A 57,505-nucleotide genomic window follows, 5' to 3' on the forward strand; every position below is an offset into this window, starting at 1 on the left:
GCTGAGCAGCAGCTCAGCGGCCCGAACTCGGGTTGAACTAGTCGAGGTAGTCGCGGAGGACCTGGGAGCGGCTCGGGTGGCGGAGCTTGCTCATGGTCTTGGACTCGATCTGGCGGATGCGTTCGCGGGTGACGCCGTAGACCTGGCCGATTTCGTCCAGGGTGCGGGGCTGGCCGTCGGTGAGGCCGAAGCGCAACCGGACTACGCCGGCTTCGCGCTCCGAAAGCGTTTCCAGGACCGACTGGAGCTGGTCCTGCAAAAGCGTGAAGCTGACCGCGTCGACGGCGACCACTGCTTCGGAGTCCTCGATGAAATCGCCGAGCTGCGAATCACCTTCGTCACCGATGGTCTGGTCGAGGGAGATGGGCTCACGGGCGTACTGCTGGATTTCCAGCACCTTCTCCGGCGTGATGTCCATTTCCTTGGCGAGCTCTTCGGGAGTGGGCTCGCGGCCCAGATCCTGCAGGAGCTCACGCTGGATGCGGCCGAGCTTGTTGATGACCTCGACCATATGCACCGGGATGCGGATGGTGCGGGCCTGATCGGCCATGGCGCGGGTGATGGCCTGACGAATCCACCAGGTGGCGTACGTGGAGAACTTGTAGCCCTTGGTGTAGTCGAACTTCTCGACCGCGCGGATCAGACCCAGATTGCCTTCCTGGATCAGATCCAGGAACGCCATACCGCGGCCGGTGTAGCGCTTGGCGAGCGAAACCACCAGGCGCAGGTTGGCTTCGAGCAGATGGTTCTTGGCACGGTTGCCGTCGCGCATGATCCACTGCAGATCGCGGCGCAGCTGCACGGGCAGCTTCTCACCCTTCTCGGCGAGTTCGCGCAGGCGCTCGGTGGCGTAGAGACCGGCCTCGATTCGCTTGGCGAGCTCGACCTCCTCCTCCGCGTTGAGCAGCGCGACCTTGCCGATCTGCTTGAGGTAGGCGCGGACCGAGTCGGCCGAAGCGGTGAGCTCGGCGTCCTTACGGGCCTGCCGCAGGGCCTCGGATTCCTCCTCGTCCCAGACGAAATCGCCGGAAGCCTTGTCCTTCTCGGTGGGCTCCTCGGCCTCTTCGGCCTCCTCGCCCGCCGGGGCGGCCTCGGCCTCTTCCTCTTCGGCCTCGTCGTCGGCGAGATCGACTTCGACCAGATCGGTCTCATCGACCTCGAGGTCACCGAGGTCGTCGAGCTCGACCTCGTCCTCGCCGATCACATCGGCTTCGCCCTCGGCGCCCTCGGCCTTGGCCCCGGCTTTCTTGGCAACGGCCTTTTTGGCGGGCGCCTTCTTGGCAGCGACCTTCTTGGCGGCGGCCTTTTTGGCTACCGCCTTCTTGGCCGGTGCTTTCTTGGCGGCAGCCTTCTTGACCGGCCGTGCTGCGGTGGTGTCTGCGGAGTCGGCCTCATCGGCCGATTCGGCGGTCTCTCGGGTATTCGTGGCTACCACGTACGCCCTTTCGTGACGGTCTCGTGCGGCGTCACGCCAGAGTGGTGATCCGGCGGAGCGGTCTGTCGGGGGATAACCGGCGCGCATGCCGGGTTGGTTTCACCGGCGCACCGCCGGATGTTGTTCCATTGTAACGATCGAACCAGGCTGCTTACGGTGCGATACCGGCAGACACGGCCATTGCCGCTCCGACAATGCCCGCGGTGTTCTTCAAATCGGCCGCGACAACCGGTGTTCTGTTGGTCAGCAAGGGAATCCATTCAGCGTAGTCGCGACTGATGCCGCCACCCGCCACGAACACGGTCGGCCAGAACAGATTTTCGAGCGTGACCAGCACCTTACTCACCTCGGCGGCCCATTCCGCGTAGCTCAGGCCCTCGCGATCCTTGATGGACGCCGCCGCCAGATGCTCCGCCTCGCGACCCCCCACCTCGAGATGGCCGAGTTCGCTGTTCGGCATCAGCACGCCGTTGTACATCACGGCCGATCCGATACCGGTGCCGAAGGTGAGCAGCATTACCAAGCCGGTCAGATCCTTTGCCGCGCCGTAGCGGTCCTCGGCGAGTCCGGCGGCGTCGGCATCGTTGAGCACCGTCACCTCGCGGCCGCCCAGCGCCAGCGAGAACAGCGACCGCGCGTCCGTGCCGATCCAGGACTTGTCGATATTGGCGGCCGTGCGCACCACGCCGCCGATGATCACGCTCGGCATGGTGATGCCGACCGGACCGTCCCAGCCCGACTGCGCCACCACCTTCGCCACCGCCTCGGCCACCGCGTTCGGCGTGGACGGTTGCGGTGTCGGCACCTTGATGCGTTCCCGGACCAGTTCACCGGTGGCCAGATCGACCTCGGCGCCCTTGACACCGCTACCCCCGATGTCGATCCCGAACGCGTGCCCCCGAGCGGACATGACGACTCCTCGTTCTCCCAAGTGATGCCGGTGAACCCCGGCGCGCGGCACGATACCGGCTCCGGCGGTGATCAATTCACAGTTGCGGGATACACCCGCCACGCGGCCGGAACCGGCCGATGCGCTGTGTCGTGCGCGACAAGCCTAATGCGAGGTGTGCCGGATCTGTGCTGCGATGGACTTCGTGCCGGAATCCGATTTCACCTCCACCGCATCGAACACCACCGCGACCACCGACGGGACCGACATCGCCGAACTCCGGCGCATCGCGATCCATTTGGCCGAAACCGCCGCCGCGCATGTGCGCGCCCGCCGACCTCAGGTCTTCGGACCGGGCGCGGTCGAAGGCGAAGCCGTGCAATCCAAGAGCACCCCGACCGATCCGGTCACCATCGTCGATACCGAAACCGAGGCCCTGGTCCGCCGCCTGGTGGACGAATTGCGCCCGGGTGACCGAGTAGTCGGGGAGGAGGACGGTGGGACGCTGGCGGACGATCCAGCGGCCGTGCAGTGGGTCGTGGATCCGATCGACGGGACGGTGAACTTCGTCTACGGGATTCCCGCGTACTCGGTCTCGGTGGCCGCGGTCCGGGACGGGCGATCCGTGGCCGGAGCCGTCGCGGACGTCGTGCACGAGGTCACCTACAGCGCCGGCCTCGGCCAGGGCGCGCATCGCTCGGTCTCCGGCACCTGGGGGAGCGCCGGCGCCACGCCGATTCCCTTGCGCTGCAATGCCGTCGACTCGGTGTCGATGGCCTTGATCGCCACCGGATTCGCCTACGCGCCCAAGCGCCGCGCCCGGCAGGGCGAACTGATCGCCGAACTGTTGCCGGAAATTCGCGATATCCGCCGTCTCGGCTCGGCGGCCCTGGATCTGTGCATGGTCGCCGAGGGCCGGGTGGACGCGCATTACGAGCACGGCCTGAACCTGTGGGACTGGGCCGCGGGCGCGCTCATCGCCGCCGAGGCGGGTGCGGTGCTGATCCTGCCCGCGCCCACATCGATGGGCACGGCCGGTGAGTTGGTGGTCGCCGCCGCCCCCGGTATAGCGACCGAACTGTCCGATCTTCTGGACCGGATCGGTGTCACCACCCCTATCCCGGTTTAGTTTCAGCCCGCTAGACACGCCCGAGTACCGAAAAAACGAATCGCCGCACCCGGTCGGGTGCGGCGATTCTCGGATTGGTCACGGCCGGAAGGGTTTTCGGCCGAGCATGCCCGAAACTGTCAGTGCCTCAGCACTTCGAGTGCCGGGCGGCGTCGAGCAGCTTCGGGTCGATGGCGGGCGTGGTGCCCGGCGTCGGATTCTTGAGGGAGCGAAGCACTTCCTCGGCATCGGTGCTGGGCCGGATATCGCGGAACAGCGAGCCCAGCACCATATCCACGGTGTCATCGGCGCGCTGATCCTCGATGAGCTCTGCGCACGGCGCGACCAATTGCACGGCCGCCGCGGCGGGCCGTCCACTCACGCCGAAACGAATCTGCCCGGTGCACTCCAGATCACCGTTCACGTAGACCGGATCATTGCCGACCTGCACGTCCGGTGCGCTGGCGAAGCCGAGATCGCCCAGTTCGGAGGCCACGTGCGCGGCCTGACCACGCTGGCCGTTGGCATTGAACACGCGTACTTTGGCCTGGGCGAGGGCCACCGGTTCCACATCACGTAGCCGGGATTGCCCCACCCGCTGCCCCAACGGGGCGGCCGCGGGTGCGGCGGTACTGGACGCGGGACTCGGCGAATTGCACGCCATCGCGCCGGGGTCGGACTCGGTCGTCGTCAGTGCCTTGATCCACACACCGGCGCAGATCACGACTATGACGCCAACCATGGCCGCCCACGGCTCCCAGCGTCGCCGAATGAAGGGCCGCCCCGCGGGGTCGGTCGAGTTGCCTTGGGTGATCAGTGAAACCACAGGGCACACTCTACGAAAAGCTTGCCGACGTTGCGTGCAAGGTCTCGGTAAGTCCTCGAAAGGTCGCGGGAAGCCGCGCGAAGGTCTCGGTCGGTTCCCCGGCCGGTGACGATTGACCCTCAGTTTCGACTCGCGTGTGTTTTGATTGCGACTTTTGTCCCGGGGTCCGCTATTGTCTGGCGGCCCAGATCGTATCGCCCGGGTTGAATCGGGGGTTCGATTTCGGGAACAACAAGGGCATGTCCTGCGTTGACCGAGCGCGATCAGGTGCGGACCAGGAGCATCCGGCCGGATCGGTGACAGGTGTACGTGTGGCGTACACCACGGGCGGGGCGGCAAACCCCGGTTCGATTCCGGCAGGAATCGGGTCCGGATCGAGCCGGTCCGGGATATACGGAGTAAGGACGAGGGGAAGACGACATGGCAACCGACTATGACGCACCGAGGCGTAGCGAAACCGACGAAGTGTCGGAGGACTCGCTCGAGGAGCTGAAGGCTCGTCGCAACGAGGCCGCGTCCGCCGTCGTGGATATCGACGAATCCGATACCGCGGAGTCGTTCGAGCTTCCCGGCGCGGATCTTTCGGAGGAGGTGCTCTCGGTTCGGGTCATCCCGAAGCAGGCCGATGAGTTCACCTGTTCCAGCTGCTTCCTGGTGCACCACCGCAGCCGGCTGGCCAATGAGGCCGGCGGGCAGCTGATTTGCATGGACTGCGCGGCCTGATACCAGGTCACACAGCCCTGAGCAGGAAATATCCGTCAGCCCGCGCTCGGTTCGCCGAGCGCGGCAAGGGATCTCTGGGGTTCCAGGCAGTTACTGAGTAGCCGCGTTCTGCACGCCCAGGGCTTCCATGATTCGTTCGGGCCGGCGCGTACTGACCAACCAGTACGGTGTCGGGTCGTCCGGGTCATCGAGCACGAGTAGCAGCATCGGGCCGATCCAGGCGCGGTGCTGGACATAGGCGGCCGGGTCGAGTTGTCGACCCAGGGCCGCGCTCTTCGCACTGGTCGGCACACCCGCCGCCCGTTTCACGAAAGTGGCCGGGAGATGGGCGGTGTCGATCCGCAATTCGGGGGTTCCATCACCGTCGCGGGCCACTTCGACCCGGTGCCGCGACATCCACAGCAGTACCCATACGGGGATGGGGAAGAGCAGCACATACGGCAGCCACGCCCGGATTCCCGGTGCGCCCATGTGGATTTCGGCTGCCAGCAGGCCGGTGACGGCCAAGCCGACGGGCCACCACCACAGCGGCACCCAGAGGCGCTCGGAGTAGAGGGGCGTGGTCTGCTGCTGAGGTTCCATGGTCACCTGAGGGGGCTGGTCGGACACGACATCAGACTAGGTCAATGGCAGCGGGGGTGAACGCGTAGGCTCGGCGCACGTGACCGGAATTCCTCCTATCTCCCTGCTGCGGCTCGATGCCGGCATGCCCGTACCCACGCGCGCTCACGAGGGCGACGCCGGGGTGGACCTGTGCACCACCGAGGACGTCATCATCGAACCGGGGGAACGCGTGCTGGTCGGTACCGGCATCGCGATCGCGCTTCCGATCGGCACGGTCGGTTTGATCCATCCGCGATCGGGACTCGCGGCCAAGCACGGCCTGTCGGTCGTCAACACCCCCGGCACGGTCGACGCGGGGTACCGCGGTGAGATCAAGGTCTGCCTGATCAATCATGATTTACGTACTCCCATCGAGCTCCGGCGCGGTGACCGGATCGCCCAGCTGCTGGTGCAGCGGGTCGAACTGGTCGACTTCGCCGAGGTCGACACGCTCGACGAAACCGAGCGGGGCGCAGGAGGATACGGATCGAGCGGTGGGCATGCCAGCCTGACCGCGCAGTCCGGCGGGGCGGGTAGAACAGCCGGCAAGGAGGCATAACGATGTTCGGACGCAAGAAGCGCAAGGGTGACGCGGACGACGCGGGCCGGTACGAGGGCGAATACACCGAGTACGACGACTACGACGATGACGTGGAGTACGAGGCCGAGGGCCACGACGAACCCGAGTACGCCGCACCGGCTTCGGAGTTCTCCTCGGAATTCGACACCGATTCGTTCCGGGTGCCCGAGCGCGGCTCCAAGGTCGGCCCGTACAACTACGAGGACGTGGTCGATCAGCTCGAGGATGTCGCCGAGCAGCGCCTGGACCTGGGGTCGGTCATCGTGCCGGTGCCCCCGGGCGGGCAGTTGCAGGTCGAGATGACCCCGGACGGCACGCCGCAGGCGGTGCACCTGGCCACCGAGCACGGCCGCATCACCGTCGCCGCGTACGCCGCGCCCAAATCGGCGGGCCAATGGCGTTCGGTCGCAGCCGATCTCGCCGAGACGCTGCGCAAGGACGGCGCGCAGGTATCGGTGCAGAACGGGCCCTGGGGTCGCGAACTGCACGCCGTCACCGACGGTGCGGACCTGCGCTTCATCGGCGTCGACGGACATCGCTGGATGGTGCGCCTGGTCGCGGCCGGTCCCTCCGGTGCGGCCTCGGAGAGCCAGCCCCTGGTCGCCGCCGCCCGCGCGATCATGAGCGAGACCATTGTGCGCCGCGGCGATGAGCCGCTGCCGGTGCGCGAACCGCTGCCGGTGGTCCTACCCCAGGAGCTGGCGGATCAGCTCGCCGCCGCGCACCAGCAGCAGCTGGCCGCGCAGCAGCAGGCCGTTGCCGCGCAGCTCGCCGCGCTCCAGGGTGGCCCGCAGCCCGGCGTCCCGGCGGCCGATACCGAACCGCGTCGCGGCGCGGAAGGATCGGCCATGCAGCAGCTCGGCCTCCAGTAACCCGAAACACCAAGAACGACAACGGCCTTCGCGCTCACCTCGACAGAGGAGAGCACGAAGGCCGTTCGTGTATGGAATTCCCGGGTGGTCAGCGCGTTGTGATGCGGCGTTGGATCAGGGTGCTGAATCCGCGCACGCCGAGCACGGCCGGATCCGCGCCCAGCTCGTCGAGGGTGATGTGGTGCAAATCGCTGCCCGGGATGAGATCGGCCCAGCGTTCGGCGACCGCGATCGGATGCACCGGGTCGTCGATCGCGCCGACCAGTGAGACCGGGACTGTGATGCTGCTCAACAACTCCGGTTCCGGCCAGTGGTATCCGGCGGCTTCGTCGAGCGCCGAGGGCAGGTCCGGCCATTGCGAGCGCCAGGACCGGGTGAGCGCTTCGGCGAGCCAGGCGGGGCTGGACGCCTGCATGATGTCGATGACGGCGTCGATGCCGTCCGCGCGCAGCGCCGAGGCGGTGGCCGCCGCGCTCAGCGCCGCCGGGCAGCCGGTGGTATCCGCCCCGGTCCAGGCCGGGAGTGCCGCGACCACGCCGTAGACCGATTCCGGATGCCGTGCGGCCCAATTCACAGCAACCGCCGCGCCGAGGGAGATGCCCGCGATCAGGATCGGTCCCGAGCGCGCCGCGGCGTCCAGGGCGGCGTGATAGCTGTCGATGACGCGCCGGGGGTCCGGATCGACCGGATGGAACGGGATATCCAGTGCGGCGCAGGCGGATCCGAAGGCCCGGCGGGCGAAATGGGCGTCGGAGCCGGTTCCGGGCAGGGCGACGGCGACCGCCGGATGGGGGAGATCTGGCACCCGGCGAGCGTACTGGGACGGGCGCGCGTGGCGGGTGCGGGCCGTGACCTCTACAGTGGCGGTGTACATCCGCAGCCAGGGGGTAACCCCCCGGTTAAGTGGAAAGAATCGAACGACGTGCGACCCACGCCGTGAGGGTCTATCAGGAGAGCGTGCGAGATGCCATCCTCGGGTGGAAAGGACTTCCCGTCAGGGTATTTCCGGCGTTTGAGCCGGCGCCTGACGGAGGACCTGGATCGTTTGGATGCCGAGGAACTCGCCGAGACGTCGGAAGCGTCGGGCGCGTGCCGGGCATCGGAGTGTCGCCGCGGTGAGGAAGTCACCATGCTGGGCCGCCTCCGCAGTGTCGAGGCCTGTCCGAAGTCGGGCGGGGCCGAGGTGGAGGCCGAGTTCTTCGACGGCACCGACAGTGTGAACCTGGTGTTCATCGGCAGGCGTCGCATCCCGGGTATCGAACCGGGGCGTCGTATCCTGGTCCGCGGCCGGGTCGGCGAGCGTGACGGCGGCAAGGTCATTTTCAACCCCTACTACGAACTTCGCGGGAACTCCTGACACCTATGCCGATACCTGCCAGCAGCAATGACGAGGGCCGTGCGCCCACCGGTGCCCCTCGCGAGCTGGAGGACGGCTTCGCTGCCGAGTTCGCCGCGCGTGAGGCCGAACTCACCGAGGCCGTGACCGAGCAGTACGCGGTGCAGCAGCCGCACGGTGTCCGCGAGGAATTGGAAGAGCTGCAGGAGGAAGAGGTCGAGCAGACCCTGCTCGAACAGCTCGGCGGTTTCAGCGGGCTGATCTACTCCTCCTTGCCGGTGCTGGTTTTCGTACCGGTGAATTCGCTGCGCGGGCTCACCACGGCCATTTGGGCCGCACTCGGTGTGGCCACCGCGATTCTGATCTGGCGTCTGGTGCGGCGCGGTCCGATCCAGCCCGCTATCTCCGGGTTCCTCGGTGTCGGCGTATGCGCGTTCATCGCCTACCGGATGGGTGAGGCCAAGGGCTTCTTCCTGTTCGGTATCTACGCGAGCCTGGTGTACGCGGGCGCGTTCCTGGTGTCGCTGGTGGTGCGCTGGCCTTTGGCGGGTGTCATCTGGGGTGTGCTGAACGGGCACGGCACCGATTGGCGTTCGGATCGCCGGGCCATGCGGCTCTACGATCTGGCGACGGTGGTGTGGGCAGTCGTGTTCGGCGCTCGCTACCTCGTGCAGAACCACCTGTACGCGGCCAACAGCACCGGTTTGCTGGCGGTGGCGCGCCTGGCCATGGGCTGGCCGTTGACCGCTGTCGCGCTGGTGGTGACGGTGTGGGCGGTTCGCAAGGCCGGGCATCTGCCCGCGAATCGTGCGAAGACGGTCGAATCGGCGGAATCGTCCGAGACCGCCGGGTCTGCCGGGAACTGACCCTCTACCAGCGACTTATCGCGCTGAACGCCCACCGCGCAACACCTTCGGGGGAATCGGTGTTGTCAAGGGGGTGACCAACCCACCCCTGGGGTGCCTATTTCCGAAGCCTCGATCATCGCAGGATCGTTATGAACGATACGGCGAAAGGATCGCGGAGTTGATTACCGACGGCAAGGCAGTGGCAGCGCAGGACCGTGTTGAGGGGCTCGGGACCGCGGTGCAGACAACGGCCGCCGCGCGCAGGCATTCGGCGGGGCGGGGAACCAAGAACGGCACCACGGCGGCGACGACGGAATCCCGGCGTGCCGCAGCGGAATTGGAGAAGCTGATCGGCCCCGCCGCCGCGGGTGACCGGGCGGCGGTCTCGGAGATTCTCAAGATCGTCTACCCCCTGGTGCGGCGCTACTGCGCGGCGCGCATGGGCGGTGCGGGACACCTGCACGTGACGGCCGACGATGTGGCACAGGAGATTTGCCTGGCGACCGTGCAGGCCATCCCGCGCTACCGGGATCAGGGCAAGTCGTTCCTGGCGTTCGTCTACGGCATCTCGGCCAATAAGGTCGCCGACGCGTTCCGGCGGGCGCAGCTGCACCCGGCGTACCCGGTGGCGGAGTTCCCGGATGAGCCGAACACCGAGGCCGGACCGGAGGAGCGGGCGTTGCAGTCCGAAACCCGGGCCGCCACAAGGGAACTCATGAAGGTGCTGGCTCCCACCCATCGCGAGGTGCTGGTCATGCGCATCGTGCTGGGGTGGACCGCGGCGCAGACCGCGGAGGCCATCGGCACCAGTCCCGGCGTGGTGCGAGTGATGCAGCATCGCGCGCTCAACAAGCTGCGCGCCGAACTCCGGGCGGCGTCGTAATCCGTGACGGCCGCCCGGGAAGGCAGGTATCAGGCGGTTGCGCCGACCGGGCTGCCGAAACCGTTGACGCCGAGGGCTTTCCGAAGATCGTCCTCGGCCTCCACGGAGGTGACGAACAGCAATTCGTCCGACCCTTCCAGCGGATCATCGGCCTGCGGCACGATGACCCGGCCGCCGCGCAGAATGGTGACCAGCGCGGCATCGCGCGGCAGCTTCAACGTGCGAACGGCCTTGCCCGCCAACGGCGTATCGCTGGGCAGCGTGATCTCGACCAGATTGGCCTGACCCTGGCGCAGGGTCATCAGCCGCACCAGATCACCCACCGAGACGGCCTCCTCGACCAGTGAGGCCAGCAGTCGCGGCGTGGAGACGGCGACGTCCACACCCCACGATGAATCGAACAGCCATTCATTGCGTGGATCGTTCACCCGCGCGACCACCCGGCCGACTCCGAATTCGGTCTTGGCGAGCAGGGCGAACACCAGATTGACTTTGTCATCGCCGGTGGCGGCGATGACCACGTCGTACGATTCCAGCCCGGCCTCTTCGAGCGTGGCCAGTTCGCAGGCATCGGCGTGCGTCCAGACCGCGGTGGGCGCGGCGGTGGGATCGATGTGATCGAGGCGGCGCTCGAGCAGCATCACCTGATGCCCGCCGCGCAATAGCTCCTGGGCGATGGATCGGCCGACAGCGCCGGCGCCCGCAATGGCTACCTTCATGAGTCAGTCCTCGCTAGCGGGGGCGTTACCGGCCAGCGCGACGGCTTCACCGACGGTGCCGGAGGTGGCGGCGATGTAGACGGTGTCATCGGCCTGCAGCAGCGTTTTGGAGTTCGGCAGCACGCCCTGGCCGAAGCGGATCAGGAAGGCCACGCGCGCGCCGATGGTGCTCTCCAGCGAGGTGACCGTGCGGCCGTACCACTCCTCGTGCAGCGGGATCTCGGTCACCGCGACGGTGCCGGTGGGATCGCGCCAGGTGGTGGTGGATTGATCGGCCACCAGCGTGCGCAGGAAGCGATCGGTGGTCCAGGGCACGGTGGCGATGGTCGGAATGCCCAGGCGCTCGTATACGGCGGCGCGTTTGGCGTCGTAGATGCGCGCGACCACGCGCTCGATGCCGAAGGTCTCGCGGGCCACGCGTGCGGAGATGATGTTCGAGTTGTCGCCGGAGGACACGGCCGCGAACGCGCCCGCGCGTTCGATGCCCGCGCGGGTCAGGACATCCCGGTCGAATCCGACTCCGGTGATGCACAATCCGGGGAAATCACGGCCCAGTCGCAGGAAGGCGCTCGAATTCTGATCGATCACCGCGACCTCGTGGCCGATGCGGACCAGGGCCCGGGCGAGTGAGGACCCCACTCGTCCACACCCCATGATCACTACGTACACCGTGCGAACCCCATTCCCGAAAACCGTGGTGTGCGGTCTGGTTACCGTACCGCTCGAGTTTTTCCCGAGGCATTTTCCCCCTCCGGCCGGTATCCAAACCGGAACGTGAGCTTTCACGCGCCACACTACGGTCCGTCACCCCAACGTGCCGCGCCGTGGACGCGACGGGTCGCGCACTCCCTTATGCTCACCAAAGTGTCGAAGTTGACGACGGCCGCCAAGCGCATGCTGGTTGGCCGCCCATTCCGTAGTGATTCCCTGGGGCACACCCTGCTGCCCAAGCGAATCGCGCTCCCGGTCTTCGCCTCCGATGCTTTGTCATCGGTGGCATACGCGCCCGAGGAAATCTTCCTGGTGCTGTCGGTGGCCGGGCTTTCCGCCTACACCTACGCGCCCTGGGTGGGTTTGGCGGTCGCGCTGGTGATGGCGGTCGTGGTGGCCAGTTATCGGCAGAATGTGCACGCCTATCCATCGGGCGGCGGTGATTACGAGGTCGCCACCAAGAACATCGGGCCGACGGCCGGTCTCACCGTCGGCAGCGCGCTGCTGGTGGATTATGTGCTGACGGTGGCGGTGTCGATTTCCTCGGCGGCGTCGAATATCGGTTCCGCGGTGCCATTCGTCTCCACGCACAAGGTGTTGTTCGCGGTCGCGGCGATTGTGATTCTGACCGCTATCAATCTGCGCGGTGTCCGGGAATCGGGCACCGCGTTCGCGATTCCGACCTATGCGTTCATGATCGGCATGTTCCTCATGCTCATCTGGGGCTTCTTCCGGATCGAGGTGCTCGGCGATCAGGTGCACGCGGAGTCCTACGGATTCGAGTTGAAGGCCGAGGACGAGCATTTGATGGGGCTGGCGTTCGTGTTCCTCATCGCCCGCGCGTTCTCCTCCGGCTGTGCCGCGCTGACCGGTGTGGAGGCCATCAGCAACGGTGTGCCCGCGTTCCGGAAACCGAAGTCGCGCAATGCCGCGACCACGCTGCTGCTGCTCGGTGTCATCGCGGTGTCGCTGTTCATCTCGATGATCGTGCTGGCCCAGAAGGTCGGGATCGTCTACGCGCACAACACCGCGGATCTGATCGGCGCGCCCGCGGGTTACGAGCAGAAGACCCTCGTCGCGCAGTTGGCGGGCGCGGTGTTCCACGGCTTCCCGGCCGGGTTCTACTTCATCACCATCGTCACGGCGCTGATCCTGGTGCTGGCGGCCAATACCGCCTTCAACGGTTTCCCGGTGCTGGGATCGATCCTGGCGCAGGATCGATTCCTGCCGCGCCAGCTGCACACCCGTGGCGATCGGCTGGCGTTCAGTAACGGCATCATCTTCCTGGCGGGCGCCGCCATCGCGTTCGTGGTGCTCTTCGGGGCCGAGGTGACCAAGCTCATTCAGCTGTACATCGTGGGCGTGTTCGTCTCGTTCGTGCTGAGCCAGACCGGCATGCTGCGGCATTGGACGCGCCTGCTGCGCACCGAGACCGATCCGGCGCAGCGGATGCGCATGAAGCGCTCGCGGGTGATCAACGCGGTCGGCCTCACCATGACCGCCACCGTGCTGGTGATCGTGCTGATCACCAAGTTCCTGGCGGGCGCGTGGATCGCGATCGTCACCATGGCGGCCATCTTCGGCATCATGAAACTCATTCGGCGGCACTACGACACGGTGTCGCGCGAACTGGACGAGACCGAATGGGACGGCGTGCTGCCCAGCCGCACGCATTCCATCGTGCTGGTGTCCAAACTGCATCTGCCCACCAAGCGGGCCATCGCCTACGCGCGCGCCACCCGGCCGGACACCATCGAGGCCATCACCGTCAATGTCGATGAGCCCGATACCCGCGCGCTGGTGCGGGAGTGGGAGCGCAGCGATATCTCGGTGCCGCTCAAGGTGATCGAATCGCCGTATCGTGAGATCACCAAGCCGGTGGTGGATTACGTGAAGCGGGTGCGCAAGGATTCCCCGCGCGATGTGGTGACCGTGTTCATCCCCGAATACGTGGTCGGCCACTGGTGGGAACAGTTGCTGCACAACCAGAGTGCGCTGCGGCTCAAGGGCCGCCTGCTGTTCGAGCCCGGCGTCATGGTGACCTCGGTGCCGTGGCAGCTCAGTTCATCGGTCAAGGCCCGTGCGGGTCGTGAAGTCAATGCGCCCGGTTCGGTCCGGCGCGGATTCGGAGACGAGTAGTGAGCCGAGAGGACTGGCGCGGTTCGATTCTGGAGGTTCGGCTCGGCCCGCCCGGCCACGGCGGCTTCTGCGTGGCCCGCCATGAGGGCCGAGTTCTCTTCGTCCGCCACGGTCTGCCCGGCGAACTGGTGCGCGCACAGGTCACCGAGGATCGCGGCGGTTCCTTCTGCCGCGCCGACGCCGTCGAGATCCTGGAGCCCTCGGCCGACCGCATCGACCCCACCTGCCCGGTCTCCGGTCCGGGTGGCGCGGGCTGCTGCGATTTCGCACACGCCAGCCCGGAGGGGCAGCGCGCTCTCAAGGCCACGGTCGTTTCCGAGCAGCTGCGCCGACTCGCCGACTGGGAGCCGGACTTCGAGGTCGAGGTGATCCCGGCACCGGCGTACGGCGCGGCGGCCCCGCTGCTCCCGGCGACCGGCTCCGCTGGTGCCAGACCCGGTGCCGTAGGGGGAGTGCGGGGCAGCGCCGCGATCAGGGTTCGAGGAGCCGTGGCGGCCTATGGCGAGGACGTCGAAGCGGGTCGCGCGGGTGCCACCGCGCCCGGCCGTGGAAGCGGCCTTGCCGCAGGCCGTGTGAAGGGCATCGCGGCGGGACGGGTACGCGACTTCATCTCCGGTCCAGGTGATGATGCCGGGATCGGAAGGGGCGCTCCTATTCTCGGAGGCCCGGAGTTCGGTTCTCCGGACCGGTCATCGGGTGTGATTGCGCCGCAGTCCTATACGGCCGGTTGGCGGTCTCGGGTGCGGTTGGTGGTGGATGCGAACGGTCGCGCCGGGGTGCATCGTTATCGCAGCACGGATGTGATCGCGGACCTGCGGTGTCCGCAGCCGATGGCGGGGGCGATGGAGGGTATCGCCGATCGCAAGTGGACGCCGGGCGCGGATCTTGTTGTGGCCGTTGACGGTGACGGGATGCGGCATCTGATCGAGTTGGCTCCGGTGGAGTCCGAGCGCGGCGGTCGGCAGGATCGCGGGCGCGCGGGTCGTGGCGGGGATCGGCGTGGTGGCCGCCAGGGCGGTGGGCACGGTGGTGATCGCAGTAGTACTGCTGCCCGTCGTGCGGCTGCGAGTGGGCCGCGCGCCGAACGCGTTATCGACGGCAGCGGCCGGACCGTGCAGTATGTGTCCGGTCGCCGGTTCGAGCTGTCCGCCACCGGGTTCTGGCAGCCGCATTACGGTGCCGCACAACGGTATTCGGATGTGGTGGCCGAGTGGTCCGATGCCGCGTCCGATGCGCTGGCGTGGGATCTGTACAGCGGTGTCGGTGTGTTCGCGGCGCGGCTGGCCGAGCAGGTCGGGCCGGGCGGCGCGGTGCACGGCGTGGAGTTCGCGCGCACCGCCGTCACCGAAGGTAAAGCGGCGCTGCGGGATCTGCCGTGGGTGGAGTTGCGGGCCGAGCGGGTGGAGCGCTGGATCGTCGAACAGCCCGCTACCGCACCGGATGTGGTGGTCCTGGATCCGCCGCGCGCGGGTGCGGGCAAGGAGGTCGTCGCGGCACTGGCCGAACGCGGACCGCGCCGAATTGTCCATATCGGTTGTGATCCAGCGGCTTTCGCCCGTGACCTCGGGCTCTATCGCAGCGCCGGCTACAACCCCGCTGGCCTGCGCGTCTTCGACGCTTTCCCGGGTACCCACCATGTGGAGTGCATCGCGGTGCTGGAGCGCTGACCCGGATCGTATTGCGGCAGAGTCCGTCTCCGGTTGCCCGCCGGAAGCGGGCCGTGCTGCACCCACTATCGGGCATCCGCCAAGATAGCGGTCATGACTACGCTGTCCGACCCGACGCTCGCGTCGGTGGTGGAACTGATCTACGGGGATCAGGCCAAGTTCTACTCCCTCGAGGGCCTGCTCTTGAGCGTCGACCTCAAGCGCCCCGAGTACACCGTGGAGATGTGGGTCAACAGCGATAGTTATTGGGGCCGTTTGGTCACCCCCGTCTACGGCGCGCGCATGGCGGCGCTGGCCGGTAACGCCGACGCCGATCAGGCACTGCTGAATCTGGTCGAGGTGACCGCGCAGAAGTTCCTGCGCGGGGAATCCCTGGAGCGCAAACAACTTCCGCCGTGGCTGAGCACCCTGCGCGCCGCGCTGCTGGTCGACGGCTATCAGCTGCGCATCGAAACCGTCGGCGGCACCGCCCCGGACGCCACCCTGCGCTGTCGCCTCAGACCCACGCACCGGCTCCCGGTCGCCCTGGCCGAGGAACTGGCCCTGATCGAGACCGAACTCGAATTACGCAGTCAGCAAACACCTTTGGAACAGCTACAGCAGGCAAGCAAGGCGTACGCCCGCCGCGACTACACCGCCTGCGAGGAACACCTGAGATCCGCGCTGGACCACCTCACCGCCTACGCCGCGGGCACCCAGGACCTGGACAGCACCAAGAACGTCCGCCACCTCATCGACACCGCCCGCCTCTCGGTCCGCGAAGGCACCCGCCTACTCCGCGACCTCCGCCTGCTCACCTCGGTCAACCCGTACCCCCACCGAACCAGAGCCGACGCCACCCGCTTCCGCATCCAACTCACCGCGACCCGCGCGGCGACGCTTCTGTCGCAGATAGATTTCTGATAGCCAGATCCATATGACGGCAATGGTTCCGAACAGTGCCGCTACGGCGAATGTCACCAGCATGATCGGCTCGAGGATCGCTTCGATGATCGCCCGGGTGAGGAATACCACGCAGACGGCGATCACACAGCCGAGCAGTACGACCAGGGGCCACGCGTGCGCGTCCCATGCCTCGTCCGCCCCCGCGTAGGCGAGCACCGTCAGGATCAGCAACCCTATGTTCCCGAGGTGGGTCCACCATTCCCGCTGTGCATCGCTCACCCGGTGAGTTTATGCCCGGAAACGAATGTTCTTCGGGTACAGCACAATCCGGCTTCGGCTAGTGGACAGGGATGTGGTTCAGCTCAATTGCCAGGTGACCTTGATTGTGGCGTTGAGTTCGCTCTCGCCGAACTCGACGGGAATCGGTGGGGCTCCGCCCATATCGCTCTTGGCGGCGGCGAAAGCTATGCGGGGCATGGGGATCGACGGCCCGGAGGTGTCCTCGGTGATTTCCAGTACCGGTCCGAGGCTGCGGCCCGCCCGGCGCGCGTACTGTTGTGCCTTGTCCAGGGCGTGATCCCAGGCGGCATCGCGGGCGAGGGTGAGCAGTGCTTCGGGATCGCTCACCGTCAGCGAGAGTCCGCCCAGTCGTACGTCATTGCCGCCCGCCTCGACCGCGTGCGCGATGATCGCCGCCGGGCCACTGTTCGCATCGGCTTTCTCCGCCGCGGCGATATCGCGCAGTGTGACCGTGAGTGAGGTGCTGGCGACGTATCCGACGACCTGCTCTCGATTGGCCTCGGTCCACACCGTATCGGTGCGTACCGACAGGCCGCTGGTCGAGATGTCCCGCCCCGGCACCCCATCCCCGCGCAGCGATTCGATGAGCGCGTTGGTGCGCTCCCCGGCAGCCGCGTAGGCCAGCGCGACCGTATCGGCCTTGGTCTCGATCGACATGGTCACGCGCATGAGATCCGGTATGTCGGTGGCGCTTCCGGAGCCGTAGATCGTAATGCTGCCGGTGTCGATTCCGGTGCTGGGCACGGCGGTCCTCCTCGATAGCTGCCAGGGCAAGTCGATGCTACCGAGGGCTATGGTTCCGCCTGGTCCGCCGCGCCCGGCGGCGGGGTCAGACGCCGCCGTGGGCCGCGAGCGCGCGGACGGCGGCATCGGCCTGGGCATAGGCGGCCGTCGCGAGGCGTTCCAGCAGCGCGAGTTTCACTTCCGGTGCCTGGCGGGTCAGTTCATCGAATTTGTCCGGTGGCAGCACCGCGAGCCGAACCGTGTTCTCGGCATAGATGTCATTGCTGAATCGCACACCGGTGAGGAGGGATATCTCACCGAATGACATTCCGGGGGAGAGGGATATGAGCCGGTGCCGACGGCCGTCGCGATCTTCGAAACTCACCCGTACCCGTCCATCGAGAATCAGGAACAGTCCGGCGCGCGGACTGTCCCGGGCGATGATGCGTTCCCCGCGCGCGATAGTCCGGATTTCGAATTCCTTGGCCAGCCGCTGTCTTTCCTCATCGGGCAGATCGGCCAGCGCCGGATGCTGTTCTATCCGCAATGCCGCCGACGGCGTGCAATCCTCCGGCCGGTATTTGTCGATGATCAGTTGTTCACACCATTCGGTGGCGCTGTCGCGGTCGGCGAATACCCGCCCGCGCGGATCGGCCGGATCCAGGCTCGATTCCATATGCCCGAGTTTGGCTTCCGGATCGACCAGCGCCACCCGGCATCCCGCAGCGGCGAGTTCGGCCTGCAGATCGTCGAGCATGCGCACCGCGATCTCCGCCACATCGGCGACCTCGCGCAGATCGAGCACCAGCGCTTCCAGGTTCCCCGACAGTGAGGCCGCCTCCACCGCGCGCACCGTGGATTCCGCGCCCGCGAACAGCAGATCGCCGTGCAGTTCGAATATCTGTGCGCGCTCACCCCATTGGCGCAGTACGTCCAATTCGTCGGCGTCGCGGCGCAATCGCGAGGGCGCTTCGGCGACGGTGTACGCGGTGCGGATCGCGGTGTGCGCGGCCCGGGTCACATGCAGGAAGTGCAGTCCGAGTCGATGCGAGAGCTCCCGGCACGCCTTGACGCCGCGCACGCTGCTGCCGTGCGCGTCCAATCGCGGTGAGTACACGGCGATCCCGATCTGCCCGGGCAGCACCGCCAGAATCCCGCCGCCCACACCACTTTTGGCGGGTAGCCCGACGGTGGTCACCCAGTCGCCCGCCGCGTCGTACATCCCGCAGGTGGTCATGACGCTGAGTACTTGCTCGACCAGCGGCCGGGACAGCGCGCGTTCGTGCGTTAAGGGATTCACACCGTTATTGGCCAGCGTCGCGGCCATGATGGCGAGGTCGCGGCAGGTGACGTCGATGGAGCACTGCCGGAAGTAGCGGTCCACCACCTCGTCCGGATCGCCGTCGATGATTCCGGCTCCGCGCAGCAGATAGCCGATGGCGCGATTGCGGTAGCCGGTGCGCGCCTCGGAGGCGTAGACGGCCTCGTTGAGCCGAAGCTCGCGGCCGGCGAATCGGCTGTAGCTGCGTTGTATCCGAGCGAACCGGTCGGCCGCGTCACGACCGTCGACGAGCCCGGCGGACGCGATCGCGCCCGCGTTGATCATCGGATTGCGCGGCCGCTGTGTCTTGGGGTCCAGACTGATTTCATTGAACGGTTCACCGGTGGGTTCCACGTCGATGCGCTCGGCCACGGCGGCGATGCCGCGATCGGCCAATGCCAGTGCGTAGGTGAAGGGTTTGGAGATCGACTGAATCGTGAAGCCGGTGTCCAGGTCTCCGCTGCCGTACACCTGGCCGTCGGCCGTAGCCAGGCAGATGCCGAATGAATCCGGTTGTACCGCCGCGAGTTCCGGGATGTAGTCGGCCAGCTCACCGGACATATCGGATCGGCACAATTCGTACACTTCGTCGATGATGCGCGCGACCACGCCGTGCGACACGCGAGCTGGGCCGATAGTGGCCGGAATTGGGGGGACCACTGGGCCACTGTATCCGGGTAATGTGTGTGGAGCCTCACATCTATTGCGGATGTCGCAGGTGGAGTTCAGTTCCTGGCGTTGGGGGCCGGTCGGGTCTCCGTAGACTGTTGCAATCACAGGAGACATCCGGAGGGAGCAATAGCCGTGGGAGTGCTTTCCCGGGTCGACATGCCCGAGGACCTGCGTCGGCTTTCGATACCGGAGCTGCGCGAGTTGGCCGAGGAGATTCGCGAGTTCCTGGTGCGGAAGGTCGCCGTCACCGGCGGGCACCTGGGTCCGAACCTCGGCGTCGTGGAGCTGACCATCGCGCTGCACCGGATCTTCGATTCGCCGGCCGATCCGATCATCTTCGATACCGGGCATCAGGCCTACGTGCACAAGATCCTCACCGGTCGTAAGGACGGGTTCGACACGCTGCGCAAGGAAGGTGGCCTGTCCGGCTACCCGTGCCGCGCCGAGAGCCCGCACGACTGGGTCGAGTCCTCGCACGCGTCGGCCTCACTGTCCTATGCGGACGGTCTGGCCAAGGCGTTCGGGCTCACCAGGCAGAAGCGCAGTGTGGTCGCGGTCGTCGGCGACGGCGCGCTGACCGGCGGTATGTGCTGGGAGGCGTTGAACAATATCGCCGCCGGGCAGGACCGTTCGGTTGTCGTGGTGGTCAATGACAATGGGCGCTCCTACGCGCCGACCATCGGCGGTCTGGCCGAGCGGCTGGCCGGGTTGCGCATGCAGCCCGCGTACGAGCAGGCCCTGGACGCCACCAAGCGCATCGTGCAGTCCATTCCGCGCGTGGGGGATTCGGCCTATTCGATGCTGCACGCGTTGAAGACGGGCATAAAGGATGCCGTCGCACCGCAGGAGCTGTTCGGTGATCTGGGGCTGAAGTATGTCGGCCCGGTCGACGGGCACGACACCGTCGCCCTGGAGGCCGCGCTGCGGCGCGCCAAGGATTTCGGCGGTCCGGTGGTGGTGCACGTGGTCACGCAGAAGGGTCGCGGTTACAAGCCCGCCGAAGACCATGTGGCCGATCAGATGCACGCCATCAACCGCATCGACCCGGAGACCGGTGAGCCGGTCGGCGGGTCCCCGGGCACCAGCTGGACCTCGGTGTTCTCCAAGGAGCTCATCGAACAGGCCGAGCAGCGGGACGATATTGTCGCCATTACCGCCGCCATGCCCGGTCCGACCGGTCTGTCCGCGTTCGGAAAACGCTTCCCGGAGCGCATGTTCGACGTCGGCATCGCCGAACAGCACGCCATGACCTCCGCGGCCGGTATGGCGCTGGGCGGGCTGCATCCGGTGGTGGCCATCTACTCCACATTCCTGAACCGCGCCTTCGATCAGCTGCTGATGGATGTGGCACTGCTGAAACTTCCCGTGACCTTGGTGCTGGACCGCGCCGGTATCACCGGTGACGACGGTGCCTCGCACAACGGCATGTGGGATTTCTCGGTGCTCGGCATCGTGCCCGGTATTCGCGTGGCAGCCCCGCGCGATGCGGCCACACTGCGTGAGGAATTGGGCGAGGCCGTGCACATCAGCGACGGCCCCACCGCCATCCGCTTCCCGAAGGGCACTGTGTCGGAGGATATTTCCGCCGTCGAGCGCTTCGAGGGCGTGGATGTGCTGCGCCTGCCGCAGGGTGAGGACTCCGGTGCGCAGTCCGCGCGCGGCGATGTGCTGCTGGTCGCGGTCGGCGCGTTCGCCGAATTGGCCTTGAAGGTCGCGGATCTGCTGTCGGCCGAAGGGGTTTCGGTCACGGTCGTCGATCCGCGCTGGGTGCTGCCGGTATCGGACACCGTGGTGAAGCTGGCCGAGAACTACCGGCTGGTGGTCACTTTGGAGGACAGCGGCCTGCACGGCGGTATCGGCAGTACCGTGTCGGCGCGGTTGCGCTCGGCCGGAGTCGATGTCGCCACCCGCGATCTCGGTGTGCCGCAGCAGTTCCTGGATCACGCCAAGCGCGCGCAGATCCATCACGATCTGGGGCTGACGCCGGGCGATATCGCGCAGCGCGTGCACGGCTGGCTGGGTGACAGCGCCGAGGCGGATATCGCGATGTCCGAAGCCGAGGGCGGTAAGGCGGTCCGCGCCACCGCGCGGGCGGTCGCGGAATAGCGGGTTGTTCTCGAGCTGAACTGTTCGAGCTGGGCGGGCGATATCTCCGGATATCGTCCGCTCTCGTCTCCGCGGCTTTTCATATACGCCGCAGCGCATCTCGCGTAGATTCTAGAACCGGTTACAGTTTTCGGTCAGGAGTCTTGCATGTCCGTAGATGGCCCAGCGTCGAGCGATCCCGCCTTCGTACTGGTCGAGAAGCCGCGCCCGGGGATCGCCCTGGTGACGCTCAACCGCCCGGACCGGATGAATGCCATGGCCTTCGATGTCATGATCCCGCTCCGCGAAACCCTGGAGGCGGTCGCCGCCGACAATGATGTCCGCGTGGTCGTGCTCACCGGCGCGGGCCACGGCTTCTGCTCCGGCGCGGATCTGCAACACGCGGGCCGCGTCCCCGGTGTCGAGGGCTTGACCAAAACCACGGTCGCCCGCCGCTCGATGGAACTGCTCAATAACGTGATGCTGACCATCCGCCGCATGCATCAGCCGGTGATCAGCGCCATCAACGGCGCGGCCATCGGCGGCGGCTTCTGCCTCGCGGTCGGCACGGATATCCGAATCGCCTCGGAGGACGCCTACTTCCGCGCCGCGGGCATCAATAACGGCCTCACCTCGGCCGAACTCGGCATCAGCTATCTGCTGCCCCGCGTGGTGGGTACCACTCGGGCCTTCGAAATCATGCTCACCGGCCGTGACGTGGATGCCGCCGAAGCCGAACGCATCGGCATAGTCTCGCGCGTGGTCCCCGCCGACAAACTCCTGGAAGCGGCCTACGACACCGCGGATCAAATCATCCGCTGGAGCCGAGTCGGCACCGAACTCACCAAACGCATGCTGTGGAGCGGCCTGGAAGCGAGCAGCTTCGAATCCCATATGCAGCACGAGGGCACCGCCCAACTGTACGTCCGCCTCACCACCGAAAACTTCGACGAGGCCATCCGAGCCCGCCGCGACCGCAGACCACCTGTTTTCGAGGACTGACGGGCAGCTAGTCCTTCTCTTCGGCCGGGTAGAGCGCTTCGGTGAGGCGGGGGACCGCGAGTTCCCGCTGCCAGGGGCGAGCGCCGCCGGCCGAGAGGAAGTCGTCGATCAGGGCCGGGGCTTCGCCATTGGTGGCGGTGCGGGGGAGTCCGTCCCAGCACATGCGGCGCAGCAGATCGGGGGTGAGCAGGTTCTCGATGGGGACCGAGACCTCGGTGGAGAGGGCGCTCATCGCCGAGCGGGCGCGTTGCAAGCGGGCCGCGGCGGCCGGATCGCGGCGCTCCCAGCGGTTGACCGGGGGCGGGCCGTCGAAGGGCTGCGTGAGCGGGGGAAGTTCGGATTCCGGAAGCGCCCGGGCGCGTTCGATCGCGCCGAGCCATTCCCGGGAGTAGCGGCGCTGCCGGGGTCCGCCGAACACGGGCAGGGCACGCAGCTGTGCGATGGATTTGGGTTCGCCATTGGCGGCCGCCACGATCGCGGAGTCCGGCAGGATGCGGGCCGGGGCCACATCGCGCAGCCGGGCCAGGCGGTCGCGGGTGGTCCAGAGTTCGCGGACGATACCGAGCTGCCGGGTGCGGCGCAGCGTGTGAATTCCGGAGGTGCGCCGCCATCTATCCGATTTGGGAGCGGACGGTTCGGCATTGCGGACGTGCTCGAATTCCTGTGCCGCCCAATCGGTCTTGCCCTGCTCATCGAGCTCGAGCGCGACCGCGTCCCGGAGTTCGAGCAGCAGTTCCACATCGAGCGCGGCGTAGTTCAACCAGTCATCGGGCAATGGCCGGGTCGACCAGTCGGCGGCCCCGTGCCCTTTGCGCAGTTCGCGCCCGAGCAGGTTTTCCACCATGGCCGCGAGCCCGACACGTTCATATCCGGCGAGCCGTCCACCGAGTTCGGTATCGAAGAGCTTGGCCGGATAGAGCCCGAGTTCGGCGAGTCCGGGCAGATCCTGATCGGCCGAATGCAGCACCCATTCCAGGCCGTTGATGGCGTCCGCGAGCGGTTCCAGATCTCCGTCGAGCGGAATCGGATCGATGAGGAAGGAGCCCGAGCCCGCGCGCCGCAACTGAATCAGATAGGCGCGATTGGAGTAACGGAATCCGGAGGCGCGTTCGGCGTCGACCGCGAGCGGCCCGGTACCGGCGGCCAAGCGGCGCGCGGCGTCCGTGATTTCGGCAGCACTGTCCAATACCGGCGGCACACCCTCCACTGGCGCGAGCAACGGTACCGCGGCAGTGGCTTCGGGCTCTTCTGGTACGGACATGGTCTTGAACTCTACGGGTAGGACAGGGGCGATCCGCGTCACGTCGGCGAAACGGTGGACCTCGACTCGGGGCCGGGCTGTTGGGAATCGTAATGGCCCCGGATCGATTTCGTTGCGGTACAGGTGTTCTCGTACGGGACTAGTCGGAATCGCCGTCGTCGTGCCGGACATCCAGCCGGGTAACGCCCGCGGGCGGCAGTCCGGCGGCGTACGCGAGGACCTCGCAGAAGGCTTCCACATGCGACCGCATCTCACTGTCACCGACGGTCCAGGAGGCCCGCAGCTCGAGTTGATGCGCGCGCGGCGGTCCCGCGATATCGCCGTACCGCACCGAGGAGGTGGAGGTGACGGTGCCGCCGAGTGCGGTGAACGGGGTGCGCGATTCGAGCGCGTCCACCAGCCAGCTCCACGCCACCTCGGGCAGCAGCGGATCGGCGGCGAGCGCGGAATCGATATCGGCCTGTATATAGGCGACCAACCGGAACACCCCGTGCCAGGCTTCCTGCCCGTCCGGGTCGTGCAGCAGGATGAGCCGCCCGAAGGCGTCCCCGTCGGAGTCGACGGGAACCACATTCGTATCGGGCCGCGTGACTTCCGCACCTAGTGCGTAGGAGTACGGCGCCAAGCGCTGCGGCGGGCGGATCGGAGCTAGCTCGATCCGAGGATGCACGGTTGCGGTTCCCATCGCATCGACCGCGGCACGGAACCCGATGGGTTCTTCTGGCTCTGGGGTCGGTGCGGCGCCGTCGCGGAAGTCGAGCGGTGTCACGTATGAGGACGGTAGACCTACCCGGCGCGGTGTAGTGAGAGGCGCGCCGCCCGGGGCCTTTACGATGAGCGGTGATGAGCACTCACATCCGCCGCCAGCTGACCGACGCGCCCCTTCTAGTAGCCGCCTCGGGTGGTGTGCCGCATCGTCGTCCGGTGTGGTTCATGCGCCAGGCAGGGCGTTCGCTGCCGGAGTACCGCGAACTGCGCGCCGGTATCGGCATGCTCGAATCATGCTTCGATCCGGAACTGGTGTGCGAGATCACCATGCAGCCGATCCGGCGACACGATGTCGACGCGGCAATCCTGTTCTCGGACATCGTGGTTCCGCTGAAGGCGGCCGGGATCGATCTGGACATCGTGCCCGGGGTCGGTCCGGTGGTCGCGAATCCGGTGCGCACCGTCGCCGACGTGCGGGCCCTGCCCCGCCTGCGCGCCGAAGAGGTGGGCGCGGTAACCGCCGGTATCGGGCTGCTGCTCGACGCGCTCGGCGAGGTACCGCTGATCGGTTTCGCGGGTGCCCCGTTCACCCTGGCCTCCTATCTGGTGGAGGGCGGGCCGAGTAAGAACCACGAGCGCACCAAGGCGATGATGCTCGCCGATCCGGAGACCTGGCATGAGCTGCTGGGTGTACTGACCGATATCACCATCGAGTTCCTGCAGGCGCAGATCGCGGCCGGGGTGGACGCGGTGCAGCTGTTCGACTCGTGGGCGGGTGCGCTGACGCTCGCCCAGTACCGGGAATATGTGTTCCCGCATTCGCAGCGGGTGTTCGCGGAGGTGGCGTCTGCGGGGATTCCGCGAATCCACTTCGGCGTGGGCACCGGAGAGCTGTTGGGTGCCATGGGCGAAGCCGGGGCCGACGTGGTCGGTGTGGATTGGCGGATTCCGCTGAATGATGCCGTGCGGCGGGTCGGGCCCGGAAAAGCGTTGCAGGGCAACCTGGATCCGGCCGTGTTGTTCGCGGGGTCGGCGGCTATCGAGTCGGAGATTCTTCGGATCGCTCGGGAAGCGGATGAGGCGATTACGTTGGGAGCCAAGGGGCATATCTTCAATTTGGGGCATGGGGTGTTGCCGAATACCGATCCGACGGCAATTACCGAGGCGGTCAAATTGATTCATAGTTTGCCTATGCCGTTGTAAATGCCGATCCTTCTGAAAAGGATTGCATCACAATAGAATTAACCTTTCGGGGTCTGTTTTATCGCGGTAAAATTGTGGTATGGAATCAGGGGGATTCACCGCAGAGGTCGCCGCCAGCGTGCACGCGTTGCGCGCGGCGGTGGACGGGCTGCTGGAATCCCAGCTGATTCCTTTGTCGGATGACGAATTCACCGGCGTGATGCGGGAAGTCGAGACCGAGCTGCGGCGACTCGACGCGCTCAAGGTCCAGTTCGCCACCGAAACCGTCCGTCGCAAGCTGCACGAAACCGTAGGCGTCAGCTCCCCGGCTCGTTTCCTGGAGGGGGCGCTGCGGCTTTCCCGCGCGGACGCCTACGGTCGGGTCAACCTGGCCGCCAAGATCGGTGTGCGACGCCAGCTGGGTGAAGAGCTCGAGCCCGAGTTCCCGATGCTGGCCGAGGCCCAGCGGGCCGGGGTGATGTCGGTGGACGCCGTGCGCCGGATCGTGCACGTGATGGATCGGCTGCCGGGCAGCACCGCAATCGAACTTCGTGAACGTGCCGAGGCTTCGCTCACCGAATACGCCGCCACCGGCTGGCCCGACGATGTGCGCCCGCTCGGCGAAGCGCTGTTGGCTCGCGTGGATCCGGACGGGCGGCTCAACACCGATGCCGACCGGCAGCGCAAGCGCGGGGTGACTTTGGGAACCGAACGGGTGGATGGCATGACCCCGCTGTGCGGTGAGATCACCCCCGAACTGCGTGCCCTGGTCGATCCACTGCTCGCGAAGTACGCGCGCCCGGGCATGTGCAACCCCGAGGATCCGGAGAGCCCCAACACCGCCGGACCGGTGGATCGTGACGCACTGGAGGCTGCCGCCAAGCGGGACACCCGCACCGCGGCACAGCGCAATCACGATGCGCTGCTTGCGTTTCTGCGCCTGGAACTCGACGCGTCCAAGCTTGGTACGCATCGGGGTGTGCCGGTCGGAACGATCCTGACCATGAGCGCCGCCGATGTGGAGAAGGGCACCGGGATCGCGACCACCGCGGCCGGAGGCACCCTCTCCATCCCCGAAGCCATGCGGCTGATCGCCAACGCCAACCACGTCGACAACTACATCGCGGTCCTGGATCCGCACGGCATGCCGCTCTACTTCGGCCGCGTCGAGGCGCACCGATTGGCAAGCAAGGCACAGCGTTTGGCGCTGACCGCCACCGAGCGGGGTTGCACCCGCCCGGGTTGCAGCGCGCCCGCCACGCTGGCGGCGGTGCACCACGTCACCGAATGGGCCAAGGGTGGAGCCACCGATATCGACAACCTCACCCTCGCCTGCGATGCCTGCCACGCACTGGTCAAGGACGGCCCCGACGGCTGGAAGACCGTGAAACTCGGTGCGGACAGCGCTTTCCCGGGCCGCACCGGCTGGATCGCCCCCCACCACCTGGACCCCACAGGAACACCGCAGGTGAATCACCGGCACCACCCCGACGAGGCGATGACCGCTGCCGTAGCGCGAATCCAAGCCCGCAACAAACGCGAGCGAGACCGCCTCAAGCAGTGGCTCAACCGCCGCAACTCTTCCCTGACCAGGCATTAGCCTTCCGGGGTCCCCCGGCATGGTCCCGGGGCCTTCGTAGCAAACCCATGCCCTCACCCCGCCTTCCAACGGGGTTCGGAAGAACGCCAAGATTTTTCGGAGTGGGAACCCCGCCTGCCGTACCCCGCTTTACCCCTCACGCTGGGGAACCCATCTCACCTCCCAGCCCGGACGAACGGCCCCGGTCACCTTCAAACCCAACACCCCAAATCGAGGTTTTGATGTTGTTGTCTCGAGAGGTGACCACGGCCAGCCAGCCACGCTGGAAGGTGAGCTGGATTCTCAGCCGGTGGGGTAAAGCCGGGTACGGCAGGCGACGCAACCACTCCGAAAATTCGTGGCCATCTGCCGAACGCCGCTGGAAGCGGAGGGTCCGGGGGTTGGTCCGCTACGAAGGCCCCGGGTACAAACCCGCTCCCCACCCCCGGAGTAACTTCAACATGGAAAGGAGTGATCGATGCGGATCGCAATAGTCGGCGGCGGAATCAGCGGCTTGGTAACCGCCTACAGACTGCGCCAGTCCCTGGGCGCCTCAGCCGACCTGATCCTCATCGATCAGAGAGACCGCCTCGGCGGCATCCTCCACACCACGGACATCGAAGGCGACCCGGTAGACCTGGGCGCGGAGGCATTCGTAGGCCGCCGCCCCGAAATCCCCGCGCTCATGCGCGAATTGGGCATCGAGGATCAACTGGTCCACCCCGCCGGTAAACGCCCCCTGGTGTGGTCCGGTGGTACCGCCCACCCGCTGCCCGGCAACACTCTGATGGGTATCCCCGCCAGCTCCGAGTCCCTTGCCGGTCTGGTCGATGCGGAGACCATCGCCCGGGTCGCCGCCGAGCCCAGCAGGCCGCTGAACTGGGGGCGTGGTGCGGATATCTCCGTCGGCGCACTGGTCGCGGACCGTTTCGGCGAGCAGGTGGTGCGCCGCAGCGTGGATCCGCTGCTGGGTGGCGTCTATGCCGGAACCGCCGATTCGATCGGCGTCCGTGCCGCCCTGCCGACTCTCGCCGCCGCACTGGATGCCGGTGCGCAGAGTCTCACTCAGGCTGTGCGCGAGGCCCTCCCGCCCCCATCCACGACCCCGGTATTCGGGGGTATCCGCGATGGCTACCGCGCACTCTTGGATGCGCTGGAGGTCGCCGCCGATGTGAAGGTCGAAACCGGCACCGCCGCAACGCGGCTCACTCGTGCGGGTGCGGGCTGGCTTCTCGACCCGATCGGTGAGGTGGATGCCGTGGTGCTGGCCACCCCCGCCCCGGTGACCGCCGCCCTGCTGCGTGACATCGCCCCCGATGCCGCTGAGATCGCCTCAGGTATCCAGCTGGCCTCCTCGGCCGTGGTGGCGATGGCCCTGCCCGCTGCCACCGAACTCCCCGATAACTCGGGCATCCTGGTGGCGACGGGTGAACCTTTGCGCGCCAAGGCTTTCACCCTCTCCAGCCGCAAGTGGCCGCATCTGGCCGCCCGCGATGTGGCCCTGGTCCGTGCCTCCTTCGGCCGCTTCGGGGACGATTCGCTACTCGCGTGGCAGGACGCCGAACTGATTCAAGCCGCAGTCGACGACCTCACGACGGTCACCGGCGCGAACATCCGACCCCTGAGCGCCGTGGTGCAACGCTGGCGCGGTGGCCTACCGCAGTACGCTCCCGGTCACACCGCCCGCATAGCCGACCTGCGTTCCGCCACAGCCGATCTCGCCGGCCTGGCCCTGGCCGGTGCCTATCTCGATGGTGTCGGAGTACCCGCCTGCGCGGCTTCCGGCACCGCGGCGGCTGCCCGAATCCACGCATCCCTCGCCTGACGCATAAGGAATTTCGGCCGCGTCGACCATTCCCACTCTGTCGCGCGCAGATCCGCCCCGCTCCGATTCGTGGAGTTGCAGCGGGTCCCGCGCGCAGGCTGGCGCGGGAGACCTGAGCGGCGGGATTCGGGCCGACGGTTACGGGGTGACGAGGTCGGTGGGGTCGGTGTTGGCTCCGCAGATGACTACGGCGATTCGTTCGCCTGGTTCCGGGGTGTAGATGCCGGAATGCAGTGCGGCCAAGGCGGTTCCCGCCGAGTGCTCCACGGCGAGCCTGCGGTTGTCCCACAGGGATTGGCGTGCGGCGATGATCTGGGCGTCGGTCACCAGCACGGAGACGGTGTCCGCGGATTGAGCTGCCGACAAAGCCATCTCAGAGGTGCGGCGCGCGCCGAGGGAATCGGCGGCGACGGAGTCGATCGGTACGTCCACCGGATGCCCGGCTGCCAGTCCGGCATTGAAGGCGCGGCAGTTCTCCGGTTCGACCGCGACCACCCGAATGCCGTGGTGCGCGGCGGCCGTCGCCACCCCGGTGAAGAGTCCGCCGCCCCCGACCGCGACGACAACGGTGTCGAGATCGGGCATCTGGGTGACGATCTCCTCCAGCAGCGTTCCCGCACCCGCCGCGATGTACGGATCGTCATAGGCGTGGGAGCGCAATGCTCCGGTGGTCGCGGCGTAGCGCTCGCATTCGATGGCCGCGTCCGCGTAGGAGTCGCCGCCGCGCAAGACCTGCGCGCCGAGCGTCCGGAGCCGGGCCAGTTTGACCGCCGGTGCGGAGTTGGGCAGGAATACCGTGGCGGCGGAGTCGACCATCTGTGCGGCCCAGGCGCAGGCCACGCCCGCATTGCCGCCCGAGGCGATGGTGACCCCCACTCGCGGCAGGGTTCCTCGTTCCCGGTGCGCGAGTAGGAAATTGGCCGCACCGCGAGCCTTGAAGCTCCCCGCGTATTGCAGATGTTCCAGCGCCAGCCGGAGTTGGATGCCGTCGGTGGTTTCGGCCGGGGTGAGGATCACGGGGCGGATATGCCCGGAGATGCGGTCGCTGGCCGCCTTCACGTCGGCGTAAGTCGGATGCACTGCACTTCCTTCGCTGTTCGGTTCGGGGCTGTTACCGGTCGAGGCCGGAGGGGGTGCGCGACACGCGTCGGGGCCGATGCCGGGGATAATTACACTGTAACTTACGCTGTTCGCATGCCCAGGACCTCGAAGTCGCTCGAAGACGCGACCCCGGAGGCGATCGCGCGCGCCGGATTGGCGATCATCGAGAGCAGCGGTGCGGCCCAGCTCAGTTTCCGCGCCATCGCCACCTATCTGGGGGTGTCGCATACGACCGTGGTGCGCCGTGGTGGCGGCGATTTCCTCGGCCTGCTCGATCTGCTCGCCGATCATCTGGCAGCGGACCTGCCCGCTATCGCCCCGGGGTCGGGGGAGTGGGCGCGGGCCACCGAGGAGCGTTTCGTCGCCTGGTACACCCTGATCGCCGCCCATCCGGGTCTGGTGCTGTTGCGCGGATCCCGTCCGCTGCTCGGCCCCTGCCTGCTCGCCCGCCTGACGGAACCGCAAGTGGCCGACAATCTTTCACTGGGTCTCACCCTGCCCCGAGCGCTGCAAGCGTATCGAGAGATGTACCTGTTCACCCTCGGTTGCGCCGCGATGGTGGAGCACCGCGACACGAAAGCCGTTCAACTGCGCACCCGTTCGACCCTCGCGGCCCTGGACCCCGACGAATACCCCCTGCTGTCAGGGCATTTGAACGAGGTGGCCGAAGCCATAGTCGACGTCGAGCCGTTCCACGACGGCCTGCGCCGCCTCATCGCCTCCTGGGCCGCGAGCGTGAAATAGCCCACCGGGTCCGCCGCTGTCATCCGGAAAGCCGAATGGCACGATGGGGTCATGGCGCGACTCGACTACAAGTCCCTCAACGACACCATCCGCTACCTCATGTTCTCGGTGTTCCAGGTGGAACCCGGCGTGCTGGGTGAGGATCGGGCGGCCGCCATCAAGGAGGCCCGCGCCTTCTTCGATTCGCTGGAAGAGCGCGGTGTGGTGGTGCGCGGTATCTACGATGTGGCCGGTATGCGCGCCGACGCCGATTTCATGATCTGGTGGCACGCCGAGAAGATCGAGGAGTTGCAGGCCGCGTACGCCGATTTCCGCCGGGTCACCGAGCTGGGTTCGGTGAGCAATCCGGTGTGGAGCAATGCCGCACTGCATCGCCCCGCCGAGTTCAACAAGAGCCATATCCCCGCGTTCCTGGCGGGCGAGGATCCGGGCAACTACATCTGCGTCTACCCGTTCGTGCGCTCGTACGAGTGGTACCTGCTCCCCGATGAGGAGCGTCGCAAGATGCTGGCCGACCACGGTAAGGCCGCCCGCGAGTTCCCGGATGTGCGCGCGAACACCGTCGCCTCGTTCGCGCTGGGCGACTACGAGTGGATCCTGGCCTTCGAGGCTCCCGAACTGCATCGCATCGTGGATCTCATGCGTGAATTGCGCGCCACCGAGGCGAGGTTGCATGTGCGCGAGGAGATTCCGTTCTTCACCGGCCCGCGCGTCGAGGTCGAGCAGCTGATCGCCGCCCTCCCGTAAGCACCGTTTCATCGATAACCGTGAGCTAGCTCGCCGCCTGCCCAGAAAATTTGGGGCATGCATGGAACCGCATACGCCCCATAGGGTTCCTGCGACCAGCTCATTGCGTTGTCCGAGGGGTGCAAGCGCAGCGGGTTCGAGTTGACGCATTAGCGCCAGGGCCCTTCGGCGCGTCGGATCGCGACGCGCCGAAGGGCTTTTTCGATCTGATTGGCTGGGTCGGTCGGTGATCGAAAGATGGGGATTCACACAATGACTCAGCCCGTGTTCAGCATTCTGACCGTGGTCGACGGACCCGAGTCGCCGCTGATCGACTTGATCGAATCGATCCGGGAGCAGACCTTCCCGGAGTGGGAGTTGATCGTCGTCGACGAATCCGGCACGGCCCAGCCGGTGGTCGACAAGTACGGCGACGACCGAATCCGCTTGGCGCAGTCCGAGACTCCGGGTTTCGGCGCGGGCGTGAATCAGGCCGCGGGCTTGGCGACGGGCGAGATCTACACCGTGGTGCGCGCCAACCACAAGCTGATGCCGACGTTCTGTGAACGCACGCACGGCGTCCTTCAGGCGCATCCGGGGGTCGATGTCGTAGCCGTGGACGCGGTCGGCTTCACCGAAGCGGGCGAAACGACCCCGACCTCCTTCCGAAGCGAAGGCGGCGTCACCGCCGAGCCCGGCGTCGACCACCCCGTCACCCTCGCCGAATTCGTGGCCGGTTCGGTTCTCTACTATTCGGCCGCGATCCGCGCGGCCGCCTGGAACGCCGCCGGCGGCTACGCCACGGATGTGCCGACCGTCGAAGGTCTTCTGCTTTTCGCGCGAATGCTGGCCCAGGGCAACGATATTCGGGTACTCCCCGAACCCTTGGCGGGCTACCGCGTACCCGAGGACCCCGCCGTATTCCAGGTCTACCAGGACAGCGTCCAACTGGCGTTCACCCGCATCGCCGAGCTGACCGACGACCCCGCCGTACGCTCGACAGCCCTGCACAAGCTCAGCGAGATCCGTTTCCACCAGGCCATGGGCCGTGCCCGCCAAGCCCTTTCCATCTCCGATGCGAAAGCCGCCCGCGCACAGGTCCGCCTCGCCTTGCGCGAACGCTTCTCCGTGAAACCCGCGATCATCTACACCGCCCTCACCATCGCCCCGAGCGGCCTGAAGCTGGCGCAATCCGCCAAGAAACGCCTGCGCCCGAACTGAGGCGACCATTCACCCGGTAGTTCTCGGGCGCGAACTGTCAATTCGATGGCAGTAGATGTCCTTCTGCGCCCGAATTCCACGCCTTACCGTCATGCGACGGGAATTTCGACGACACCCGGGTGAATGTTGTTCGACCACAGGAGGATCGGGTGCGGCAGGTGCGTCGCTTGGTGAAGGCAACCATGATCGTTGCCACGGCATTGTCGCTGGTGGCCGCGGGTGGCGCGATGGCTTCGGCCGAGCCCGCGCCGCCGCCCGATCCGAATCCGGATAACTCCTATCTGATGACGCAGCTGTCCGACCTGGTCAGCGGTATTTTCGGCGGAACAGCCCGGGATTTGAAGACGCCCGGCATGGTCGATTATCTGGTTCGCGCGGGCATCACCGATATCACCGGAAACTGGCAGGGCGGCTTCGCGGATCTGGCGAATCCCGATACCTACAGCGGTCCCGATTCCCAGCACAAGATTCTGGTCGCGGCGCAGAAGGCATGGGATCTGATCGCGCATCTGGAGGCGTTCGGAATCAATTTCCCGCCGCATCCGGATTACCTGCCCGATTGGAATCATGACGGTAATTTCGGTCTGGCGGACAATCCGTCATCGCCCACCTCCGATGTGGCGCTCGATGACGTCTACGACAATCCCGCGTTCATGACCGCCAAGTTCCGCTACCCGTGCCTGAATTCCGACGGCAGCGTGTTCTACGAAACCCGTTCCGGGGCATGTGTTCCCGGCGATACCGCGGGCGCGGATTTCAAACTCGGTGACGTGCACAAGATTCAGATCATCGGTTCGCGCGGCATCCCGATGTCGGCAATGGTGTGGCTGCCCGAGGGCGCGGAGGGTTCCGGCCGGAAGTTCCCGGTCGCCTACGGTATGCCCGGTGCGGCCGAGACGATGAACCACATCGCCATGTACACCGAATCGTATGTGCGCGACGGTTTCATCGGCGTCTCGCTGGCCCAGGTCGGTCAGCCGGACAGCCCCGGCACCCTGCTGGACATGTTCCTGCCCCAGTTCACCGTCCCCGACTGTTTCGCTCCCTCGACCTGCTGGTCGGCGCAGGACGGCATTCGCTGGGTCGCGGGTCAGGACATCATTCCGGTCGTCGATCTCAATAACGAGGCCGCCAATATTCTGATGGTGCCCCGCCTGGTGCGCTCGAATCCCGCGTACGCGCCGGTCGGTGCCAATCAGGTGAACCCGTGGATCGACCTCATGGACGTTGACCACATCAATGTCTACGGCCAATCCATCGGCGCGGTAGGCGTTTCCAGCTACCTGGACTGGCAGCGCAAGGGTCACGGCTTCGACGGCCGCCCGCTGCCGCGCGTCTCCTCGGCCTCGCTGATGTCGGGCTTCCAGATGATGGGCTCCGATGTCCCCGTCCAGATGCAGACCGCCGATTTCGATATCCCCGGCCTGTCCACCTACGGCATCACCAACTTCTATCAGGCCCTGTTCAATCCGACCGACGGTCCCTTCGGCACCGCCGACCGCTACCGCGACATGCTGAACGCGAAAACCGATGTCGCACAGCAGTGGATCGATATCCAGAGCGGCAGCCACGGCGATTCCATCAACTGGCTCGGCGTCCCTCGCAATGTGAAATCCCCCGCCATGTCGGTGAAGTACTCCACCGCCTGGTTCAGCTGCTACGGCCGCGCCGATGCCGACGAGTCCGCCTGCCGGACCCTGATGCAATCCGATGACGCCATGTCCCGCGCCTTCGCCAGCGAATACGCCCCCCAGGGCGGCTCCGGCCCCAACTGGTGCCTGCGCGTCCCCGACCGCGCCTCGATCGGCCAGGCCATCCGCCCCGAATGGTTTGCCGACGCCCTGAACGGCCACCCCCGCTACAGCTGCACCCCGCAGAACTGACAACTCCCGAGACCGGCGGACACGATGTGTCCGCCGGTCTTTTCGTGCCGTGACTACCGCCGGAAACTGCCCGGGGGAGCACCGCGCCAGCGCGCGAACGCGTGGGTGAACGCCGCGGTCTCGGAGTAGCCGAGCCGATGCGCGATCTGCTCGATCGACAACTGCGTGGTGGTGAGCAGTTCCATGGCCAGCCCCTCGCGAACCTCGTCCACCAGCGCCCGATACGAGGTCTGCTCATCGATGAGGCGACGGCGCAGCGTGCGCTGCGACAACCCCAATTCCTCGGCCAGCCCCGCGATCGAGGGCATCGCACGGGGATCCGCGAGCAGCCGCGCCCGCACGACCGCCGATAACCCGCTGCGCCTGCGCCGACCGTCCAGAATGCTCTCGCACTGTCGCAGGCAGGCCCGCAGGGTTTCCTCGTCCGCCCCGGACAGCGGTTGGTCGAGGAGCGTGCGCGCGAATCGAATTCGGGTCACCGCCGCGTCCGGGGTGGCGCGCATCAGCCCGCCGCTGTATTCGGTCAGGCGCGCGCACCGCTGTGCGTCGAGACGCAGTGCCACGCTGAGGCTTTCGATCGGCAGCACGGAGCTGAAGGAGACGAACGCGACCTGCAATACCGAGGCCAGATCGCGTTCGACGAGGAACGGGCGGATATCCGCGGGTATCTCGCTGTCATCGATGGTCAGCACGGCCTGATCGTCCGCCTCGGCCAGATCGAACCGCACGAACGCCGAAGACAGTGCGAGATAGTCGATTCCGACCGTGATGGCCTCGCGCACCGTGCGGCTGGACAGCATGGCGTAGCCCAGCATGCCCATGCTGGTGAGGTTGTAGTGCAGCCCGGCCTCGACCCCGAGGCCGGGGTGATCGCCGAGCCGGACCAGCAGATTGCGGGCCACCGCCAATTCCTGATCGGCGCGGATCAGCTGATCGATATCGAGCACGGTGATGTCGAGTCCGGTGCCGCGCAGGCATTCCGCCGTGGTCGCCCCGTGCACCGCCGCCGTGGCGAGCAGGCCGCGCAGGGCGGCGGGGGAGCGGGGAAAGTCCCATGACGGCCGGGCCACTGGCCGAATGTATCAAAGGCTGGCCGTCGCGATCCTGGCTCCGGCCGGATCGCGGACCATAGCGTCTAGATATGACAATGGAGTCGAATCAGGGGCCGGGTGGCCGTGTCGTGGTCATCACCGGCGCGGGGAGCGGGATCGGCGCACAGACCGCGCGTCTGCTGGTCGCCCGCGGCATCCGGGTGGGATTGCTCGATCGGGACGAAAAAGCCGTGCGGGCAATGGAATCCGAGCTGGGAATACTGTCGGCGGCCTTCGTCGCCGATGTCACCGATACCGCATCGCTGACGGTCGCGATGGCCGCGGTGGCGGATCACTTCGGCGGTATCGACGCGGTCGTCGCCAACGCGGGCATCTCGGGGCCGGGGGCCACGGTCGAGTCGATCGATCCGGCGGAGTTCGAACGGGTCATCGACATCAATCTGCTGGGCGTGTGGCGAACCGTCCGCGCCGCACTGCCTTTCGTGCGCGAGCGCCGAGGCTATGTGCTGGCCATCGCCTCCATCGCCGCGGTCATTCCCTGTCCGACGATGCCCGCGTACGCGGCGAGCAAGGCCGGGGTCGAACAGTTCACCCGGGCACTGCGCATGGAACTCGCGGATGCCGGGATCGCCGTCGGCACCGCGTATTTCGGCGCGATCGACACCCCGATGGTGGCGCGCATGCGAAATGAGCCGGGGCTCAACCAATTACTCGAACGTCTCGGTTTCGCGGGTCGCCCGGTACCGGTCGGCCACGCGGCCGCGGCGATCGTGCGGGGTATCGAGGGCCGCCATCGCACCGTCTCCGCGCCCTCGTACGTGCCCGCGCTCCTGGCCCTGCGCAGCGTGCTTGCCTTGGCCGACCCGCTGCTGGCCCGGCTGCCCGCGATCCGTGAACTGGTGCGCGAGGCGTCGATCGCGAACGGGGCATCACGATGACGCGGCAGCCGCGCGTGGTCATAATCGGCGCGGGCATGTCCGGCATCTGCATGGCGATCACGCTGCTGCGCAATGGATTCGATGACCTCACCATCTACGAGAAGGCCGAGCGCGGCGGCGGCACCTGGCGGGATAACACCTATCCCGGACTCTCCTGCGATGTGCCGTCGCGGTTCTATCAGTTCACCTTCGCGCCGAATCCCGGCTGGAGTCACTTCTTCTCTCCGGGTCCGGAGATCGACGCCTACTTCGACCGTGTCGCAAGCGAATACGGCCTGCCCGCCCGCACCCGATTCGGCACCGAGGTGACCGCGGCGGAATTCCAGGACGGCCGCTGGTCACTCACCACCGCGAACGGCGACAGCGACAGCGCCGATTTCGTCATCACCGCAACGGGTCTGCTGCACCATCCGCGCCTCCCGCACATCACCGGTATGGAGACGTTCGCGGGAGCGAGCTTCCACAGCGCACGCTGGGATCACTCGGTCCCGTTGTCCGGCAAGCGCATCGGCGTGATCGGCACCGGCTCGACGGGTGTGCAGATCGTGAGCGCCCTCGCGGGCGACGCCGCGCACGTCGATATGTTCCAGCGCACGCCGCACTGGGTGCTGCCCATCCCGAACTTCCGGTACTCGCGCGCCGGATCGGCGCTGTACCGCGGGCTGCCCGTCCTGAACAAGGTCTCCTACCGACTGCTGCGCGGGGTGTTCGAATGGTTCGCGGTGGCCCTGATCGAACCGGGTCAGCGCCGCGATTTCATCGAAACCCTGTGCCGGATAAGCCTGTTGCGCATCCGGGACAGCGAATTGCGCGCCGCGCTCACCCCCGATTTCGACCCGATGTGCAAGCGCCTGATCATCTCCTCCGGCTTCTTCACCGCCGTGAACCGCGACGACGTGCGGGTCGTCACCGCCGCCATCGATCACATCGAGCCGCGCGGCGTGGTGACCATCGACGGTGACCTGCACGAACTCGACGTCCTGGTCTACGCGACGGGATTCGACGCACACGCCTTCATGCGGCCGATGAAGCTGACCGGCCGCGATGGCATGACCATCGACCGGGCCTGGGCCGAAACCCCGCGCGGTTTCCAGACGGTCACCATCCCGGGTTTCCCGAACCTGTTCACCCTCATCGGACCGCACAGCCCCGTCGGCAACTACGCCCTGACAGCCATCGCCGAATCCCAGGCCGACCACATTCTGGGCTGGATTCGGCGTTGGAGCACACGCGAATTCGACTCCGTCGAGCCGAAACAGCAGGCCACGGACGACTTCAACGCGGCCATCCGCGAGGCGATGCCGGGCACCGTATGGGCATCGGGTTGCGACAGTTGGTATCTGGGCCCGGACGGCACCCCCGAACTCTGGCCCTGGACCCCGGACCGGCACCGAAACATGATGCGGCACCCCGATACAGCCGACTACACCCTGCGGTCCGGCGACCGCGGGTGAGTGATCACATCCGGCAGATCAGTCGGCAGACCCGTCGGCGGGCTCGAGGCGCAGCGAGATCGAGTTGATGCAGTACCGCTTGTCGGTCGGCGTCGAGTAGCCCTCGCCCTCGAACACGTGCCCCAGGTGGCTGTGGCAGTTGGCGCAGAGCACCTCCACGCGCGGCATGCCCAGCGAGTTGTCGGCCTTCAGGATCACCGCATCGGATTTCGCCGGATCGAAGAAGGACGGCCAGCCGCAGTGCGAGTGGAATTTCTCACCGCTGCGGAACAATTCGGCCCCGCAGGCGCGGCAGGCATAGACGCCTTCGGTTTCGGTATCGGTGTATTCACCGGTGAAGGCGCGTTCGGTGCCCGCTTCGCGCAGCACCTGGTATTCCTCCGGGCTCAGCTTGGCGCGCCATTCCTGCGGGGTGAGCTGGATGCGGGGAGCCGGTAGCGAGGTGTCGGCGTCGGAACTCATGGGGTCCACGCTAATACCTAGCCGGGCGCGGGGGCCGAATCAGGTGGTGACGGGCTCCGGCAGCGGGGTGCGGGAACGGCCGTTGGTGGCAGGCTCGGCTTCGAGCTCGGGATGCATCCAGGCCGGGTCGAGGGTCTTGCCTTCGCGCAGGCGGCCTTCGCGCTTGGCGGCCAGGTAGCGATCGCCGATCACGCAGAACGCCACGATGAGCAGCAGACCCCAGCCGAAGGTGACGCGCAGGTAGTCCAGCGAGCGGCCGATGCTCTGCCAGCGGTCCGAGAGCCACTTGTCGTAGGACATGAAGCCGAAGATCGCGACCCAGGCCGGCCAGTTGCGCAGCAGCGAATTGCGTTGCACCACGGTCATGAGCATGGGGAACAGGAACATCGAGTAGTACATCTGGCCGAGCGAGCCGAGCAGCAGCACACCGGCGATGAGCAGGCCGGAGGTGGTGCAGATGAAGAAGACCTCATCCTCGCGGTAGTACCGGTACAGCAGCCACAGCGTGATCAGCACGAGCACGCCGAGGGTGATGCGAATGAGCCAGGTGAGCCAGCCCGCGACCCCGTAGTACCCGGCATTGCCGACGATGGCGCTGTTGAAGTAATCCCGCGATTCGACCAGGTACGGCAGCGTATGCGACCAGAACTGCTTGTAGTCCACGATCAGCGGCCACGCCAGCAGGTTCAGCACCACCGGTACGCCCAGCGAGGTGATGAACACCTTCCACTGTCCGCGCATGAGCGGAATCAGCAGCAGCGGTGCGAACAATGGCCCCTTCACCGCGATCGTCAACCCCAATGCCACACCGGCCCACAGGTCTTTGCGCTGCAGGATCAGGTGGATGAACACCACCATGGCCAGCAGCAGACAGCCGTTGATATTGGTGAAGACCAGCGTATTGGTCACCGTCTCGGAGGCGAACATGGCCAGCAGCAGTGCGGGCGCGGCCACCGAGGAGATGCTGTAGTTGAACAGCCGCAGCAGCAGATATCCGGCCAGGATGATGGCCGCCGCGTTCACCAGGATGAACAGCCAGCGCGACTTCTCCGGATCGACGATCGCGAGCGGAGAGATCAGCAGCGTCCCACTGGGCGGATACAGATAGTGCGGATCGGTCGAGTCGAAATTGGCGTTGTAGATCGCCTTGTGGTTCAGGAACGCCAGCGACGCGTTGTACACGGGCCGGAAGTCATCGGTGATGTACCCGTTGACGGCCTTGATGAACACCCGGTTCAGCACTGTGAGCACCGCGAAGGGCCACAGAGCGAAGTTCAGCACCTCGGCGGTGGTGCGAGCGGTGCGGGGCTCGAGCTGGCGAAGGAACACTCGGGCACGGTACACCGAACAGCCCCCTCCCGCGTGTGCCGACCCGCCTGTGTCGTGCCGTGGCGCTCGAGCGGACCCGCCGGTCGGAGGGCGATCCGGGGTGCGGGTGCGCTCCGATTCGGGTGTCAGGCGGGCTGCCGATGTGCGCTATGCCGGGCAGGCGGTCCCGTCCTGGGGCAGTTTGGCGTCTTTGAGGTAGTCCGTCACGGTTTGCTGGGCGCAGCCCGAATGCGCGAACGTGGGGTGCCCCCAGCCCTGCCAGACCACGGTCGCGGTGCGCGCTCCGGCCGCGCCGAGCGCACCGGTGACCGACGGTCGGCTGTCGACGCCGGCGACCGGATCGGCTTCACCGCCGAGTACCAGCACCGGCTTGTCGAACTTGTCCGGCAGTGCGGTGACCGCGGGTGCGGGCCACGCGGTGCAGGCCATCAGATCGATGGCCGCGACCTTGCCGAACACCTGGTACTTCGCACCCCATTGGGTGGCAAGGTCTTTGGCGCGCGCCGGGGTGGCGGGTTCGTGATTGTCGCTGCACCGGTTCACGTATTCGCCGTCGTTGGCGATGGCGGTGGTCTGCCGCTGCACCAGCGGTGTGATCGGCCCGCGGTCGCCGCGCCCCAGCGCCGAGAGCGCGTCCGCGAATTCGGTGACCTCCGAATTGCCTTGATTGCGTGGATCACCGAGGAATCCGTTGAGCGTGGTGACGAGCGCGGCCGCGGACAGATCACCGAATTCGCCATTGCCCGCCCGGTTCACCAGCGTGGTGATGGCTGCCCGCGGATCACCGCCGAGCGAACATTTCAGCGCCGCGCATTTGCCCGCGAACGCGGTGAGCGCCGCCTCGGCCCCGCGCACCCGCTGTTCGGCCCGCCCGATGGCGTCCAGTCCGACCGCCTGCGGCGAATCGAGCACCAGCCGTGCGATGTGGTCCCCGTACTTGCGGGCGTAGCTCATGGCGACCGTCGCACCGCTGCCCGTGCCCATCACCGCGATGTGCTCGACCTGCCACTGCTTGCGCAGCTGCTCGATATCGTCCGCGGCGTGCGCGGCGTCGAACGTCCCCTGCGCGGGTGAGAGGAAGTCCAGGCACGCGATGGTGGCGTCCTGACTGGCCTTGGCGACCGCGTCCACGGGATCGGCTGTGCCGTGCGTGAATTGGGCCTGATCGGCGATGGTGCGCCGAATATCGTTGGTGAGACAGCTGACCGGCTGCGAACTGCCGATCCCGCGCCGGTCGATGGCCACAATGGGCCGTGCCGCGAGCAGTGATCCGGACGGCCCGGCCGCCAGCGAGGCGAGCGTGGCGGTGGAGGACCGATCCGATCCGGAGGTCAGCACCAGCGGCGCGACATCCTTGGGCGTGCGGTCGTACCGCGCCCGCATGGCCGCGTTGCGGAAGTTGCCGCCCACGGCTCCGGCGATATCGACCTGCGTCGAGTACTCCGCGCATTCGAGGATGAGCCCGGTGGGCGGTGCGCCCAGCGACAACAGGGTGAACGTGGGCACCGTGCAGTCGTGCCACGCCAGATCGGTTTTGGGGACCTCCGGTGGCGGCGGCGCGTTATCGGTGGGCGCGGTCGTGGGTTCGCTGATCCCCTGATGCGGTCGTTCCACGGCAACGGCGGGCCGATCCGAGGGCCCGGCGGCACAGCCGGTGGTCACCAGGATCGAAAGTGTCGACGCCAGCAGAGCGGCCCGAGTCCAGCGCATGCGGTACAGCCTGCCAGGTCTCGCGGCCGGTTTCAGCTACAGGGTGTGCGTGCGCGTCCAGCGGGTCAGGATCGTGCCGTCCTCGTCGAAGATGAGATGGCGGCATGTCATGGGTGTGGGCATGGCATTGGGGGACATCGAGATTCGCCGTTCCGTCCCCGCGACCAGCATGGGAGACAGTGTCAGGCACAGTTCGTCGACGGCCTGGGCGACGATGAGATCACCGAACAGCGCGGGTCCGCCCTCGCAGAGCACGCGTCGCATATGGAGTCTTTCGAGCGCGTCGCGGAGTCCGGTCGCGGTGACGGTGGTGTCCCCGGCCTCGATCACCTCACCGCCCGCGTCGCGCAGCGCCCGTTTGCGGTCCTCGGGTGCGGCGGCGGTCGTCAGGATGATCGGCCGCGCGCCCGTATCGGTGAAGAGCCGCCCGGCCGGGTCCAGCGTGGCCGTGGCGGTGACGACCGCGATGCGCGGCGGCGCGCCGTTCGGATCGCCGCCGAAGCCGTGATGGTGCAGTCGCGTCCGCAATCGCGAATCCGTATGCGCGGCCCCGTAATTCTCGGCCCGCGCGGTGCCCGCCCCGACCACCACCACATCGGCGAGATCGCGCAGGATCCGGAACACCTTCTTGTCGGCGGGCGTGCCGAGCCCGCCGGAGCGCCCGTCCACGCTGACCGCGCCGTCCAGACTGCTCACGAAATTCACTCGTATCCAGGGTTCCGCAGGTCCGGCGGGGTACGCGTACAGCGCCAGCAGATCGTCGAAGGCGAGTTCTGTGAGCTGGATCGCATTGGGCATACGCTGCATGAGAACCGATTCCACCACGTAACTACGCTATGGCGGTGCAACAACGCCTTGTCGATCGCCATCCGGAGGTTCCGGCAGACCAGCTCGTGGCGCAGATGGTTCCCCCGCCGACCTTCGACGAGGTGAGCTTCGCCAGCTACATCCCGGATCCGAAGGAGCCGTCGCAGGCTGCCGCGGTGCTGAAGGCCGAGCTATTCGCCGATCAGGTCACCAAGCTGCACAAGGCCAATGCGAAGAAGCCGCTGTTCGGTAAGAAGAAGCCGGTGTCCGGCATCGGCCTGTACCTGGACGGTGGCTTCGGCGTCGGCAAGACCCACCTGCTGGCCTCGATCTTCCACAGCGTGCCCGGCCCGAAATCGTTCGGCACCTTCGGTGAGGTGACCAATCTCGTCGGCGCGCTCGGCTTCAACAACACCGTCGAACGGCTCGCCGCGAACAGCGTGCTGTGCATCGACGAATTCGAGCTCGACGATCCGGGCGACACCATGCTGGTGTCCCGGCTGCTGGCCGAGCTGACCGCGCGCGGGGTGTCCATCGTGGCCACCTCGAATACGCTGCCGGGTCAGCTGGGCGAGGGCCGTTTCGCCGCCCAGGACTTCCTGCGCGAGATCAAGAAGCTGGGTTCGCTGTTCGAGCCCATTCGCGTCGACGGTCCGGACTACCGGCACCGTGATCTGCCGCCCGCCCCGGAGCCGACCGCTCCCGAGCTGCTGGCCGAAAAGGCTTCCCACACACCGGGATCCACGCTGGACGAGTTCGACGCGCTGCTGAAGCATCTCAGTACGCTGCATCCCTCGAAGTACAACGCGCTCATCTCCGGTGTGTCCGCGGTGTACATCTCCGGCGTGCACACGGTCACCGATCAGGCGGTCGCGCTGCGCATCGTGGTGCTGGCCGACCGGCTCTACGACGCGGGCACCCCGGTCACCGTGTCCGGGGCCAAGCTGGATCAGATTTTCTCGCAGGAAATGCTCGATGGCGGCTACCGCAAGAAGTATCTGCGCGCCATCTCGCGCCTGCTGGCGCTGTCGCGATTCGAGGCTCCCGCGACCGCCTCCTAGATTGCCGCCTGGCTGTTCAGGTTTCGCCGGGCACTCGAGAAAGGGAAGTTCTGCAATGATTCGACCCCGCGTGCTCGGCGCTTCGCTGGTGCTGGCCTCCGCGCTGTCCTTCGGCTCGCTCCCGGCGGTGGCCTTCGCCGATCAGCCCGCCCCGGCGGCCGTGCAGCCGCCCGCCACCACCGGCAATGTGGTGCTCGATACCGCCGCCCGATCGCTGAATCTGCAGGGCGTGGTGAACGCCCGGGACGCGGGCGGCTACAAGACCGTCGACGGCCACACCGTGCGCACCGGCCTGGTGTACCGCACCGGTGAGCTGACCAAGGCCACCGATTCCGATCTGGCCGATCTGGCCGCGCGGAATGTGAAGTCCGTGCACGATCTGCGCACCTCGATGGAACAGCAGCTCATGGGCGTGGACAAGGTGCCCGCCGGGGCGACCGAGTACCACAACGACATCATCGGCCAGGCCCCGCCGCAGGTCATGATGTCCACCCTGATGGCGGGCACGGATCTGTACCGCGCCTTCATCACCGCCCCGGGTGCGAACGAGGGCTTCGCGGATGTGCTCCGCGATATCGCGAACAACCCGGGTGCCGTGCTCTTCCACTGCACCGCGGGCAAGGATCGCACCGGCTGGACTTCGGCTGTGCTGCTGACGATTCTGGGCGTCGACCGTGACACCGTCACCTACGACTACCTGCTGTCGAACTACTACCGCGGTGCTTCGGACACCGACGCGCTCAACGGCGTCAATGCCGCCGCCCTGAATTCGGCCTTCGATCAGGCGAATCAGACCTACGGCAGCTTCGACAACTATGTCCGCGACGGTCTGAAGCTCACCGACGCGGACATCGCCGCTCTGAAGGCGAAACTGCTCGCCTGAGGCAGGTCAGCTCGCTTCGGCGACCTGAGTTCGCTTGCCGCGCAGGCTGTATCGTTCCCGAGCCTGCGCGGGCGTGATCGTCTCCAACGTGGTCGGCAGCTCCTTGGACAGGTGCTGCTTGAGGATCTGCCCGGCCATCGGCGCGATGAACGGCGCGGCCTTGATCAACCCGAACGATCCGAACAGCGTGAAGGCCCACACCACCAGCTTGGCCGGAATCTTCACCAGCGGGTCGACGATGCGAGGCACGTTGTAGCGCCCCAGCTTTCGCATCCACATCGGGGTGAGCGCCGCGGTGGTGAGTGAGAGCACGATGCTGCCGAGCGCGTAGGTGATGCCCGCGCCATTGCGCGGTGAGGTGCGCAGCAGGTGATGCATACCCTCTTCGGCGCGCACCGAGGTGCACAGCCGCGGCTTGACCCGCTCGAAGTACGCGCGCACCTCATCGCGGTTGCGCGGTACGTCCTCGGGCTTGCAGGTCTGGAGTTCGGCCGCGATGGCGCACTCTTCCCAGAACCGCAGCTCTTCCTCCGGGCTGAGTTTGCCGGGCCCGTAGACCTCGTAGGCCTTGAGCACCGAATGCCAGCCGGTGATGTGAATCCACAGCTGTGTCTCGGGGCTGTTCGCCGCGTACCGCTGCCCGGTGATGGGTTCGATGCCGGTCATCGGCGCGTGCACCTGCATGAGGTGCTCCGAGGCCTGAATCGCCGTGCGCCCGTCCGCGATCGCCGCGAGCAGGAAGTACGAGAAGGTGTGGTCGAGGCGCTGTCGCGGATTGCTGTAGATGCCCTGCGAATCGGCGACGGCCGCGGTCAGGAACGGGTCGAAGTGTTCGAGGACGACCGCGCGCTGGAAGCCGATCACCGCGGTCGGCGCGGTCCAGATCTTCCAGCTGGGGGAGTCGGGTCCGAAGAACCCGTAGTCGTCCCGGCGAAGGGTGGTCGGATCGAAGCCCATCGGTTGTCTCCTTGGTGCGCTGCCCGCCTCGACGGTGAATACAACGCAACCGTAGCAATTGTTCCCATCGAATACAACGGTCGCGTAAGATTCGGCGGGGGAGGGTTCCCCCTACCCTCCGGACGGCTGACATGATGAAGCCGATGAGGTGGAGAAGGCAGTGACGACAACACGCGCGGCGGCCGAACGGCCCAAACGCCGCTATGCCCCGCGCTTGCCGCCCGAGCAGCGGCGCGCCCAGTTGCTCGACGCCGCCTTCGAGGTGCTGAGCCGGGTCGAGTTGCACGAACTCAGCATGGAGGCGGTCGCCCTCGAGGCGGGCGTGGGAAAACCGGTGCTGTACACCGTGTTCAAGACCCGTGCCGAATTGGTCGAGGCGCTGCTGGAACGTGAACGTGAACGCGCCCTGGATCAGGTGGTGACCACCCTGCCCACCGATCTGCTGGGCGGTGATCCGGTGGATATCGCGTCCAAGACGGTCGAGGCGTTCGTCGGCGTGGTGCTCGCGCATCCCACCCGCTGGCGGTTGATCCTGGCCAGTCCGGGCACCGCGCCCGAGGAGTACCGTGCCGCGCTGCGCAGTTCGCGCACCGGCATCTTCGATCAGGCCGAGGCGCTGGTGCGCATGGGTGCGGCGCTGGATTCGCGCTGGGCCGCAATCGATTCCGGACTGCTCACCAATTCGCTGCTGACGGTCGCGGAGATGCTCGGCGGTATGGCGGTGCGCGATCCCGGTGAGTACCCGCGCGAGCGGATCGAGGGTTTCGTGCGCTCGATCGTCTTCCTGCTCAGCGGCGGCGCGCCCGATTCTCGAGAAAACTCTTGACGGCTTCGGCGCGGCTCCGCTAACTTCCTAAGCCTCATGCATTTCTTCTTCGTCGTGTAATCGCCTCGCCGCGTTGAGCATTGCTCCGCCGCGAATCATCACCCGCACAAAACACCCCTGTAGGCGTGTGTTTTTCGTGCGCGTTCCGAGCGATCCGGCCTATGCCGAGAACAGGGGATAGCCATGCGTACCGCGCAACTCACCCTCTCCGAAATCACCAAACGATACGACGACCGCATCGTGCTCGACCGTGTCAGCCTGTCCATCCGTCCCGGCGACAAGGTGGGCGTGGTCGGCGACAACGGCTCCGGGAAGTCCACGCTGTTGCGGCTGATGGCCGGTCGCGAACAGCCCGACAACGGTGCGGTGATCGTGCAATCACCCGGTGGCACAGGCTATTTGGCGCAGACCCTGGACCTGGGTCCGACCGCCACCGTCGCCGATGCCATCGACCTGGCGCTCACCGATCTCCGGGAACTCGAAGCCCGGATGCGGCAGGCCGAACAGGCGCTCATCGCGCCCGGTGCCCTGGGCAGGCGGCTGGCCGTCTACGACGACCTGGTACTCCGCTTCGAGGCGCGTGGCGGATATGCGGCCGAGCAGCGGGTGGAAGCCGCACTGCACGGCCTCGGCCTCCCCGGTCTCGATCGAAATCGCCTGCTGGACACGCTGTCCGGTGGTGAACGACGTCGCCTCGCCCTGGCGGGCACGCTCGCCTCGTCCCCGGAACTGCTGCTGCTCGACGAGCCCACCAACGACCTCGACGATGCGGCGGTGGAATGGCTGGAACGGCAACTCCGCGCCCATCGCGGCACGGTGGTGGCGGTGACCCACGACCGCGTCTTCCTCGACCGCATCACATCCACGGTGCTCGAGGTCGAGGCGGGCCGGGTCTCCCGGCACGGCAACGGTTACGCGGGCTACCTGACCGCCAAGGCCGCCGCCCGCCAGCGCCGGCAGCAGGAGTACGACGCCTGGCAGGCAGAACTCACCCGGGGAACCCGCCTCGCGGAGTCGAATGTGGCTCGCCTGGATGCGATCCCGCGCAAGCTCCCGCTCGCGGTCTTCGCCGCGGGACCGTTCCGCACCCGCAGCCGCGGTCACGGAGCCCAGTCCCGCATTCGCAACGCCAAGGAACGCGTGGCCAGGCTGACCGCGAATCCTGTTGCGGCCCCGACCGATCCGCTGCGCTTCCGGATGCGAATGGATATCGTCGACGCCCCGGTCGATCAGCCGGTCGCGGAGCTGACGAATGTCGTGGTCGACGGCCGGCTTCGGCTCGACGCGCTGAGTATCGCTGCGGGAGAGCGGTTATTGGTGACCGGTCCGAACGGAGCCGGTAAGACCACATTGCTCCAGGTCCTGGCGGGGGAACTCGCATCGGATGGTGGCGAGGTGACCGTGCGCGGTCGCGTCGGACACCTGAGACAGGAGGAATCGCCGTGGGCGGCAACCGAAACCGTGCTCGAAGCCTTCGCCTCGGGCCGGATCGGTTACCCGGACGAGCACGCCGATGAACTGCTCTCGCTCGGTCTGTTCCGTCCGGCGGACCTGCGTCTGCGAGTCGGAGAGCTGTCCTACGGTCAGCGTCGCCGCATCGAATTGGCAAGGCTGGTAACCGATCCCGCCGACCTGCTGCTGCTCGATGAGCCGACGAACCATCTGTCCCCGGCCCTGGTCGAGGACCTGGAACAGGCCCTGGACGGTTTCCCGGGTGCGGTCGTGCTGGTCACGCACGACCGGCGGATGCGCTCCCGGTTCCGTGGTTCTCGACTGGAAATGGCCGCGCGGCATCCGGCGCTCGTGGCCGGGTGATCGGGCCCGGCAGTCGTGGCCGGGTGATCGTCTGCCGTGCCGCGCTTCAGAACTCGTACTGCATGACGTAATCGCTGTGCAGCTGCGATCCGACCAGAAAGGTTTTGGTGCCCGCGATGCGGAAGCCGTGTTTGCTGTAGAACCGCTGCGCCCGCATGTTCTCCTGATTCACGCCCAGCCAGACGGCCGCGCTGCCCTCGTGCCGCGCGGCCTCGAGGGCCTGGGACATCAGGCCCCCGGACACCCCGTTGCCGTGGTGCCCGGGCAGGACGTACATCTTCGAGAGTTCGGTCACCGGCCGCAGATTGATCACCGCTGCCACATCCGGGTTGGCGGGTTCGGCGGTGTGCAGCAGGCTGTATCCGATGATCTGCCCGTTGTCGACGGCCTTGAGCACGGTGCGCGCCGGATCGGTGAGGTATTCGCCGAACCGTTCCGGCGACAGCACCTCGGCGATGAAGGCGGCGATATCGGCCGGAGTGGACCCCGGCGGACAGGCCAGTGGGAACGTCGCGGCGGCGACTTCACTCAGTGCGGCCGCGTCCCCCGAATCGGCCCGATCGATGGTGACTGGGGAGTTGCTCACTTGTCCAGTGAAGCATGCCCCGCATCGGCTCGCGCATCGGCTCCCGCAGCCGGACCTGCGCCTCCGGTACCGCCGGTCCGGGTGTGGAACACCTGCGCGAATCCGATCAGCACGAATGCGAACAGCAGCGGCACCACGAACCCGGCGCGCAGGTTCGCCGCCGCCGAAATGGCCCCGACCACCACGCCACCCACCAGGGTGCCCGCGTAGTTGAACAGGTTGAGCCGCGCGATCAAGGCATCGAGTCCGCGCCCGCTGGTGAGCTGTCCGGCCTCGGAGAAGCACAGCGGCGCGATGAGCGGCAATCCGATTCCGGCAATGAGGAATCCGATGATGGCGACTGCCGGATGCGGCGCGCTGACCACCACGATCAGACCGACCGCACCGACACTCGAAGCGGCCCGCACCACCATGCGCGGCCCGAAGCGCCGCACCAGCACATCGCCGGTGAGACGTCCGATCAGTGACGCCCCCTGATAGGCGGCCAGCGCCAGCGCTGCCGTAGCCGAGGAGGACAGCAGCACATCGGTGAGGAACAGGGCCGACCAGTTACCGACCGCGAAGTCGATGGCGAACGCCAGCGCCAGCACCACCCCGAAGATCAGGAAGATCCGGGTAGGCACCGTCCCTACCGGCTCCGGTTCGGCGGGTCCGGCCTCGGCCTGGCTGGTGCCGAGCAGTCGCGGTCCGGCGAGCAGCGCGCCCGCGAGCACGATCGCCGACGCGGTCAGAATGCTCGCCCACAGCGGCACCCCCAGCGCCTCGAACGCGGATACGAACAGCGCCCCGATGATCGATCCGCCACTCCAGGCCGCGTAGAACGAGGACAGGACGAATCGGCCATAGCCGTGCTGAATGAATACCGCCTGCATATTCGTGCCCGCGTCCACGATGCCGACCGCGATGCCGTAGACCGCGAGCGCCCCGAGCAGCACGAACTTGTTCGGCGAGAACGCGACTCCGATTCCGGCGACCGCGATGAGCAGCAGCCCGATCCGCAGCGCGGTCCGGCTGGACCGGTGCAGTGCGATCTTCTCCGCGGTGATGCTGCCCGCGCCCGCGAGGACGGAGATCATCGCCACAGCGGCGACTATCAAGGTATCGGTCAGCCCGAACTTATCGCGCTGCTGGGGAAGTTCGGTCAGAATGACCGCGAGGAAGAATCCCTGTAGCGCGAACGCCACCGAATTCGCGGCGCGCGCCGCGCGTAGCAGCGGGTTCGTGGTCTCGAGCATCCCGAAAGAGTAGCGGCGGCAATCGAGTCCGGCATCCCGGGCGCCGATAACAATCCGCGCGGCACTTCATCACGCCGTGCTCGCGGTTGGATAACGAATCTTGCCGCTTTCTCACCTGGGGGGCTGTTCGCTGCTGCACTCTGGAGGGTACGGCGTGGGCCGGTGGTTTCCGGGTACTACTGGAGCGGCTCATGGAAGAAGTGGCTGGGGCGGTGATCGTGTGAGCACGAGGCGTGTTGAAGTTCCGCGCGGGCAATCGGTGGCCCTCGTCGATGCGGAACCGAATCAGACATCGGCGGTGGCGGATTCGCGTGGGCACGCACCGGGGGAGCGTTGCCGGGAACCGGGTTGTCCGGACTGCCGCTGGGATACCCAGCGGTTCAAATTCTGGCTACGCGCGCGCCTGCTGTCGGCGGGCGCGGATGAGGCGCAGGTCGACGTGGCGATCGGCGGTCTGACGCCGGATCTGCTGTGGCGCATAGGAGATCGCGTCTGCGCCATCGAAGTGCACAGTGCCGCACCGGAGTTGGCGCGTGCGCGGCAGCAGACCGCGGCGCTGAAGTCCGGCGGCTGCACCGAAGTGTTGTGGATCACCCCGCCGGGATTCTGGACCGCGCAACTGCCCGCGCTCGGCATCGACGATTTCGCGCCCGCGGCCTGCGACTACAAGGTGCTGGGCGGTATGCTCTCCGGCGGCCCCGGTGGTGTGGTTTCGCCCAGTCAATCCGCCTGTGAGCTGCGGGAATTCATCACGGGATGGGTTGCGGAGGAGCTCGCCTACGGCTTCCGCGACGAGCATATGGGAGGCTGGGCCACGGTGACCGATTGGGAACGTCACACTCGGACACAGGCCGCCGTCATCGCACGGCAGCGCCAGGAACTCCAGAATCAGCGCACCGCGCTCGCCCTGGCCCGCAAGGCCACCCGCGATAAGACCAAACAGCTGATCCGCCTGACCCAGCGCCTGGAGCGCACCGAGGCGAGTTCACAGCAGCAGGCCGACGATCTCGCCCAGGCCCGCCGCCGCATCGCCGATCACAGCCGCGTGGACGCCACCCTGCGCATCACCGTGGCCGGTCAGAAGTCCGCGATCATGCACTGGCAGCTCATCTCCTGGTTCGCCCTGCTGATCATCGTGACTTTCATCGCCGCCGGCATGCTGATGATCTGACGCTCTACGTACACAGAATGGGTTGGTCCGCACCGGATTTCGGCTGCGGACCAACCCATTCTTCGCTGCGACGCCGCGCTACTTCTTCTCGATGTTCTCGAAGTCGAACAGTCCGGCCCAGGTGACCTTCGCCTGCACCCGATCCGACCGCGCCGAGGCCGCGTTGTACTCGAGCACCGGAACGTCCGCCATATCGGCCAGCAGCAGGGTCTGCGCCTGTGCCAGCAGCGCGTACCCCTGATCCGGGGTCGGCGCGGCCAGCGCCGCGTTCAGCAGCCGGTCGAATTCCGGGTTGGCGTAATCGATGTCATTGGTCTCGGACCCCGTGAGGTACTGCGAGGTCAGGAATTCGAACATGGACGGGTAGTCGCCCTGCCAGGCGTATCGGAAGGCCTTGTTCAGACTGCGATGGGTGATCTCATCGCGCAGATTCTTGAACGTCGGATACGGCGCGGGCCCGGCGGCGATGCCCAGGGTGTTCTTGACGCTGTTCGCGATCGCCTCGATGACGGCCTGGTGATCGCCGTCGGAGTTGTACGCGATCTGCAGATCCCCGGACCACGGCGAGATGGCATCGGCCTGCGCCCACAGCTTCTTGGCCTCATCGGGGTTGTAGCTCAGCCACTGCACCCCGGGCAGGTCGCCCCGGAAGCCCGGCAAGGTGGAGGCGGTGAAATCGCGGGCGGGCAGGCGTGCACCGTAGAAGATGTTGGCGCAGATCTGTTCCCGGTTGATCGCCATCGAGATGGCCTTGCGCCGCAGCACACCCTCGGCCCCGCCGAAGTGCGGCAGATCCTTGGGGAATCCGACATGCAGATTCTGTGCCGTGGGGTGATCGATGGCGCGATCGCCGAGATCCTTCTTGTAGGTGGCGAGCGCACTGGCGGGCACGGTGTCGAGCACATCGAGATTACCGGCGAGCAGATCCGCGTAGGCGGTGTCGAAGCTCTGGTACATCATGAACCGCAGGCCCTTGTTCTTGGCGGGCCGTCCGCCGTGATAGCCCGGATTCGCCTGCACCACGATCTTGACGTTGTGATCCCAGCTGCTGAACTGGTACGGCCCGTTCCCGATCGGATGCTCCCCGAATGCCTTCATATCCTTGTACGCGGCATCGGGCAGCGGATAGAACGGCGAAAATCCCAGCGACAGTTCGAAATCCATCGAGGGCTGGGTGAGATCCACTGTGAACGTGCGATTGTCGACCACCTTGAGCCCGGACATGGTCTGCGCCTTGGGCGGATCGACCGAGACATCGGTGTATCCGACGATGGGGGAGAACACCCAGCTGCTCAATTGCGCATTGCTGCCCAGCGCACCGTAATTCCAGGCGTCGACGAATGATTTCGCCGTCACCGGGGTGCCGTCGGTGAAGGTCCAATCCGGTTTCAGCGTGATCGTGTAGTGCTGCCGATCCGGTGAGTCGATCGACTGCGCCATTTCGTTGTACGACTTGCCGTCCACGTCGTAGTACTTCAACCCGGCGAACAGCCGGTCGACGACGCGCCCGCCCTGATTCTCATTGGTATTGGCCGGAAGCAGCGGATTCTGCGGTTCTCCGGCATTGACGGTGACGTAGCCGTCATCGTCGCCGCCACCGGAGGAGCAGCCCGTCAATGCGGGACTCGCGGCCAATACGGCGGCGAAACAGAGCGCGGTGAGCCTGGACCATTTCATGTTGTCTCCCGATTCCAGCGTTTCCGGCAGATCTGGATCGTATTTGTTTCAGCAGTTTCGTGCCGAGGCAACAAGAAATACTGTGCGCGGGCTAGGTTCGGGTGAGCTGGAACGGCCCACGGTCCCAACGCCATTGGTTGCGCAGCACCATGGCGGCCAGATCCAGCGGTTCGATACCGGTGTCGGCGCGGTAGCGGCGCAGCGCGGTCCAGTCGAGCGGTCCGGCGGCGAGCCGATTGCGCAGCAGGTTCTCGTGCCGGGTGCTCACCTTGCGCGCGAGCAGATCCGTGACGCCCTCCTCCGCGCCGGTCCAGACCAGCCAGCCCCAGCCCTGCGCGTGCGCGTGCGCGCGGCCCGCGGTGGATTTCACCCGATTCACATGGAACGCGGTGTGTGCCAGCGGGATCACATCCATCAGCACCACGCGTCCGTCGGTGAAGCGGGCGACGGCGGCGGGATAGTGCACGCGTTCGCTGCCGTCGATGTCGTAGACGATCTCGGCGGGATACTCCTGGAAGCTCTCGACGCGTTCGCTGCCGTCCAGCAGCCGCAGCAGCCGGGCTTGCAGGCCGGTGTCGAAAGTCGTTTCGCGGGCGAGCTTTTCGGAGTACATGAATCCGCGCCCGTCATCGCCGAGGTCGAGGGTGCGCGCGGGCGCGGTCGGCAGCTCCCGCGGATCGCCCGCCGCCCACTCCACGCGGTGCAGCCAAGGGTTCCAGGCGTCCGCTGGGACCTCTTCCAGGTGTTCGGGCGGCATCAGGTGCCATCGGCCCTTCTGCTGCCAGCCCGCGATGCGCTGGAAGACGAAGCCCGCCAAGCGTTTCGACTCCTGGAGGTCGTGCCCCGCCAGGCGCAGATGCAGATACGCGCGATCCTGGCCCGCGATATCGCTGTCGGTGGCATAGATTTCGGCGAGCAGGGTGCGCACCAGGCGCTCATCGCTCCAGCCGACGGGATAGCGGTCGGCGAAGACGCTCAGATCGTATTCACCGCTCAATTGGGCGGCGCGCACCATGTTTCCGATGGCGCGGGTGTAGAGCTGGCGCGCGCGATCGCGTGAGACGCCGAAGCGCGCGCCCAGCAGGGTCAGGGTTTCCGGTGGTTCGCCGTCCAGGCCGAGACGGCAGGTGATGAGCAGGCCGTCGCGCGGGCGTTCGGCCGCCTGTTCGCCGACCATGGCGGCCAGCACCTCGTCGATATCCTCCAGGCCGAAGGCATCGTGCCCGGTGGCGGCCGCATCGCGCGCGGGAACGCGCGGATCGCGCCCGGCCGCGTTCGCGGTGCGCCCGGGGGCGCCCGCGGTGCGCCCGGAGGCACTCGTCCCGCTCCCGGGGGCAGCCGCCCCGCTCCCGGAGGCTGCTGCCTCGCGCTCAGTACTCGTCACAGTGGCCCCTGCCGTTTCGCCAGTCTGTTCGACGAGCTTAGTGGCGGGGGCCGACAGGTTGCGGGAGGTCGGCCGCTCGAATCAGCCGACGGCTGCGTTCATTCAGCCGATGGCCGCGTTCATGATGGTTCCGGCGCTGGTGGCGATGATGCCGCCGATCATCGCGCCGGCCACCATCTTCGGCGAGGCCAGGCCGCCGCCGGACCACTTCTCCCAGGCGAAGCGGCCACCGGCGTAGGTGATTCCCATGACGCCGGACAGCAGCACGAACCAGGTGAAGTAGCGCACCAGCTTCATCAGTTTGTCGGCCACCGGCGGTGTCTCGGGGGTCGGGTTGCTGATCTGCGCGAGCACGGTGCTGTCGCTGAAGTGAAGCGCGGAGCTGTCGCTGAGATGAAGCACAGTGTCGTGGAAGGCGCTGAGCATGGGGGTCACCCCGCTCACGATATTCCAAAATGGCCCGACATGCCCGGGAATGTTTGTGAGATGCTTTGCACCAGAGCGGATTCCGAGTGTTCAGGGGACTGAACTCGAAAGTCTTGCGAAGTCCGGGACTTGATAGCCCGGTGAACGCTGCACCACTGGTCTCGCGAGAGTTGGATCCGGGCTGAAAAGCAGTTAGACCTGCGGCCCTGAAAGCATTGGACCTGGGGTCCGTTGAGCGGATGACGAGATTCGAACTCGCGACCCTCACCTTGGCAAGGTGATGCGCTACCAGCTGCGCTACATCCGCTTGCGCGTCCCTCGGGGCCTTGCGGCTCCTCCGGCGTGCGAGAGAAAACATTAGCCGACGATGCGCCGAACACCAAAACGGGTGTTCAGCGCGGCACTGTCTGGTTCTGCGGCGGCACTGTCTGGTTCTGCGGTGGCACTGTCTGGTTCTGCGGTGGCTCCGTCTGGCTTTGTGGCGGGGTGGCATCACCCTGCAACGGCACGATGGAGGCCACCAGGGTGCGATCCCCGCTGACCGCGGTGAGCACCAGTTGCGGCGGCCACACCCTGCTCGACTTGTCCGGATGCGATTCGCTCACCACCATGATGTGCTGCCCGGCGAACGGTCCGGGCATGATCTGCACGCAGTAGGTGGTGCCCACCGGAATGCTGTCGATCCCGGCCTGGATATCGGCGACCGGCGGCGGGGTGGCGTCGGGTGCGAACATCTCCCGGACCCGCGCACCGTTGCGTTCGACGTAGTACCGATTCTGCAGCGCCAGGATCGCGTCCGTCCCGGTGCGGGTGCTGCCCGGTCCATTGCCCCGGATGCTGGTGCCGCTCATCTCATTCGGGCACAGCGCCGGATCGGTGTTCGCCGCCGGTGCGGCCGAACTCGATGTGACCGATGTCGCCGGGGGAGCGGCGACCGTCGGCATGGGCCCGCTGTTGTCGGCGGGGCTCACCTTGGCGATCTGCACCGCGACGGCGGCGACCACCGCCAGCACCGCGAGCACCCCGAGCAGCGGTACGGCCCAGGCGGGATAGGGCCCCCGCTGTGGTTTCGAGCGCAGCGGTGTCGCGCGCCGATGCCGGGCTCCGAGATGCGGCCGCAGTCCGGGCTCGTAGTCATCGTCATCGTCGTAGTAGTCGTCATCGTCGTCGTAGTACTCGGGTTCGCTGTGCCGTGCGGCGACCGGTTTCGGTTCCGGCGCAATCCAATCCGACCAGTTGCCGGTGTACTCCTGGTCTGCGTCCGGATGCTGCGGTTCGCGCCGCTCCTGTGTGGTCATCGCGTCCCCTGTGGTTGCAGGTCCGGGATGAGCGGTGCGCCGCTGGTGGGCGCGGCCGCGGTGGTGGGCGCGATCGCGATCAGCGGCGCTGCCGAGGTGCTGGGCGCACTGCTGCCGCCGCTGTTGGAATCGCCTATGCCGAGCGGGAATTGACCGCCGGGCACCGCACTGGTGGTGACGGTGCTGGACGGCGCGAAATCGAAGCCGCCGCTGGGCTTGTCACTGCCGCCCTTGGGCGTCGCCCCCGGCGTGCTCACCGAGGACAGGTCATGCGCCAGCGCCGCGAACCAGGTGCCCACGAATTGCGTTGGGCTGTTGCCGAATCCGCCGCCCTGCGCATGGGTGTAATCGTGTTTGGCGGCGGTGTTCCAATACCGCACCCAGGTGGTGACGTTGAGCAGATCCTTATTGTCGGTGACATTCTGCACCAGTGCCGAGAACGCCTGGCTGGTCAGTTTGCTGATGGTGGTGGGCGGCACCAGATCCGCCACCGCGCCGACCAGTTTCGCCCCGAGAACGGCAAGTCCCGCAATGGGATTCGCCAATCCGGCGGCCGCTATCTCGGCGATATTGGTGCCGGTGAGCACATTCTTCACCACGGCCACAACGGAATTGAAGGCAATGGTGCCGACCTTCACCAGCGCCTGAATCGCGCCCGGCAGATTCAGCGCGGTATTGGGATCGGCGGCATCGGCCACCCGCTGCGACAGCGATTTCTGCGGCTGAATCGACAGATCGGTGATCGAGTTCCCGGAGATGTCGTTGTTCACCACATTGGTGAACGTCTTGATCGAGGTGTAGGCCAGCGCCTCGGCAATGGATTTGAGCGAGGCGATCGGATCGCCGCCCGAAATCTCCACCTGCCCCGCGATATTGGCCACCGCGCGCAGCAGCGGCGCGTTATCCGGTGCGTCACAGGCGAGATCGCCGTCCGCGCAGAAGCTGGCGACCCGTCCGCTCAGACTGCCGAAGTTGACCCCGCCGCCGGTGGTTCCGCCCGTGCTGATGGTGCTCACATTGGTGCCGAGTTTGGCGGCGGTGCCCATACCGGATCCGGCGGGCGGTTGATCCGATTGCGGTGGCGGCGGCAGTTTCGCGACCTCGGTGCCGCTGGTGCCGGGCGCGGGATCGGGTTCCTTCTGTCCGGGCTTGCCGGGGAACATGGCCGCGCCCGCGGTGCGCGTCGGATCGCCGAACAGCGCGACCGCCGCGATCTTATCGGCCGGGACCACGCCCTTGCCCGCCGCGATCTCCTGCGCGAACAGCGAGGCCACGTTCGCGCCCTGCGAATACCCAGCAATCGCGAGCCTGGTGTTGGCGCATCGATCGGCCACCTGCTTGGCCATCGACCGCAATCGATCGAGACCGTTGGAAACCGATTGTGAGTAAGTGGTCTTGTCGGCGGCGATCACCCCGCCGAACGACGACTCGTACGGCACGTACGCGCGATCGACCAATCCGGTATCGGACGCCTCGGACATCATCGGCCGGAACACCGTGGACAGCATGCCGGTATCGGTGGTCACCGCGGCATCGGGTGAGGATTCCCCGGTGCCCTGCACGCCGAGCGCGAACAGCGCCGGGCAGGTGTCGATGGGCAGGCTGGTATCGGGCGGGCCCGCACCGGCCCCGCCTATGGTCACCGCGGTGAAAAGCCCCGCGGTGGTAATGATGAGCAGCAGTTTCCGGACCACGCCCGCACCTCGTTCAGTTCATGGACTCGGGTTCCGAGCGCCGGGTTGCGCGCTCGCGGTGATCCGCGCCCCGGCCGCGCGGGCCGTGGTGAGGATCAGTTCGGCGAGATGCCGAACCGGTTGTGGCGGTGTGCGGGTGGGATCGCCGTCATCCAGCGGGGAGCTGGATACGGACGGATTCCA

Annotated in this window: 52 protein-coding genes, 1 tRNA gene and 1 pseudogene (1 of these 54 cut by a window edge); 27 read left to right on the top strand and 27 right to left on the bottom strand. The window is 66.8% G+C overall.

What is annotated here, in order from left to right; genetic code table 11:
- Window positions 1-37 precede the first annotated feature (37 nt).
- Window positions 38-1,435 carry an RNA polymerase sigma factor gene (locus ACFC4D_RS31705; protein ID WP_375954026.1) on the bottom strand — a complete coding sequence of 466 codons (1,398 nt, stop codon included), beginning with the start codon at window positions 1,433-1,435 and terminating at the stop codon, window positions 38-40.
- Between the two features lie 151 nt (window positions 1,436-1,586).
- Window positions 1,587-2,345, bottom strand: coding sequence for a polyphosphate--glucose phosphotransferase (ppgK, locus tag ACFC4D_RS31710; RefSeq protein WP_375954024.1), 759 nt, complete (start codon window positions 2,343-2,345; stop codon window positions 1,587-1,589).
- A gap of 175 nt (window positions 2,346-2,520) precedes the next feature.
- On the opposite strand from ppgK, the gene ACFC4D_RS31715 reads away from it, so the two are divergent.
- Window positions 2,521-3,453, top strand: a complete 933-nt coding sequence (locus ACFC4D_RS31715; RefSeq protein WP_375954022.1) for an inositol monophosphatase family protein — start codon at window positions 2,521-2,523, stop codon at window positions 3,451-3,453.
- A 127-nt stretch (window positions 3,454-3,580) separates the two neighbouring features.
- Here the strand turns inward: ACFC4D_RS31715 and cei are convergent, their stop codons facing one another.
- Window positions 3,581-4,258, bottom strand: a complete 678-nt coding sequence (cei, locus tag ACFC4D_RS31720) for an envelope integrity protein Cei (RefSeq protein ID WP_364631691.1) — start codon at window positions 4,256-4,258, stop codon at window positions 3,581-3,583.
- A gap of 420 nt (window positions 4,259-4,678) precedes the next feature.
- Between cei and ACFC4D_RS31725 the strand changes: the two genes are divergently transcribed.
- Window positions 4,679-4,981 (top strand): DUF4193 domain-containing protein, encoded by a 303-nt coding sequence (locus tag ACFC4D_RS31725; protein ID WP_067566805.1) that lies wholly within the window; start codon window positions 4,679-4,681, stop codon window positions 4,979-4,981.
- Between the two features lie 90 nt (window positions 4,982-5,071).
- Here ACFC4D_RS31725 and ACFC4D_RS31730 read toward each other — a convergent pair whose 3' ends face one another.
- Window positions 5,072-5,563, bottom strand: coding sequence for a DUF3093 domain-containing protein (locus ACFC4D_RS31730; RefSeq protein WP_376069109.1), 492 nt, complete (start codon window positions 5,561-5,563; stop codon window positions 5,072-5,074).
- Window positions 5,564-5,642: 79 nt separating this feature from the next.
- On the opposite strand from ACFC4D_RS31730, the gene dut reads away from it, so the two are divergent.
- Window positions 5,643-6,143, top strand: coding sequence for a dUTP diphosphatase (gene dut / locus ACFC4D_RS31735; RefSeq protein ID WP_364631695.1), 501 nt, complete (start codon window positions 5,643-5,645; stop codon window positions 6,141-6,143).
- Window positions 6,144-6,145: 2 nt separating this feature from the next.
- Window positions 6,146-7,036 (top strand): DUF3710 domain-containing protein, encoded by an 891-nt coding sequence (locus ACFC4D_RS31740; RefSeq protein WP_376068711.1) that lies wholly within the window; start codon window positions 6,146-6,148, stop codon window positions 7,034-7,036.
- Window positions 7,037-7,124: 88 nt separating this feature from the next.
- Here the strand turns inward: ACFC4D_RS31740 and ACFC4D_RS31745 are convergent, their stop codons facing one another.
- Window positions 7,125-7,841, bottom strand: a complete 717-nt coding sequence (locus ACFC4D_RS31745) for an alpha/beta fold hydrolase (protein WP_376068713.1) — start codon at window positions 7,839-7,841, stop codon at window positions 7,125-7,127.
- Window positions 7,842-8,000: 159 nt separating this feature from the next.
- Between ACFC4D_RS31745 and ACFC4D_RS31750 the strand changes: the two genes are divergently transcribed.
- The 3 genes from ACFC4D_RS31750 to ACFC4D_RS31760 all read left to right on the top strand — a co-directional run bounded on the left by ACFC4D_RS31750 (window position 8,001) and on the right by ACFC4D_RS31760 (window position 10,103).
- The gene (locus tag ACFC4D_RS31750) at window positions 8,001-8,393 is read left to right on the top strand and encodes an OB-fold nucleic acid binding domain-containing protein (RefSeq protein WP_364631704.1); all 393 of its coding nucleotides are present in this window, start codon (window positions 8,001-8,003) and stop codon (window positions 8,391-8,393) included.
- Window positions 8,394-8,398: 5 nt separating this feature from the next.
- Window positions 8,399-9,238 carry a DUF3159 domain-containing protein gene (locus tag ACFC4D_RS31755; RefSeq protein WP_375954016.1) on the top strand — a complete coding sequence of 280 codons (840 nt, stop codon included), beginning with the start codon at window positions 8,399-8,401 and terminating at the stop codon, window positions 9,236-9,238.
- A gap of 160 nt (window positions 9,239-9,398) precedes the next feature.
- Window positions 9,399-10,103: a sigma-70 family RNA polymerase sigma factor gene (locus ACFC4D_RS31760; protein ID WP_364631707.1), complete on the top strand. Its 705-nt coding sequence runs from the start codon at window positions 9,399-9,401 to the stop codon at window positions 10,101-10,103.
- A 29-nt stretch (window positions 10,104-10,132) separates the two neighbouring features.
- On the opposite strand, the gene ACFC4D_RS31765 is transcribed toward ACFC4D_RS31760, so the two are convergent.
- Window positions 10,133-10,822, bottom strand: coding sequence for a potassium channel family protein (locus ACFC4D_RS31765; RefSeq protein WP_375954014.1), 690 nt, complete (start codon window positions 10,820-10,822; stop codon window positions 10,133-10,135).
- Window positions 10,823-10,825: 3 nt separating this feature from the next.
- A complete protein-coding gene (locus ACFC4D_RS31770; protein ID WP_364631713.1) occupies window positions 10,826-11,491 on the bottom strand; it encodes a TrkA family potassium uptake protein in 666 nt (221 codons plus the stop codon).
- 195 nt (window positions 11,492-11,686) lie between these two features.
- Here ACFC4D_RS31770 and ACFC4D_RS31775 point away from each other — a divergent pair, with 195 nt between their 5' ends.
- The 4 genes and pseudogenes from ACFC4D_RS31775 to ACFC4D_RS31790 all read left to right on the top strand — a co-directional run bounded on the left by ACFC4D_RS31775 (window position 11,687) and on the right by ACFC4D_RS31790 (window position 16,242).
- The gene (locus ACFC4D_RS31775) at window positions 11,687-13,672 is read left to right on the top strand and encodes an APC family permease (protein ID WP_364631716.1); all 1,986 of its coding nucleotides are present in this window, start codon (window positions 11,687-11,689) and stop codon (window positions 13,670-13,672) included.
- Window positions 13,672-14,043 (top strand): annotated as a pseudogene (locus ACFC4D_RS31780) (TRAM domain-containing protein); the annotation flags it as partial. The gene ACFC4D_RS31775 and the pseudogene ACFC4D_RS31780, both read left to right, overlap by 1 nt.
- A gap of 117 nt (window positions 14,044-14,160) precedes the next feature.
- Window positions 14,161-15,339 carry a class I SAM-dependent RNA methyltransferase gene (locus ACFC4D_RS31785; RefSeq protein WP_376069111.1) on the top strand — a complete coding sequence of 393 codons (1,179 nt, stop codon included), beginning with the start codon at window positions 14,161-14,163 and terminating at the stop codon, window positions 15,337-15,339.
- 93 nt (window positions 15,340-15,432) lie between these two features.
- Window positions 15,433-16,242, top strand: a complete 810-nt coding sequence (locus tag ACFC4D_RS31790; RefSeq protein ID WP_375954010.1) for a hypothetical protein — start codon at window positions 15,433-15,435, stop codon at window positions 16,240-16,242.
- 339 nt (window positions 16,243-16,581) lie between these two features.
- On the opposite strand, the gene ACFC4D_RS31795 is transcribed toward ACFC4D_RS31790, so the two are convergent.
- Both ACFC4D_RS31795 and glsA read right to left on the bottom strand, forming a co-directional pair.
- Complete coding sequence (locus ACFC4D_RS31795) at window positions 16,582-17,268, bottom strand: SIMPL domain-containing protein (protein ID WP_376068715.1); 687 nt, start codon at window positions 17,266-17,268, stop codon at window positions 16,582-16,584.
- An 85-nt stretch (window positions 17,269-17,353) separates the two neighbouring features.
- Window positions 17,354-19,228, bottom strand: a complete 1,875-nt coding sequence (gene glsA, locus ACFC4D_RS31800; RefSeq protein WP_375954007.1) for a glutaminase A — start codon at window positions 19,226-19,228, stop codon at window positions 17,354-17,356.
- A gap of 144 nt (window positions 19,229-19,372) precedes the next feature.
- On the opposite strand from glsA, the gene dxs reads away from it, so the two are divergent.
- Window positions 19,373-21,346: a 1-deoxy-D-xylulose-5-phosphate synthase gene (gene dxs, locus ACFC4D_RS31805; RefSeq protein ID WP_364631729.1), complete on the top strand. Its 1,974-nt coding sequence runs from the start codon at window positions 19,373-19,375 to the stop codon at window positions 21,344-21,346.
- Between the two features lie 147 nt (window positions 21,347-21,493).
- On the top strand, window positions 21,494-22,327 hold the full coding sequence (locus ACFC4D_RS31810; protein WP_364631732.1) for an enoyl-CoA hydratase: 834 nt from the start codon (window positions 21,494-21,496) through the stop codon (window positions 22,325-22,327).
- A gap of 7 nt (window positions 22,328-22,334) precedes the next feature.
- On the opposite strand, the gene ACFC4D_RS31815 is transcribed toward ACFC4D_RS31810, so the two are convergent.
- Entirely contained in the window at window positions 22,335-23,588 is a 1,254-nt protein-coding gene (locus tag ACFC4D_RS31815) for an HRDC domain-containing protein (protein WP_376068718.1), read from the bottom strand.
- A 139-nt stretch (window positions 23,589-23,727) separates the two neighbouring features.
- Window positions 23,728-24,357: a DUF3000 domain-containing protein gene (locus tag ACFC4D_RS31820; RefSeq protein WP_364631738.1), complete on the bottom strand. Its 630-nt coding sequence runs from the start codon at window positions 24,355-24,357 to the stop codon at window positions 23,728-23,730.
- A 74-nt stretch (window positions 24,358-24,431) separates the two neighbouring features.
- Here ACFC4D_RS31820 and hemE point away from each other — a divergent pair, with 74 nt between their 5' ends.
- The 3 genes from hemE (at window position 24,432) to ACFC4D_RS31835 (ending at window position 28,882) form a co-directional block, all read left to right on the top strand.
- Window positions 24,432-25,499 (top strand): uroporphyrinogen decarboxylase, encoded by a 1,068-nt coding sequence (gene hemE, locus ACFC4D_RS31825; protein WP_364631742.1) that lies wholly within the window; start codon window positions 24,432-24,434, stop codon window positions 25,497-25,499.
- Window positions 25,500-25,578: 79 nt separating this feature from the next.
- Window positions 25,579-27,078, top strand: coding sequence for a DUF222 domain-containing protein (locus ACFC4D_RS31830; protein ID WP_376068720.1), 1,500 nt, complete (start codon window positions 25,579-25,581; stop codon window positions 27,076-27,078).
- Between the two features lie 457 nt (window positions 27,079-27,535).
- Window positions 27,536-28,882, top strand: a complete 1,347-nt coding sequence (locus ACFC4D_RS31835) for a protoporphyrinogen oxidase (RefSeq protein WP_376068722.1) — start codon at window positions 27,536-27,538, stop codon at window positions 28,880-28,882.
- Window positions 28,883-29,020: 138 nt separating this feature from the next.
- Here ACFC4D_RS31835 and ACFC4D_RS31840 read toward each other — a convergent pair whose 3' ends face one another.
- Window positions 29,021-29,962, bottom strand: a complete 942-nt coding sequence (locus ACFC4D_RS31840) for a threonine/serine dehydratase (RefSeq protein ID WP_376068723.1) — start codon at window positions 29,960-29,962, stop codon at window positions 29,021-29,023.
- 114 nt (window positions 29,963-30,076) lie between these two features.
- On the opposite strand from ACFC4D_RS31840, the gene ACFC4D_RS31845 reads away from it, so the two are divergent.
- The 4 genes from ACFC4D_RS31845 to ACFC4D_RS31860 all read left to right on the top strand — a co-directional run bounded on the left by ACFC4D_RS31845 (window position 30,077) and on the right by ACFC4D_RS31860 (window position 34,557).
- The gene (locus ACFC4D_RS31845; protein WP_376068725.1) at window positions 30,077-30,727 is read left to right on the top strand and encodes a TetR/AcrR family transcriptional regulator C-terminal domain-containing protein; all 651 of its coding nucleotides are present in this window, start codon (window positions 30,077-30,079) and stop codon (window positions 30,725-30,727) included.
- Window positions 30,728-30,778: 51 nt separating this feature from the next.
- Window positions 30,779-31,474 (top strand): hydrogen peroxide-dependent heme synthase, encoded by a 696-nt coding sequence (hemQ, locus tag ACFC4D_RS31850; protein ID WP_364631756.1) that lies wholly within the window; start codon window positions 30,779-30,781, stop codon window positions 31,472-31,474.
- Window positions 31,475-31,726: 252 nt separating this feature from the next.
- Window positions 31,727-32,674, top strand: coding sequence for a glycosyltransferase family 2 protein (locus tag ACFC4D_RS31855; protein WP_376068727.1), 948 nt, complete (start codon window positions 31,727-31,729; stop codon window positions 32,672-32,674).
- Window positions 32,675-32,823: 149 nt separating this feature from the next.
- Window positions 32,824-34,557 carry a hypothetical protein gene (locus ACFC4D_RS31860; protein WP_376068728.1) on the top strand — a complete coding sequence of 578 codons (1,734 nt, stop codon included), beginning with the start codon at window positions 32,824-32,826 and terminating at the stop codon, window positions 34,555-34,557.
- 53 nt (window positions 34,558-34,610) lie between these two features.
- Here the strand turns inward: ACFC4D_RS31860 and ACFC4D_RS31865 are convergent, their stop codons facing one another.
- Complete coding sequence (locus ACFC4D_RS31865) at window positions 34,611-35,627, bottom strand: AraC family transcriptional regulator ligand-binding domain-containing protein (RefSeq protein ID WP_376068729.1); 1,017 nt, start codon at window positions 35,625-35,627, stop codon at window positions 34,611-34,613.
- Between the two features lie 71 nt (window positions 35,628-35,698).
- Here ACFC4D_RS31865 and ACFC4D_RS31870 point away from each other — a divergent pair, with 71 nt between their 5' ends.
- Window positions 35,699-36,547: a short-chain dehydrogenase/reductase gene (locus ACFC4D_RS31870; RefSeq protein WP_376068731.1), complete on the top strand. Its 849-nt coding sequence runs from the start codon at window positions 35,699-35,701 to the stop codon at window positions 36,545-36,547.
- Window positions 36,544-38,001 carry a flavin-containing monooxygenase gene (locus ACFC4D_RS31875; protein ID WP_376068732.1) on the top strand — a complete coding sequence of 486 codons (1,458 nt, stop codon included), beginning with the start codon at window positions 36,544-36,546 and terminating at the stop codon, window positions 37,999-38,001. The genes ACFC4D_RS31870 and ACFC4D_RS31875 overlap by 4 nt, the downstream gene beginning before the upstream one ends.
- Window positions 38,002-38,019: 18 nt before the next feature.
- On the opposite strand, the gene msrB is transcribed toward ACFC4D_RS31875, so the two are convergent.
- From msrB to ACFC4D_RS31895, 4 genes are all read right to left on the bottom strand, one after another.
- A complete protein-coding gene (msrB, locus tag ACFC4D_RS31880) occupies window positions 38,020-38,463 on the bottom strand; it encodes a peptide-methionine (R)-S-oxide reductase MsrB (protein WP_376068733.1) in 444 nt (147 codons plus the stop codon).
- Window positions 38,464-38,502: 39 nt separating this feature from the next.
- Window positions 38,503-39,792 (bottom strand): glycosyltransferase family 87 protein, encoded by a 1,290-nt coding sequence (locus tag ACFC4D_RS31885; protein WP_376068735.1) that lies wholly within the window; start codon window positions 39,790-39,792, stop codon window positions 38,503-38,505.
- Between the two features lie 147 nt (window positions 39,793-39,939).
- Window positions 39,940-41,502, bottom strand: coding sequence for an alpha/beta hydrolase (locus ACFC4D_RS31890; RefSeq protein ID WP_375953981.1), 1,563 nt, complete (start codon window positions 41,500-41,502; stop codon window positions 39,940-39,942).
- 36 nt (window positions 41,503-41,538) lie between these two features.
- Entirely contained in the window at window positions 41,539-42,309 is a 771-nt protein-coding gene (locus ACFC4D_RS31895) for a pyrimidine reductase family protein (RefSeq protein ID WP_376069114.1), read from the bottom strand.
- Between the two features lie 35 nt (window positions 42,310-42,344).
- Here ACFC4D_RS31895 and zapE point away from each other — a divergent pair, with 35 nt between their 5' ends.
- Both zapE and ACFC4D_RS31905 read left to right on the top strand, forming a co-directional pair.
- Window positions 42,345-43,370 (top strand): cell division protein ZapE, encoded by a 1,026-nt coding sequence (gene zapE / locus ACFC4D_RS31900; protein WP_376068737.1) that lies wholly within the window; start codon window positions 42,345-42,347, stop codon window positions 43,368-43,370.
- A 55-nt stretch (window positions 43,371-43,425) separates the two neighbouring features.
- A complete protein-coding gene (locus ACFC4D_RS31905) occupies window positions 43,426-44,253 on the top strand; it encodes a tyrosine-protein phosphatase (RefSeq protein ID WP_376068739.1) in 828 nt (275 codons plus the stop codon).
- 6 nt (window positions 44,254-44,259) lie between these two features.
- Here ACFC4D_RS31905 and ACFC4D_RS31910 read toward each other — a convergent pair whose 3' ends face one another.
- Complete coding sequence (locus tag ACFC4D_RS31910; protein ID WP_375953975.1) at window positions 44,260-45,210, bottom strand: oxygenase MpaB family protein; 951 nt, start codon at window positions 45,208-45,210, stop codon at window positions 44,260-44,262.
- Between the two features lie 160 nt (window positions 45,211-45,370).
- Here ACFC4D_RS31910 and ACFC4D_RS31915 point away from each other — a divergent pair, with 160 nt between their 5' ends.
- Window positions 45,371-46,036 carry a TetR/AcrR family transcriptional regulator gene (locus ACFC4D_RS31915; RefSeq protein WP_375953973.1) on the top strand — a complete coding sequence of 222 codons (666 nt, stop codon included), beginning with the start codon at window positions 45,371-45,373 and terminating at the stop codon, window positions 46,034-46,036.
- Window positions 46,037-46,219: 183 nt separating this feature from the next.
- On the top strand, window positions 46,220-47,851 hold the full coding sequence (locus tag ACFC4D_RS31920; protein ID WP_376068740.1) for a TlrC/CarA/OleB/SrmB family ABC-F type ribosomal protection protein: 1,632 nt from the start codon (window positions 46,220-46,222) through the stop codon (window positions 47,849-47,851).
- Between the two features lie 46 nt (window positions 47,852-47,897).
- Here the strand turns inward: ACFC4D_RS31920 and ACFC4D_RS31925 are convergent, their stop codons facing one another.
- Together ACFC4D_RS31925 and ACFC4D_RS31930 are read right to left on the bottom strand one after the other, a co-directional pair.
- A complete protein-coding gene (locus ACFC4D_RS31925; protein WP_376068742.1) occupies window positions 47,898-48,437 on the bottom strand; it encodes a GNAT family N-acetyltransferase in 540 nt (179 codons plus the stop codon).
- On the bottom strand, window positions 48,434-49,672 hold the full coding sequence (locus tag ACFC4D_RS31930; protein WP_376068744.1) for an MFS transporter: 1,239 nt from the start codon (window positions 49,670-49,672) through the stop codon (window positions 48,434-48,436). The genes ACFC4D_RS31925 and ACFC4D_RS31930 overlap by 4 nt, the downstream gene beginning before the upstream one ends.
- A gap of 220 nt (window positions 49,673-49,892) precedes the next feature.
- Here ACFC4D_RS31930 and ACFC4D_RS31935 point away from each other — a divergent pair, with 220 nt between their 5' ends.
- Window positions 49,893-50,843, top strand: a complete 951-nt coding sequence (locus tag ACFC4D_RS31935; protein WP_375953965.1) for a hypothetical protein — start codon at window positions 49,893-49,895, stop codon at window positions 50,841-50,843.
- Between the two features lie 78 nt (window positions 50,844-50,921).
- On the opposite strand, the gene ACFC4D_RS31940 is transcribed toward ACFC4D_RS31935, so the two are convergent.
- The 7 genes from ACFC4D_RS31940 to ACFC4D_RS31970 all read right to left on the bottom strand — a co-directional run.
- Entirely contained in the window at window positions 50,922-52,520 is a 1,599-nt protein-coding gene (locus tag ACFC4D_RS31940) for an ABC transporter substrate-binding protein (protein ID WP_376068745.1), read from the bottom strand.
- A gap of 91 nt (window positions 52,521-52,611) precedes the next feature.
- Window positions 52,612-53,904, bottom strand: a complete 1,293-nt coding sequence (locus ACFC4D_RS31945; protein ID WP_376068746.1) for a hypothetical protein — start codon at window positions 53,902-53,904, stop codon at window positions 52,612-52,614.
- A 102-nt stretch (window positions 53,905-54,006) separates the two neighbouring features.
- Window positions 54,007-54,330: a hypothetical protein gene (locus ACFC4D_RS31950; RefSeq protein WP_364632820.1), complete on the bottom strand. Its 324-nt coding sequence runs from the start codon at window positions 54,328-54,330 to the stop codon at window positions 54,007-54,009.
- Window positions 54,331-54,564: 234 nt separating this feature from the next.
- Window positions 54,565-54,637 (bottom strand) — tRNA-Gly (locus ACFC4D_RS31955).
- A gap of 85 nt (window positions 54,638-54,722) precedes the next feature.
- A complete protein-coding gene (locus ACFC4D_RS31960) occupies window positions 54,723-55,628 on the bottom strand; it encodes a hypothetical protein (protein WP_376068748.1) in 906 nt (301 codons plus the stop codon).
- Entirely contained in the window at window positions 55,625-57,322 is a 1,698-nt protein-coding gene (locus tag ACFC4D_RS31965) for a cutinase family protein (RefSeq protein WP_376068750.1), read from the bottom strand. The genes ACFC4D_RS31960 and ACFC4D_RS31965 overlap by 4 nt, the downstream gene beginning before the upstream one ends.
- Window positions 57,323-57,340: 18 nt before the next feature.
- A protein-coding gene (locus ACFC4D_RS31970; RefSeq protein ID WP_376068752.1) for a hypothetical protein crosses the window boundary here: on the bottom strand, window positions 57,341-57,505 show its end. The gene runs 465 nt beyond the window's last position; only the last 165 of its 630 coding nucleotides appear in the window; the start codon falls outside the window, past its right edge; it ends in the stop codon at window positions 57,341-57,343.

The organism is Nocardia sp. NPDC056000 (assembly GCF_042269265.1).
Taxonomy (GTDB): domain Bacteria; phylum Actinomycetota; class Actinomycetes; order Mycobacteriales; family Mycobacteriaceae; genus Nocardia.

Bases quoted from the DNA above. Each gene is read 5' to 3' on its own strand.
- ppgK (WP_375954024.1), bottom strand. From the start codon at position 2,345: ATGTCCGCTCGGGGGCACGCGTTCGGGATCGACATCGGGGGTAGCGGT.
- ACFC4D_RS31715 (WP_375954022.1), top strand. From the start codon at position 2,521: ATGGACTTCGTGCCGGAATCCGATTTCACCTCCACCGCATCGAACACC.
- ACFC4D_RS31725 (WP_067566805.1), top strand. From the start codon at position 4,679: ATGGCAACCGACTATGACGCACCGAGGCGTAGCGAAACCGACGAAGTG.
- ACFC4D_RS31730 (WP_376069109.1), bottom strand. From the start codon at position 5,563: ATGGAACCTCAGCAGCAGACCACGCCCCTCTACTCCGAGCGCCTCTGG.
- ACFC4D_RS31740 (WP_376068711.1), top strand. From the start codon at position 6,146: ATGTTCGGACGCAAGAAGCGCAAGGGTGACGCGGACGACGCGGGCCGG.
- ACFC4D_RS31750 (WP_364631704.1), top strand. From the start codon at position 8,001: ATGCCATCCTCGGGTGGAAAGGACTTCCCGTCAGGGTATTTCCGGCGT.
- ACFC4D_RS31755 (WP_375954016.1), top strand. From the start codon at position 8,399: ATGCCGATACCTGCCAGCAGCAATGACGAGGGCCGTGCGCCCACCGGT.
- ACFC4D_RS31765 (WP_375954014.1), bottom strand. From the start codon at position 10,822: ATGAAGGTAGCCATTGCGGGCGCCGGCGCTGTCGGCCGATCCATCGCC.
- ACFC4D_RS31790 (WP_375954010.1), top strand. From the start codon at position 15,433: ATGACTACGCTGTCCGACCCGACGCTCGCGTCGGTGGTGGAACTGATC.
- ACFC4D_RS31810 (WP_364631732.1), top strand. From the start codon at position 21,494: ATGTCCGTAGATGGCCCAGCGTCGAGCGATCCCGCCTTCGTACTGGTC.
- ACFC4D_RS31815 (WP_376068718.1), bottom strand. From the start codon at position 23,588: ATGTCCGTACCAGAAGAGCCCGAAGCCACTGCCGCGGTACCGTTGCTC.
- hemE (WP_364631742.1), top strand. From the start codon at position 24,432: ATGAGCACTCACATCCGCCGCCAGCTGACCGACGCGCCCCTTCTAGTA.
- ACFC4D_RS31830 (WP_376068720.1), top strand. From the start codon at position 25,579: ATGGAATCAGGGGGATTCACCGCAGAGGTCGCCGCCAGCGTGCACGCG.
- ACFC4D_RS31835 (WP_376068722.1), top strand. From the start codon at position 27,536: ATGCGGATCGCAATAGTCGGCGGCGGAATCAGCGGCTTGGTAACCGCC.
- ACFC4D_RS31845 (WP_376068725.1), top strand. From the start codon at position 30,077: ATGCCCAGGACCTCGAAGTCGCTCGAAGACGCGACCCCGGAGGCGATC.
- hemQ (WP_364631756.1), top strand. From the start codon at position 30,779: ATGGCGCGACTCGACTACAAGTCCCTCAACGACACCATCCGCTACCTC.
- ACFC4D_RS31855 (WP_376068727.1), top strand. From the start codon at position 31,727: ATGACTCAGCCCGTGTTCAGCATTCTGACCGTGGTCGACGGACCCGAG.
- ACFC4D_RS31870 (WP_376068731.1), top strand. From the start codon at position 35,699: ATGACAATGGAGTCGAATCAGGGGCCGGGTGGCCGTGTCGTGGTCATC.
- ACFC4D_RS31875 (WP_376068732.1), top strand. From the start codon at position 36,544: ATGACGCGGCAGCCGCGCGTGGTCATAATCGGCGCGGGCATGTCCGGC.
- msrB (WP_376068733.1), bottom strand. From the start codon at position 38,463: ATGAGTTCCGACGCCGACACCTCGCTACCGGCTCCCCGCATCCAGCTC.
- ACFC4D_RS31890 (WP_375953981.1), bottom strand. From the start codon at position 41,502: ATGCGCTGGACTCGGGCCGCTCTGCTGGCGTCGACACTTTCGATCCTG.
- ACFC4D_RS31895 (WP_376069114.1), bottom strand. From the start codon at position 42,309: ATGCAGCGTATGCCCAATGCGATCCAGCTCACAGAACTCGCCTTCGAC.
- ACFC4D_RS31905 (WP_376068739.1), top strand. From the start codon at position 43,426: ATGATTCGACCCCGCGTGCTCGGCGCTTCGCTGGTGCTGGCCTCCGCG.
- ACFC4D_RS31910 (WP_375953975.1), bottom strand. From the start codon at position 45,210: ATGGGCTTCGATCCGACCACCCTTCGCCGGGACGACTACGGGTTCTTC.
- ACFC4D_RS31920 (WP_376068740.1), top strand. From the start codon at position 46,220: ATGCGTACCGCGCAACTCACCCTCTCCGAAATCACCAAACGATACGAC.
- ACFC4D_RS31930 (WP_376068744.1), bottom strand. From the start codon at position 49,672: ATGCTCGAGACCACGAACCCGCTGCTACGCGCGGCGCGCGCCGCGAAT.
- ACFC4D_RS31940 (WP_376068745.1), bottom strand. From the start codon at position 52,520: ATGAAATGGTCCAGGCTCACCGCGCTCTGTTTCGCCGCCGTATTGGCC.
- ACFC4D_RS31950 (WP_364632820.1), bottom strand. From the start codon at position 54,330: ATGCTCAGCGCCTTCCACGACACTGTGCTTCATCTCAGCGACAGCTCC.
- ACFC4D_RS31960 (WP_376068748.1), bottom strand. From the start codon at position 55,628: ATGACCACACAGGAGCGGCGCGAACCGCAGCATCCGGACGCAGACCAG.